The following is a 57,017-nucleotide window of genomic DNA, read 5'->3' on the forward strand; positions in this document are numbered from 1 at the left end:
GGCTCATCACCCGAACGGCCACCCACGCGGGGTCGCGCAGCGGCGAGATCGTGGGCGACTCGATGCCGGGCGCGACCGCGATCGCGGCGTCGATGAGTTCGACCGGGAGGTCGTAGTCCACCAGCACGTAGCGCTGCGCAACGAGCACTCCGCGCAGGCGACGCAGCAGCGTGTCGAGTCCGGCGGGCTCTTCGGGGCCAGTGATGAGCACCGCATCCGACTCGAGCAGGACAGGACCGAAGATCTCCAGCCCCGCCTGGCGGAGCGTGGTACCGGTCGAGACCACATCGGCGACCGCATCCGCAACGCCCAGTTCGACCGCGGACTCCACCGCACCGTCGAGCGGGACGAGGTCGACAGCGATGCCCTGCTCGTCGAGATATGCGTCGACGAGGCCCGGGTACGCGGTCGCGACCCGCACGCCGTCGAGATCCTTCAGCTCGTGGAAGCGCCCCGGAGGCGCCGCGAAGCGGAACGTCGACCCGCCGAAACCGAGAGCCTCGATCTCGCGGGCGCCCGGCATCCGGGCATCGAGCAGCAGGTCGCGCCCGGTGATGCCGACATCCAGCGCTCCCGAGCCGACGTAGGTCGCGATGTCCTTCGGACGGAGGTAGAAGAACTCGACATCGTTGACCGGGTCGATCACGTGCAGGTCTTTGGGGTCGCGGCGACCGGTGTACCCGGCCTCGGCCAGCATGGCGTGCGACGTCTCAGCCAGTGAACCCTTGTTGGGCACGGCGATTCTCAGCATGGGGAAAGACTCTCTCGAAAAGTGCGGACGGAGGGATGCCGGTCACAGATGTCGGTAGACGTCCTGCAGCGTGAGGTTCTTCGCCAGCATCATCACCTGCAGGTGGTAGAGGAGCTGGGAGATCTCTTCTGCGGCAGCATCCGTCGACTCGTACTCGGCGGCCATCCACACTTCGGCGGCTTCTTCGACGATCTTCTTGCCGATCGTGTGCACCCCGGCGTCGAGCTCGGCGATCGTGCCGGAACCAGCGGGTCGGGTGCGTGCCTTCTCGCTGAGCTCCGCGAATAGATCGTCGAACGTCTTCACTGGTCCAGGGTATCGAACCGGGAGGACCCCTCGGACCGGATGACCGCGGCGGCGTGCGCCGGAGCTACGCGGCCCCGTGCAGGTGAGCCCGCGCGGCCGCCGTGCGAAGCCCCGCGATGGCGTTGTCGGGATCGTCCGCACCGAACACGGCGGATCCGGCGACGAACGTATCGGCGCCGGCCGCGGCGGCCTGAGCGATCGTCGACTCGCCGATCCCCCCGTCGACCTGCAGCCACACGGCAGAGTCCCGACGACGCGCTTCTGCGGCCAGCGTGCGAAGCTTCGGCATGGTCTCGGGCATGAACGACTGTCCGCCGAAGCCCGGCTCGACCGTCATCACGAGCACCTGATCGAACTCGGGAAGAACCTCGAGCAGCGCGTCGACCGGGGTTCCGGGCTTCACGGCGACACCGGCGCGCGCCCCGATCGCACGCAACCGCCGGGCCAGCGCGACCGCATCGTCCGCGGCCTCGAGGTGGAACGTGACCGACGCCGCGCCGAGCTCGGCGTACTCGGGAGCCCACCGGTCGGGATCCTCGATCATGAGATGGACGTCCAGCGGCACGGGACTCGTCTCCTGAATACGACCCACCATCTGCGGACCGAACGTCAGGTTGGGCACGAAGTGGTTGTCCATCACGTCGACGTGCACGAAGTCTGCAGAGGCGATGCGGGCGAGTTCGGCCTGCATGTTCACGAAGTCGGCGGCGAGGATCGACGGGTTGATGCGGAGATCGGTCACGCGTCCATTATCCCCGGGTGGTCGCCGCCCAACCGCGGGGTCGTCGCGACAACTCCTCCACGTGGGGCCCCGGCGGTGTCGGTGGCCCCGGGGTTACCGGTTTTGGAGGAGTTGTCGAGTCGCGAGCTCGGAGCGGGCGCAGCGCGGGCGGCCGGTTCTCCCGAGCCGCGCGCGACAACTCCTCCACGTGGGGCCCTGGCGGCGCCGGTGGACCCCCGGGTTACCGGTTTTGGAGGAGTTGTCGAGTCGCAAGCCCGGCGCGGGCACAGTGCGGGGCGGCATCCGCGCGTCGGCGCGGACCGCGAGCGGGTCAGCGTCGGCGGAGGAGGCTCAGGAACATGGCGTCCGTGCCGTGCCGGTGCGGCCACAGCTGCGCACGCCCCGATCCGTCGGCGGGCGTCGGCAGATCCAGCGGCGTGCGCGCCACCGCCTGCACGGCCGCGCGTGCGTCCAATTCCTCCAGCTCATCGCCCCACTCGCGACGCGCCTCCGCGACGACCCCCACGGTCTCGGCGAGGTGCGGCGAGCACGTCACGTACGCGACGATCCCGCCGGGGCGGAGTGCGCCGATCGCGGCCGACAGCAGTTCGGACTGGAGCGCGGTGAGCTCCGCGACGTCGGCGGCGGACTTCCGCCAGCGGGCCTCCGGGCGACGGCGCAGCGCGCCGAGGCCCGTGCAGGGCGCATCGACGAGGATGCGGTCGTACGACCCGGGCACCAGGGCGGCGCGCTCCCGACCGTCGAGCTCGCTCACCGGAACGTCAGCGGGTACGCCCGCCAGCGCCGCACGCACGAGCCCCGCCCGCGCGTGGGAGATCTCGTTCGCCTCGAGATGGGCACCGTGCGCGAGCGCCTCCGCGGCGAGCAGGGCGGTCTTCCCGCCGGGGCCGGCGCACAGATCGAACCAGCGTTCGCCGTCGCGCACCGGCACGACGCGTGAGAGCGCGAGAGCGACCAGCTGCGAACCCTCGTCCTGCACGCGGATGCGGCCACCCGCTGCCGCCATCACGCCGGCAGGGTCGCCGCCGGCCGAGAGCGCCCCCACCGGGGAGTACACGGTCGGCGCGAGATCCGCGGGACGCGTGGCGAGCCCCGGAAGAACCGCCAGTGCCACTCGCGGCGACGCGTTGTCGGCCCGCAGCAGTTCGTCGAGCTCGTCTGCGCGTCCTTCCGCTGCGAGAGCGCGACGGAAGGCGCGGAGGATCCACACGGGATGCGAGGTCGTGAGGCTCAGGCGTTCGTCGGCGGATCGCGCCGACGCCTCGATGCGAGCGATCCACTCCCCCGGTGTGTCGCGGGAGATCCGGCGCAGAACGGCGTTCGCGAAGCCGGTGGGGCCGGGGCCCGCCACCGCGCGGACGAGCGCGACGGTCTCGTGCACCGCCGCGTGGGAGGCGATCCGCGTGGAGAGCAGCTGGTGGGTACCGAGCCGAAGCGCGTCGAGGACGTCGGGGTCGATCGCCTCCGGTTCGCGCCCCGCGGCGGACGCGATGATCGCGTCGTAGGTGCCCTGCCGCCGCAGGGTGCCGTAGGTCAGCTCGGTCGCGAGCCCGGCATCCTGCGAGTTCAGCCCCGCGCGTTCGATCTCGATCGGAAGCAGCAGGTTGGCGTACGCCTCATCGGCGTGCACCGCCCGAATCGTCTCGTACGCGACGCGACGAGGTCCGCGCGTGACGCTCACGAGCCGACCACCGGTTCGGCCGAGCGGATTCCTCGATACCAGTCCCCGGCCGCCATGGCGGATTTTCCGGCGGGCTGAACGCGGGCGAGAACGAGCGGGTCGGTGCCCGTGCCCACCCGAATGGCGGACCCGTCCAGCGCCAGCCGACCGGGAGCGAGTGCGGACTCCGCGTCGGCGCGATGCAGCTCGATCACTTTCACCCGCGCGCCCTCCAGCGTCGTGAACGCACCGGGTTCGGGAGTCGTGCCGCGCCACCGGGCGAGGATCTCGTCGGCGGGTCGGGTCCAGTCCAGTCGCCCGTCCTCGGCGGTGAGCTTGGGCGCGTACGTCGGTTCGCCGGACTGCGGCACGGCGCGCGCGGTGCCGGCGGCGATCTGGTCGACCACCCGGTGCAAGAGCTCGGCGCCCTGTTCGGCGAGGTCGGCGAGCACGCGGTCTGCCGTCGCGAGCGGCGGCACCCGATAGCGGATCTCGTCGAAGACATCGCCGGCGTCCAGAGCCGCGACGAGCTGGAACACGCCGGCACCGATCACGGAGTCGCCCGCGACGAGGGCGCGCTGCACGGGTGCTGCTCCCCGCCAGGCCGGGAGCAGAGAGAAGTGCAGATTGATCCACCCGTGCCGCGGCGTCGACAGCAGCGGTTCGCGCACGAGGCCGCCGTACGCGACGATCACCCCCAGGTCGGGCGCGAGACGGGCGATCTCGGCCGTCGCCGCATCGTCGAGTCGATCCGTCTTGACGACCGGCAGACCGAGGTCGGTGGCGGCCTGTGCGACGGATGACGGCGTGAGCACGCGCTTGCGGCCCAGCGGCGCGTCGGTGCGCGTGACGACCGCGGCGACGTCGTGGGCGGATGCGGCGAGCACCCGCAGAGAGGGGACAGCCGCATCCGGCGTCCCTGCGAAAACGAGACGCATGACGCTCCTCACAGATCGGGGTCGGGCACGTCGACCCGCACTCTGAGTGTATTGCGCGCCGCAACCGCGGCCCGTCCCTTCGCCCGGCTGCGGCGCCCGGCGACCGCCTCGGCGACGACCGATGCGCGAAGGGTCTGGGCCACGGCTCGTCCGTGCGCGTAGTCGAATCGGACGAGAGCGCGCACCCGCGGGACGTCGTCGCTCGGGATCGGCACCGGGCCCACGACCGCGTCGGCGGTGAGTTCGTGCACATCGCGGGCGAGCGCCGAGAGAGCGCCGTCCACGGCCGGGCGGGTTCCTTCGACGACCGCCACGCGAACGGTCGGCGGCATCTTCAGCGGGGCGCGCTCCGCCAACTCGGATCGGGCATAGGCGGGCTGGGTCCAGGTCGCCAGGGCGCGGGCGACGGCGCCCGCCACCCCCGTTAGCATCACGGGAGAGCCGGGAGCCGCGAGGGCAGCGGCGTTCGACCACCAGCGCAGGCAGGACTCCGTGATCCGCAGGTCCTCGGCGAGCAGCATCCGGTCGCCGTCGAGGAGGAGAACGGCGCGGTACCCGCCGTCGGCGACCGGTTCGGCGCCGCGCGTCGCGACGACGAGGGCGGGGCGCGCGTCGACGCGCAGCAGGGCATGGTCGCGGTCGGCGAGGATGACCCGGGTGTTCGGGAAGGCCCGGCCGAGTTCGTCGGCGGTGCGCTCACTGCCCGAGGAGGCGAGGCGCATCTCGGTCGCCGAGCAGTGCGGGCAGACCCAACCCGCGATTCCGCGGCCGCACCAACCGCACTCGGGGGCGCGCCCGTGCCCCCGCACGCGCAGCGGGCCGGTGCAGTGCACGCAGCGCGCCGGATGCCGGCACGACGAGCACACGACCACCGGTGCGTATCCCGGCCGCGCGACCTGGACGAGCACCGGACCGGAGGCGAGGGCCTCCCGCACCGCCGCGAACGCGCTGGAGGGGATCCGTGCCTGGGTGGGCGCGTCGGATGTGGCGGTCAGCACGACGCGCGGAGACTGCCGACGGCGCGCGGGCACGTCGCGGAGCCAGCCCAGGCCCACCAGACGCTCCACGTCGGTCGTGCGGGTGTGCCCGAGGATGAGCAGCGCCGATGCCTCCAGCTCCTGACGGACGAGTGCGGCGTCCCGGGCGTGCACGCCCGGACTCAGCGGTTCGGCGAGCAGCGGATCGCCGTCGTCCCAGATCACGACGAGCCCGAGCGCCGCGACGGGGGCGTACACCGCCGACCGATTGCCGACGACGACGCAGGGGGCATCGCTGAGGGTGCGGAGGTACGCCGCATACCGCGCCGGCCCGGACTGGCGCGCGTCGACGGGCACAACCGCGTCGACCGGCAGCTTGCCCTCGAGCGCGGAAACGACCTGCTCCTGGTCGCGGTGATCCGGCACCACAATGACGACGCTGCGGCCGGCCGCGAGGGTGACCGCTGCGGCCGCCGCGACGAGCACGGCCCACGCCCCGACCGTGCGACCCTCCCCGATGACGACGGGTCGGGGCGGTGCGTCGAGCGCCATTCGCTCGCGATCCGTTAACCCGGGGCGCAGCGTCGGGAATGCGTCGAGCACGTCTTCGGCGGCGCGCACCACCTCGGGCGCGACGACGGGCGCCGTCGGCGGCTCCCGCAGCAGCCAGGACTTCTCAGCTCGCACCATCCGCTTCGGTACCGCGAGTCGGAGGACATCGGATGCGGACCCCGCCGCCCGGTCGGCAACCTTCCGCGCCAGCTCGTACAGCCCGCCCGGCAGCACCGGCACCGGCGAGATGACGGAGTCGAGCTCGGAGAGCGGGCGCTGACTCGGCTCAGACCAGGCGCGTTCGACCACGAAGCCGTCGATCATCCGGCCCGCGCTGCGCAGCGGAACCTTCACCCGCACGCCGGGCTGCGCGTCCGCATCGAGGTCGGGCGGGACCGCGTAGTCGAACAGGCGGTCGAGCTGGGGCAGCGGGCTGTCCAGCAGCACACGGGCGATCGGGCGGGCGGATGCCGACGGCGGCGCAGCGGCGGCCGTATCCGATTCCGCCGCGCCACCTGCGGCCGCATCCGATGCCTTCGCGTCGACTGTCGCGTCGCCGCCCGCCGCATCGTCTGCGGTCTCGGTCGCCCCCGCCGTCACGTCAGAGCCCGGCAGCGGCGCGCAACTCCTCGACGCGGTCGAGGCGCTCCCAGGTGAAATCAGGTAGCTCGCGCCCGAAGTGCCCGTACGCCGCGGTCGCGGCATAGATCGGGCGCAGCAGGTCGAGCTGGTCGATGATCGCCTTGGGGCGGAGATCGAAGACGTCGAGGATCGCGCGCGTGATCTTGTCGTCGTCGACGTGGGCCGTTCCGAAGCTCTCGACGTAGAGTCCGACGGGGCTCGCTTTGCCGATGGCGTACGCGACCTGCACCTCGAGACGGTCGGCGAGACCCGCCGCGACGGCGTTCTTCGCGACCCAGCGCATGGCGTAGGCGGCGGAGCGGTCGACCTTCGAGGGATCCTTGCCGCTGAAGGCGCCGCCGCCGTGGCGGGATGCCCCGCCGTAGGTGTCGATGATGATTTTGCGACCGGTGAGTCCGGCGTCGCCCTTCGGGCCGCCGGTGACGAAGGGGCCCGCCGGGTTGATGTAGTACTGCACGTCGGGGAGGTCGAGTCCGGTCGAGGCGAGCACCGGGTCGATCACCGCGGCGCGCACCTGGGCGCGCAGGTCTTCCTGGCTGATGTCGGGGTGGTGCTGGGTCGAGAGCACCACGGACTCCACCGTCTTCGGCACGTGCCCGTCGTAGCCGAGTGTCACCTGCGTCTTGCCGTCGGGGCGTAGGAAGGACAGCTCGCCCGAGCGCCGCGCATCGGCGAGCCGCTCCGCCATCCGGTGGGCCGTCCACGCGGCCATCGGCATGTACTGCGGCGTTTCGGTGGTGGCGAAACCGAACATGATGCCCTGGTCGCCGGCGCCCTGTTCGTCGCGCGGGTCGATCGACCGGCCCTCGCGCTGCTCGAACGCCTGGTTCACTCCGGCGGCGATGTCGGAGGACTGCGCGCCGATCGACACGCTCACCCCGCAGGAATCACCGTCGAAGCCGGTGTCGCTGGAGGTGTAGCCGATGCGGTTCACGACGTCGCGCACGATCGCCGGAATCTCGACGTACGCACGCGTCGACACTTCACCCGCGACGTGCACGAGCCCGGTCGTGACGAGAGTCTCGACCGCGACACGGCCGGCGGGATCGTCGGCGATGATCGCGTCGAGGATGCTGTCCGAGATCTGGTCGCAGATCTTGTCGGGGTGCCCCTCGGTGACGGACTCGGAGGTGAACAGGCGCAGGTCGGTCATCGGTACTCCCCGTTGTGGCGAACGCTGCCGCCATCATGCACGCGGCCCCGGACACCAGGTGTCGGGGCCGCGCAACAGAACGAAATTACTCGGCGTGCCGCAGACGCAGCTTGTCCTCGTGGATCTCGTGCATCGCGATGGTGAGGGGCTTGTCCTCGATCGTCGAGTCCACCAGCGGACCCACGTTGTCGAAGAGGTTTCCCTCGTGCAGGTCGGAGTAGTAGTCGTTGATCTGACGCGCGCGCTTGGATGCGTAGATCACGAGCTGGTACTTCGAGTCGACCTTTTCGAGAAGGCTGTCGATGGGGGGCTCGATGATGCCCTGGTTGGTTCCTGCCATGGCGAAACCTCCTGGTTCTTCAGTGGCGGCGAAAGTCGGCGGACGCGGCGATCAAGATGCGCGCGAAGATGCCTGGGCCAATTCTACGACCTCACGCGCGGCTTCGGCGACGTCCGCGTTCACGACGCGGTAATCGAACTCGTGCTGGGAGGCCAATTCGACCCGCGCGGTACGCAACCGGCGGGCTCGTTCCTCGTCGTCCTCGGTGCCGCGCCCCACGAGCCTGTGGACGAGCTCGTCCCAGCTGGGCGGAAGCAGGAACACCAGCGTCGCGTCGGGGGCGGCCTCGCGCACCTGACGCGCGCCCTGCAGATCGATCTCGAGCAGAACCGTGCGTCCCTCCGCGAGGGCTTTGTCGATCGGAGCCCGCGGCGTGCCGTACCGGTGCGCGTTGTGCACCGTGGCGTACTCGAGGAGCTCGCCCCGGGCGATGAGGTCGTCGAAGCCGGCGTCATCGACGAAGAAGTAGTGCTGGCCGTCGACCTCGCTGGGGCGCGGAGTCCGCGTCGTCGCCGACACCGACAGCAGGATCTCCGGATGGTGCTCCTGTATGTGGGTGGCGACCGTGCCCTTGCCGACGGCGGTGGGCCCGGCGAGCACGATCAGCCGGCTTCGTGCCCCGCGCGGACGGGGTTCGGGGAACCGGCCCTCGAGCCAGGTGTCGAGCGCGCGCCGCTGGCGCACGCCGAGACCCGCGAGGCGCTTCACGTTCGAGATTCCGAGTTCGGCGAGGATGCGTTCGCGTTTGCTCTCGCCGATCGCGGGCAGCGCGGTGAGGAAGTCGGTGATGCGGAGCGTTCCCGCCGGCGACAGGCTGTCGGTGTCGGCGCGGCGCAGCACCTCCTGCGGCGACACGACACGGGTCGCGATGTCGCGTTTGAGGGAGGCGCGCGCGCGGCGGGCGGCCACGGCCTTCCGTGACGCCGCCGCGCGGTCGACCTCGGGGGGTGTCTGCTTGTCAACCACGGGCACTCCCCCGGTAGAGCGCGGCGCGTTCTTCGATCCGCGCCGCGAGGCCCGCGGGCCCGACGGACAGGATGCTGCGGCTCTCGTTCGCGATCACGTTCGAGGCCCCGTAGCCGAATAGACGCGGCAGGTCGGCGGGGTCCGCCCCCTGCGCGCCGAAGCCCGGCGCCAGCACCGGCATGCCGGCGATGACGATGTCGGTCAGCCCGAATGCGGCGCGGTCGACGGTCGCGCCGATGACGACGCCGATCGAGCCGAGCGCACCGGGCAGTCCCATGTTCAGTTCGCCCACGTCGTGCGCGACGCGGGCCGCGAGGCGGCCCCGCACGTCCGCCGAATCGTCGTCGACGAGCGCCTGCTGCACGAGGGCGGCTTCCGGGTTGCTGGTTGCGGCCAGCACGAACGCGCCCTTCCCGTGGGCGATCGCCATCCGCAGCGATGCGCGGAGCGAATCGGGCCCGAGGTAGGGGCTGAGCGTGACGGCGTCGGCCTCGAGGGGCGAGCCCGGTCGCAACCACGCGTCGGCGTATCCGGCCATCGTCGTGCCGATGTCTCCGCGCTTCGCGTCGGCGACGACCAGCAGGTCGGCCGCGCGCGCGGCCTGCAGGACGTCTTCGAGCGCGGCGAATCCCCGTGAGCCGTACTGCTCGAAGAACGCGACCTGCGGCTTCACCACACCGACGCGTCCGGCCGATGCCTCGACGACGCGCAGGCCGAACTCGCGCGCGCCGGCGGCGGAGGGCTCGAGGCCCCACGCCGTCAGCAGGCTCGCGTGCGGATCGATTCCCACGCACAACGCGCCGTGGTCATCGAGCGCGGCGCGCAGGCGCTGGCCGAATGAGATCACGCGCGCGCCGCCCGATCCGCCGCGTACTCCTGCAGGCTGCGCACGTTGTAGCCCTCGCGGATGACCGGCAGCGCACTCACGGCCGCGCCGAGCACGGCCATCGTGGTGAATAGCGCCTTGTCGGCCGCCACGGCCGCCGCCCGGATCTCGTATCCGTCGGCGCGCGCAGATCCACCACTCGGGGTGTTGACGATCATGTCGATGCGCCCGGCGTTGATCAGATCGACGACGTTCTCCTCACCGCTCTCCTGGGTGGCCGAGTACTTGTTGACGATCTGCACCCGGATGCCGTTCCGCGCCAGGATCTCGGCCGTTCCCTCGGTGGCCAGCAGCTCGTACCCGAGCTCCTGCAGGCGGTGGGCGGGCAGGATCACGGCCCGCTTGTCGGCATCCGCGACCGAGATGAACACCGTTCCGCCCAGCGGCATGCCGCCGTATGCGGCCTGCTGGCTCTTCGCGAACGCGGTCGGGAAGTCGCGGTCGATGCCCATGACCTCGCCCGTCGAGCGCATCTCCGGTCCGAGCACCGAATCGACGGTCTGACCGTCCTTCGTGCGGAACCGCTTGAAGGGGAGCACGGCTTCCTTCACCGCGACCGGTGCGTCCAGCGGGACCCGCGAGCCGTCCTGCTCGGGCAGCATGCCCTCGGTCTTCAGATCCGCCACCGACGAGCCCGCCATGATCCGCGCGGCCGCCTTCGCGAGCGGGATTCCGAGGGCCTTCGAGACGAACGGGACCGTGCGGCTCGCGCGTGGGTTGGCCTCGATGACGTAGAGCACGCCGGCGCTGATCGCGAACTGCACGTTCAGCAGTCCGCGCACACCCACGCCCCGGGCGATGGCGAGCGTCGCTTCGCGCACGCGGTCGACATCGGATCGACCGAGGCTGATCGGGGGCAGGGTGCAGCTCGAGTCGCCGGAGTGGATGCCGGCCTCCTCGAGATGCTCCATGACGCCACCGATGTAGAGCTCGTCGCCGTCGAACAGGGCGTCGACGTCGAGCTCGATCGCGTCGTCGAGGAAACGGTCGACCAGGAGCGGCAGACCCGGTCCGATGATCGCCTGGTCGGCGACGCGCACGAAGTAGTCGCGGAGGCTCTCGGTGTCGTAGACGATCTCCATGCCGCGCCCGCCGAGCACGAAGCTCGGACGCACGAGCACCGGGTAGCCGATCTCTTCCGCGATGGTGACGGCGCCGTCCACGTCGATCGCCGTGCCGTTGCGAGGAGCAACCAGCCCCGCGTCATCCAGCAGGCGCGCGAACAGCTCGCGCTCCTCAGCGAGATCGATGGCCTCCGGGCTCGTGCCGAGGATGCGGTACCCCGCGTCCTCGATCCCCTTCGCGAGCCCGAGCGGCGTCTGGCCGCCGAGCTGGCAGATGACGCCGAGGATCTCCCCCGAGCGGCTTTCGGCGTGCAGCACTTCGAGCACGTCCTCGAGCGTCAGCGGTTCGAAGTACAGGCGGTCGCTGGTGTCGTAGTCGGTCGAGACCGTCTCGGGGTTGCAGTTGACCATGATCGTCTCGTAGCCCGCATCCGACAGTGCGAAGGAGGCGTGCACGCAGGAGTAGTCGAACTCGACGCCCTGACCGATGCGGTTCGGACCCGACCCGATGATCACGACCTTGGTGCGCTCGGACGCGGCGACCTCGGTCTCCTGGTCGTAGCTCGAGTAGTGGTACGGCGTGAGGGCGGGGAACTCGCCCGCGCAGGTGTCGACCGTCTTGTAGACCGGGCGGATGCCGAGTCCGTGCCGGATGCCGCGCACCTCGGTCTCGCTGAGTCCGCGGATCTCGGCGATCTGAGCGTCGCTGAACCCGTGGTCCTTGGCGACCCGGATGGCTTCCGCATCCAGTTCATCGGCCGTGCGCAGGAACTCGGCGACCTCGTTGATCAGGACGATCTGGTCGAGGAACCACGGGTCGATCGCGGTCGCCTCGAAGGCCTGCTCGATGGTCGCCCCCTTCCGGAGCGCCTGCTGCAGCACGACGATCCGGCCGTCGGTGGGCGTCCGCGAGATCTCCAGGAGCTCCTGCACCGAGCGGTCCTCGGGGCCCCAGTGGAAACTCGACCCGCGCTTCTCGAGCGAGCGCAGCGCCTTCTGCAGGGCGGTCGCGTAGTTGCGGCCGATCGCCATGGCCTCGCCGACGGACTTCATGGTGGTCGTGAGCGTGACGTCGGCGGCCGGGAACTTCTCGAAGTTGAAGCGCGGAACCTTGACGACGACGTAGTCGAGCGTCGGCTCGAAGCTCGCCGGCGTCACCTTGGTGATGTCGTTCGGGATCTCATCGAGGCGATACCCGATCGCGAGCTTGGCGGCGATCTTGGCGATCGGGAACCCGGTCGCCTTCGACGCCAGAGCGGACGAGCGCGAGACGCGCGGGTTCATCTCGATCACGATGATGCGGCCGGTGGCCGGATCGATCGCGAACTGGATGTTGCAGCCACCGGTGTCGACGCCGACGGAGCGGATGATGTCGATGCCGATGTCGCGGAGCTTCTGGTACTCGCGGTCGGTGAGCGTCAGCGCGGGCGCCACCGTGATCGAGTCGCCGGTGTGCACCCCGACCGGGTCGACGTTCTCGATCGAGCAGACGACGACCGTGTTGTCGGCCGTGTCGCGCATGAGTTCGAGCTCGTACTCCTTCCACCCGAGGATCGATTCCTCGAGCAGCACCTCGTTCGTGGGCGAGTCGTGCAGGCCGGCGCCGGCGATGCGGCGGAGGTCGCGCTCGTCGTAGGCGAAGCCCGAGCCGAGGCCGCCCATCGTGAACGAGGGGCGCACGACCAGCGGGTAGCCGAGTTCTTCGGCCGCGGCGAGGCACTCGTCCATCGTGTGGGCGATGCGGCTGGCGGCCACATCCGCGCCGCACTCCAGCACGAGCTCCTTGAAGACCTGGCGGTCCTCGCCCTTCTGGATGGCCTCGACCTTCGCGCCGATGAGCTCGACGTCGTACTTGGCGAGGATGCCCAGCTCGTCGAGCTTGATGGCGGCGTTCAGGGCGGTCTGGCCACCGAGGGTCGGCAGAATCGCGTCCGGCTTCTCCTTCGCGATGATCGTCTCGAGCACGTCGGGGCTGATCGGCTCGATGTAGGTCGCGTCGGCGAAGTCGGGGTCGGTCATGATCGTCGCCGGGTTCGGGTTCACGAGGATCACGCGCAGGCCTTCGGCCCGGAGGACCCGGCACGCCTGGGTGCCGGAGTAGTCGAATTCGGCGGCTTGCCCGATGACGATCGGGCCGGAGCCGATGACCAGGACGGAGCGGATGTCGTCGCGCTTAGGCATTGGCGGCTTTCTTGCTGAGGTCCTCGCGCACGAGCTGGGCGAAGCGGTCGAACAGGTAGTTGGCGTCGTGTGGGCCGGCGGCGGCTTCGGGATGGTACTGCACGGAGAACGCGGGGATGTCGAGCGCGCGCAGGCCCTCGACCACGTTGTCGTTCAGTCCGACGTGGCTCACTTCGACGCGGCCGTAGCCGTGCGGGCTGTCGGAGGTGGTGTCGAGCGGCGCATCGACCGCGAAGCCGTGGTTGTGCGCCGTGATCTCGACGCGCCCGGTCTCGCGGTCCAGCACGGGCTGGTTGATGCCGCGGTGCCCGAACGGCAGCTTGTACGTGCCGTAGCCGAGCGCGCGACCGAGCAGCTGGTTGCCGAAGCAGATGCCGAAGAAGGGCAGCCGTTCGTCGAGCACCGCGCGCAGCAGTTCGACGTGATCTTCGGATGCGGCGGGGTCGCCGGGGCCGTTGGAGTAGAAGACCGCGACCGGGTCGATCGCGCGGATGTCGTCGATCGTGACCGACTGGGGCAGCACGTGCACGTCGAAGCCGCGGGCCGCGAGGTTCACAATGGTCGCCTGCTTCACCCCGAGATCGAGCACGGCGAGGTTGCCGATGCGCTCCCCCGTCGCCGGGGTGATCTCGGCGGCGGCGACGGACACGCTGGCCGACAGGTTCTGCCCGGCCATCTCGGGCGCCTCGCGGACGATCCGGAGCTGCTCTTCGGGATCGAGGGCTGCGGCATCGCCGGAGAAGATACCGCCGCGCATGCTGCCCGCGGAACGGATGTGGCGGGTGACCGCGCGCGTGTCGATGCCGCTGATGCCGACGATTCCGTCGGCGACCAGGGCCTCGTCGAGCGAGCGGTCGGCGCGCCAATTGGAGACGACGCGCGAAGGGTCGCGCACGATGTATCCGGCCACCCAGATGCGTCGGGACTCCACGTCTTCTTCGTTGACGCCGGTGTTGCCGATGTGCGGGGCGGTCTGCAGCACGATCTGGCCGGCGTACGACGGATCGGTCAGGGTCTCCTGGTAACCGGTCATGCCGGTCGAGAAGACCACTTCACCGAGGGTCGTGCCGGTCGCGCCGTACGCGTTGCCGGGGTAGCGCGAGCCGTCCTCGAGCACGAGGGCGGCGGGGCTGCTGCGGAAGAGGGTCATGCGTCGGTTCCTGTCGGTGTGGGGGAAGTCAGAAGCGCGGTGATCGCGTCGGCGGCCGCGCGGGCCGATGCGCCCTGCGGGCGGAAGTACGAATCGACCACGGTGCCGTCGTCGAGTCGCCAGCTGAGCCTGGTCAGACCGTCTCGTTCGACGACCCGGTCGATCGCGACCGTCGCCTGCTCGGTCGCGGTGAGGCGTTCGCGGGAGAGGAAGATCGGGTCCTGACCGCGCAGATGCAGCACGACGCCGTCATCCGTCACGGTCAGGTCCGCGCGCGCGCGGAACCCGAGCCCGCGGACGGCGAGGCGCTCGAGCGCCACCCCGTGCGCCGTGGTGGCGACGTAGAGACCGGGGAACTCGGCGCGCACGAGAGAACCGGCGGGCACCGCCTCGCTCGGCGCGGCGAGACCTCGATCGCGTCGCGTTCGTCGTCGCCAGCCGAGGCCCATCAGCCCGATCAAGACGATCGCGACCGCGAGCATGACCAGCAGGGCTCCCTCGCGGCTCACGGGGCGACCTCCTCGGGAGAGACCAGCGCGCCGTCGCGCAGCGTGACCCGCCCCGCGTGGAACGTCCATCGCGTGCTGCCGGGAAGCTCGCGCCCGAGGTAGGGCGAGTTGACGCTCAGACCGTGCAGGTCGTCGGTGCCGAAGACCCCGCCGCCGCGCGGATCGTGCAGCGTGAGGTGGGCCGGCTCCCCCGCGGTCAGCGGGCGCCCGTGACCGCCGAGGCGGCCGATCGCGGCGGGGGTGCGGCTCATCACACGGGCAACATCCGCCCAGTCGAGCATTCCGGTGTCGACCACGGCGTGCTGCACGACCCGGAGGGCGCTCTCGAGTCCGACCATCCCGTTGGCGGCGGCGTGCCACTCGCAGGCCTTCGCCTCGTGCGGATGCGGGGCGTGATCGGTCGCGACGATGTCGATCGTGCCGTCGGCCAGGCCCTCGCGCACCGCGCGAACGTCCTCGTCGCGGCGAAGCGGCGGGTTCACCTTGAAGCGCGCGTCGTACCCGCGCACCAGCTCGTCGGTCAGCAGCAGGTGGTGCGGGGTGACCTCCGCCGTCACGGCGATCCCCCGCTTCTTGGCCCAGCGGATGATGTCGACCGACCCGGCCGTCGACAGATGGCAGACGTGCAGCCGCGATCCGACGTGCTCCGCGAGGAGCACGTCGCGCGCGATGATCGCTTCTTCGGCGACCGCGGGCCAACCCGCGAGGCCGAGTTCCGCCGAGACACTTCCCTCGTTCATCTGGGCGCCCTCGGTGAGCCGCGGGTCCTGCGCGTGCTGCGCCACGACACCGTCGAACGCCTTCACGTACTCGAGTGCACGGCGCATGATCAGCGGGTCCCAGACGCAGAACCCGTCGTCGCTGAAGACCCTGACCTGGGCCCGCGAATGCGCCATCGCGCCGAGTTCGGCGAGTCGCTCGCCCTTCTGCCCGACGGTGACGGCGCCGATCGGCTGCACGGTGACGTAGCCGGCGGCTTCGCCGAGCGCGAGTTCTTGCTCGACGACACCGGCGGTGTCGGCCACCGGTGACGTGTTCGGCATCGCGAAGAGCGCCGTGAAACCGCCGGCGGCTCCGGCACGCGAGCCGGTGAGGATCGTCTCGGACGCTTCGTAACCCGGCTCCCGCAGATGCGTGTGCAGGTCGACGAGCCCGGGGAGGGCCACGAGGCCGTCCGCATCGATGACGGTGGCACCGGAGCGGCTCAGGCCGCTGCCGACCTCGGCGATCCGCGCATCCTCGATGAGGATGTCGGCCGGGTCGCCGCCGTCGATCCGTGCGCCGCGGATGAGGAAGGTCTCGCTCATCGTGCGTCCTCCTTCTCAGCATCCGCGCGTTCGCCGGAGAGCAGCAGGTAGAGAGCCGCCATCCGCACGGACACGCCGTTGGTCACCTGCTCGAGCACCGTCGACCGCGGAGAATCCGCCGCAGCCGCAGATATCTCGAGGCCTCGGTTCATGGGTCCGGGGTGCATCACAATGCTATCGCCCGGCAACGCCGACAATCGCGCCGCGTCCAGCCCCCAGGACCGCGCGTACTCCCGCTCGGTCGGGAAGTAGGCGGCGTTCATCCGCTCCAGCTGGATGCGGAGCATCATGAGCGCGTCGGGACCCGCGGCGATCGCGGCGTCCAGGTCGTAGCCGATCGTGGCGGGCCACGCCGAGACGTCCTGCGGGATGAGGGTCGGGGGCCCGACCAGCGTGACCTTCGCACCCAGGGTGTGCAGCAGCCAGACGTTCGAGCGCGCCACGCGCGAATGCAGGATGTCGCCCACGATCGTGACCGAGAGTCCCGCCAGGTCGCGACCGCGGCTGTCGTCGCCGTAGGTGCGCTTGCGGATGGTGAACGCGTCGAGCAGGGCTTGCGTCGGGTGCTCGTGGGTACCGTCGCCCGCATTCACGACGCCGGCGGTGATCCAGCCGCTCGTCGCGAGGGTCCGGGGTGCACCGGATGCGCCGTGCCGGATGACGACCGCATCCGCTCCCATCGCCTGCAGCGTCTGCGCCGTGTCCTGCAGCGACTCGCCCTTGGAGACGCTCGAGCCCTTCGCGGAGAAGTTGATGACGTCGGCGGAGAGGCGTTTCGCGGCGGCCTCGAAGGAGATGCGTGTGCGGGTGGAATCTTCGAAGAAGAGGTTCACCACGGTCTTGCCGCGCAGCGTCGGCAGCTTCTTCACCTCGCGGCGCTGCGTGTCGGCCATGTCTTCGGCGACGTCGAGGATGCGCAACGCGTCGGTGCGCGTGAGTGAGCGGGTGTCGAGAAGGTGCCTCATGACTCGATCGTCACCTCTTCGATGCCGTCCACCTCGGCGAGGCGCACGTTCACCCGCTCGGTGCGCGAACTCGGCAGGTTCTTGCCGACGAAGTCGGGACGGATCGGCAACTGGCGGTGCCCGCGATCGATCAGAGCGGCCAGCCGCACGGCCGCCGGGCGGCCGATGTCCTGCAGCGCATCGAGCGCGGCGCGGATGCTGCGACCGGAGAACAGCACGTCGTCGACGAGCACGACCGTGCGTCCGTCGATTCCGGACGCCGGAATCTCGGTGCGGTGCGGGGTGCGGGTGGGATTCTTCGCGAGATCGTCGCGGTACATCGTGACGTCGAGCGCCCCGACCGGAACGGGGGTGTTCGCGAACTCGGAGACGAGAGCGCCGATGCGGTTCGCGAGCGGAACGCCGCGCGTGGGGATCCCGAGAATCACCAGACCTTCCGCCCCGCGGTTGGACTCGAGGATCTCGTGTGAGATCCGAGTGAGCGCTCGGGCGATGTCGGCCTCATGCAGCACGGTTCTCGTGCTCATCCGCCGCTCCCTTCTCCGCCTCTCGGACGGTGTTAAAGGTTGCTGTGGTTCTCCTACACCCTATCAATACCGGGCGCCCGACGAGCCCGGAACGCGGCCCCGCTGTTAGGCTCGAAAGACTGCCATGACCGAACGAACCGACCTCCGTGGCGCTGCTGCGTCCGACCCGCACCGTCCCCTTCCGAACGACGACGCGGTCCGCGGCGATGGTGCGGATGCGTCCGTCGTGATGGGTGCCGGCGCGGCTTCGGCGACGGCGAAGGTCATCCTGTTCGGCGAGCACGCCGTCGTATACGGGTACCCGGCGATCGCCGTCCCGGTGGCAGCCCTGACGGTGCGCGCCGATGTGCGTCCGGCGCTCGGCGGCAGCACGATCGACAGCGCACTGTTCTCGGGCCCGCTCGCGGACGCTCCCGCGCGCCTGCGCCCCACGGCCGTTGCCGCAGAGGCTGCCCTCACCGCGCTCGGCGCAGCGCACACGCCCGTCGCCGTCCGCATCCGGAGCGACATCCCCGCCGAACGCGGTGTCGGTTCCAGCGCGGCGGTCGCCGCTGCCGTGGTCGGGGCCGTCGCCGACGCGTTGCAGGTCACCCTGGATGCGGACCGTCATCACGAGCTCGTCCAGATCGCCGAGCGTGCGGCCCACGGAACGCCGAGCGGCCTCGACGCGCGCGCGGTGCGCGCGGCGGGGCCCATCTGGTTCCGTTCCGGCGACGTCGAGCCCCTGACGGTCGCCGTACCTCTCGTGTTCGTGATCGCCGACACCGGTGTCCGCGGCCGGACGGGTGAGGCGGTTGCGGCCGTTCGCGCGCTGCGTGAAGAGTTCCCGGTGCACACCGATGAGGTGATCGCGGCTCTCGGTGACCTCGCGGTCTCTGCCCGCGACGATCTGGCCAGCGGAGACGCTGAGTCGCTGGGGCGCCGCATGACCCGCGCGCACGCCCTGCTCGGCGAGCTCGGTGCCGGCGACGCGGCGTTGGATCGCCTGGCAAAGGCAGCGCTGGCTGCCGGAGCGCTCGGCGCGAAGCTCACCGGCGGCGGACGGGGCGGGTGTCTGCTCGCTCTCGCGCGCAGCGCGGCGCACGCAGAAGACCTCGAGACGGCCCTTCGTGCGGCCGGGGCCACCGACGTGTGGGCGACGACCGTGCCCGCCACCGGCGCTCAGGCGTCGGACGCTCCGGCCGCTCCGGCGGAGTCGGTGCCCGTTCGGCCCGTATCCCGCACACGGACGCCGGTCGGATCCGAACAGATCACGAATGTGGAGCAGACCCGATGACCCGTGCGACCGCGCGCGCCCACCCGAACATCGCGCTCGTGAAGTACTGGGGCAAGCGTGACGCCGCCCTGAATCTCCCGGCGACCGGCAGCATGTCGATGACCCTCGACGTCTTCCCCACCACGACGACCGTGACGGTCGAGCCCGGCCGGGACCGCGACGAACTCGTCCTCGGCGGCGTCGTGCAGCAGGGGGTGCCGCGGGAGCGCGTGGAACGATTCCTCGACCTCGTGCGCACCGCATCCGGATCCTCCGCGCGCGCCCGCGTCGAGACGGAGAACACGGTTCCCTCCGCCGCGGGACTCGCGTCGTCCGCCTCGGGGTTCGCCGCTCTCGCCGGTGCCGCCGCCGCGGCGTACGGACTGGATCTCGACGAGCGCGCGCTCTCCCGGCTCGCCCGTCAGGGCTCCGGATCCGCATCCCGATCGATCATCTCCGGCTTCGCGGTGTGGCACGCCGGCGACGACGATGCGTCCTCGTTCGCTGAGGCCGTGCCGGCACCCGAACTCGCCATGGTGGTCGCCATGGTCGACCGGCGCGAGAAGTCCGTTTCGAGCCGCGAGGCCATGCGACGGACGGTCGACACCTCGCCGTTCTACCCCGCCTGGATCACGTCGACGGCCCGCAGCCTCGAGGACGCCCTGGCGGCCGCGGCCGCGGGCGACGTCGAGCGTCTCGGTGGCATCACCGAGACCAACGCGCTGCGCATGCACGCGCTCATCCAGTCGTGCGATCCGCCCATCCGGTACCTCTCCCCGGTGAGCGTTGAGATCTTCGACCGCGTGGTCGCGCTCCGCGCGGAGGGCGTCGCCGCGTTCGCGACGGCCGATGCCGGGCCGAACGTGGTCGTGATCTGTCGCCCGGCGGATGCGGCGACGGTCGCCGCAGCGATCGACGACCTGGCCGACACGGTCACCTCTCTGCCGGGACCGGGAATGCAGGTCCTCGACCGGGTGCCCGCATGAACCGCGGCGCGGCGGCGCGCGCGGAGACGATTACGGTGCGCGCACCGGGCAAGCTCTTCATCGCCGGCGAGTACGCGGTCGTCTCCCCCGGCGAGCCGTCCGTGCTCGTCGCGGTCGATCGCTACCTCACGGTCGGCCTGACCGAGAGCGTCGGCGCCGGCAGCATCCATTCCCCCGAGTACGGGCGGATGCCGGTGGTCTGGACGCGCAGCGAAGGCGGGCTCACGGTCGACCGCGAACACCACCCCTACGACTACGTCTTCGAGGCGATCACGGTCGCCGAGCGCCTGCGGGCCGAACGCGGGCTCGCGCCGCGCTTCTTCGACCTGCGGATCGACAGCGGACTCGACGACGTATCGGGTCGGAAGTTCGGTCTCGGTTCGTCGGCAGCCGTGACGGTCGCCACGGTCCGCGCGATCGACCGGTTCTACGGTTTCGATCTATCGCCCACGGAGCTCTTCCAGATCGCGCTTCTCGCGACGATCCAGGTCGCCCCGACCGCGTCGGGCGGCGACCTCGCGGCGAGCACGTTCGGCGGATGGATCGGGTACCGCGCCCCCGATCGTGAACTGCTCCGCCAGCGCACCGCCGCGGGTTCGATCGACGCGCTCCTCCGCGACACTGCGGCGTGGGAGGGCCTCGAGATCCGTCGACTATCGGCGCCGCGCGACCTCTCGTTCCTCGTCGGATGGACGGGCGCGCCGGCGTCGACCGAGCGACTCGTGGACGCCGTCGGACGGCGGAGCCGGGCCGGCAGCATCGATCACACCGCGTTCCTCGAGGATTCACGTCGATGCGTGAACGGGCTGTGGACGTCGCTCGAGACCGGCGACGATTCCGCCACGCTCGGGGCGGTGAACGCCGCGCGCCACATCCTGCAGGGACTCGGCGCGCAGTCCGGTGTATCGATCGAGACGCCCGCTCTCCGCGCGCTCTGCGAGGTCGCCGAATCGATCGGCGCGGCGGCGAAGCCGTCCGGCGCCGGGGGCGGCGATTGCGGCATCGTGCTCGCGCCGGCGGGGGCGGACGTCGCCGGCATGCTGCGCGCCTGGGAGGCGCACGACATCCGTCACCTCACGGTGTCGGTGCACGCGCCCGAGGCGGAACCGGCGTGAGCGCGCCGGGGCCCGCGGGGCGGAAGGACGACCACGTCCGGCTGGCGGCGGATCAGCAGGCAGAGGGTCGGCGCGGCAACGATTTCGACGACATCACGTTCCTGCACCACGCCCTCGACGGGATCGACGCCGACACGGTGGACACGTCCGTCGAGGTGGCCGGCACGACGTGGGCGCTCCCCTTCCATATCAACGCGATGACGGGTGGCAGCGCCGCGACCGGCCGCATCAACCGTGATCTGGCGATCGCCGCGCGCGAGACCGGCGTGGCCATCGCCTCCGGCTCCCTGAGTGCCGGGCTCGACGACCCCGCGCTCCTGTCGACCTTCCGCGTGCTTCGCGACGAGAACCCCGACGGCGTCGTCTGGGCGAACATCGGCGTCGAGCGGCGACCGGATGATGCGCGTCGCGCGGTGGACGCCCTCGCGGCCGATGCGCTGCAGGTGCACCTCAACAGCATCCAGGAGACTGTGATGCCGGAGGGCAGCCGGCATTTCTCCGGGTGGCTGCGCTCGCTCGAAGCGCTCCGCGATGCCGTCGAGGTGCCGATCGTCGTCAAAGAGGTCGGATTCGGCCTCAGTACCCGCACCCTCTCTCGTCTCACCGACCTGGGGATCCGTTACGCGGACGTCTCGGGCCGTGGCGGTACGGATTTCGTGCGCATCGAGAACTCCCGCCGCGCGGGGGCCGATTACGAGTATCTGACCGGATGGGGGCAGTCGGCCGTCGCGTCGCTCCTGGACGCCCCCGCATCCGCCCCTGTGCTGCTCGCCTCAGGCGGCGTGCGCAGTCCGCTCGACGTCGTGCGTGCGCTCGCGTTGGGCGCCCGGGCTGTGGGGGTGTCGGGCACTTTCCTCGCCCCGGTGCTGGAGGGCGGCGCGGACGCTCTCATCGCGCGGATCACGCAGTGGTCGGCGCACACCCGGGCACTGCTCGCCGTGCTCGGCGCCGCAACGCCCGCCGACCTCGTCCATTCGGACCTCATCATCGACGGCTCGGTCGCGCGCTTCTGCGCCGCTCGGGGCATCGACATCACCGCGTGGGCGCGTCGTTCGGATGCCGCCCCGTCCACCGAGAGGAGCCGGCATGACCGGTGACGCGGAGTTCACCTCCATCCCGATGCGCTGGGTCGGCCCGCTCCGTCTCAGCGGAGACGTCGTGGGCGAGCAGCAGGTGCCGCTCGCGACCTACGAGTCCCCCCTGTGGCCCTCGGTCGGACGTGGCGCACGCATCTCGCGTCTGGTGCCGGACGGCATCCGCGTGACGATCGTCGACGAGCGGATGACGCGCTCCTCGCTCTTCGTCGCCGCGACCGGGGCCGACGCGGCCCGCGCGGCGCGCCGCATCCTGGAACGCCAGGCCGAGCTCGCCGAGATCGTCGCCGCGCAGAGCAGGCACGCGCGCCTGATCGACATCGATACCGAGATCGTCGGCAACCTGCTCTTCCTTCGGTTCGCTCTGACGACGGGCGATGCGTCCGGCCACAACATGGTCACGCTGGCGGCGGAGTCGCTCATGGCCCGTGTGCTGGAGTGGCACCCCGAGCTGCAGTACGGCTCGATCTCGGGCAACTACTGCTCCGACAAGAAGGCCACGGCCGTCAACGGCATCCTCGGGCGGGGTCGCAACACGATCGCGGAGATCCTGATCCCGGCCGCGCTCGTCAGCGAGCAGCTGCGCTCGAGCGCCGCTCGCATCGTCGAACTGAACACGCGCAAGAACCTCGTCGGTTCCACGATCGCGGGCGCTCTCCGGTCCGCGAACGCGCACTACGCGAACATGCTGCTGGCCTTCTACCTCGCGACGGGGCAGGATGCGGCGAACATCGTCGAGGGATCGCAGGGCATCACCTGGGCCGAGGTCCGTGGCGACGGCGATCTCTACTTCTCCTGCACGCTCCCGAACCTGATCGTCGGCACCGTCGGCAACGGCAAGGACCTCCCCGGCGTCGAAGACGCGCTGACGCGGATCGGGTGCCGCGAGGACCGCGAGCCGGGCGGCAACGCCCGTCGACTCGCGGGTCTGATCGCCGCGACCGTCCTCTGCGGTGAGCTCTCGCTGCTCGCGGCGCAGACGAACCCCGGAGAACTGATGGACTCGCACCTGCGCCTCGAGCGCCGCACGGAAGGAACCCGATGAGCATGCGGATCGGCATCCACGATCTGTCCCTCGCCACCGCGGGATACGTCCTCGACCTGAACGATCTCGCCGCGGCGACCGGTGTCGACCCCGACAAGTTCCGGATCGGGCTCGGCCAGGACCAGATGAGCGTTCCCGGCCTCGACGAAGACATCGTCACGATGGGAGCCGCCGCAGCGCTCCCCATCCTGGAGCGGCACGGACGCGACAGCATCCGGACCCTGATGTTCGCGACCGAGTCGGGGATCGACCAGTCGAAGTCCGCCGCGGTGTTCGCGCACGCGCTGCTCGGATTGCCCGACACCTGCCGGGCGGTTGAGCTGAAGCAGGCCTGCTACGCCGCGACCGCCGCGATGCAGGCCGCGCTCGGCATCGTCGCGCGGAACCCCGAGGAGACCGTGCTCGTCATCGCGAGCGACATCGCCCGGTACGAGGTCGACACGGCCGCCGAACCCACCCAGGGGGCCGGAGCCGTCGCATTCCTCATCGCGGCAGACCCGGCGCTCGTGGAGATCGAGCCCATCGTGGGCGTGCACACCGCCGACGTCTCCGACTTCTGGCGACCGAACGACAGCGCGACCGCGGTCGTTGACGGCAAGCTGTCGATCGACGCCTACCTCGACGGCCTGACCGCCGCATGGGACGACTTCCGTGCACGCGGCGGCGTCGACATCGCCGAGATCGAGCGGTTCTGCCACCACCAGCCCTTCACGCGGATGGCGGCGAAGGCCCACCGCCGCATGGCGGAGCACACCGGCACCGAACTCGGTGTCGAGCTCTACGAGACCAGCACCGTCTACAACCGCCGGATGGGCAACTCCTACACGGCGTCGCTCTACGCCGGGCTCGCTGCGCTGCTCGACTTCGACGATGACCTGGCGGGTCGCCGCATCGGATTCGTCAGCTACGGCTCGGGCAGCGTGACCGAGATCTTCACCGGCGTCGTGAGCGCCGAGTACCGCGAGTTCCGCCGACAGGCCGAAACGGCGGCGCGTCTCGACGGCCGCGTCCCGGTGAGCGTGGAGCGCTACCGCGCGCTGCACTCCGGTGGTGCCGTGTCGAGCGCCGCGGACGTCGAGATCCCCGTCGAAACCGACGGCCCGTTCCACTTCACCGGCATCCGCCACCGGGCGCGCCAGTACCGCGCCTGATCCGAACGTCCTCCGATGCGCGCAGCGCGGGCGTCGGAGGACGACGGCGATCAGATCGCGGCGGGTGCGGTCGCCTCGCGGTAGAGCGCGTCCTCGATCGGATGCGACCGGATGGGGTGCCCCTGGGTCGTCAGGCATCGCCCGGACGTGAGGTCCCACTTCCAGTCGTGCAGGCTGCAGGTCAGCACGCCGTCTTCGATCTTGCCGGTCTTCGACAGATCCGCCCGCAGGTGCGGGCAGCGACGCTGCACGACCCAGTCGCCGATCTGCGTGTCTTCGGAGACATCGGCCTGCTCGGCGTACCAGTTCTCGACGTACTCGATCCGGTCGCGCGACAGGCACTTGAAGAACGTGGTGATGAACTCGTTGAACTTGCCGCTCCGGCTGGCGGTGAACTGCATCGACAGGAAGATCGAGTTCGACCAGTCGATCTCGTGCTCGGCGATGTTCGTGGAGACCAGGTCGGCGGGAATCGTGAACCAGTAGACCGCTTCTTCGCCGGCGTACTCGCGCACCTTCGCCTTGGGGAAGTCGACCACGAGGTCGAGCTCGCCGATCGTCATCCGCACGGCCCCGCCGACCCCGCTCCGGATGGTGCGCGCCCGACGAAGCAGCGGCTCCCACCATTCCTTCAGCGCCGCCAGCATCTCCGCGGGCGGCAGGACCTCGGCGCGCGAGGCTTCTTCATCCGCGATCTCCTGCTGTCGCGCCGCGCGCTGCCGCTCGAGGTAGCCCCACTTGTCGGCGAACATCTCGTCGATCTCGGCGTCGGTGTACAGGGTCTGCTCGACCGAGAGGTCGCCGCTTTCGAGGGTGACGACCGTGCCGGGGATGAACACGTGGCCGTCGTACTGCGGCGCCTCGTCGGCCAGGCGGGCGAGGAACTGCGCCTGGTCGGTGAAGATCGAATCGTTCTCGAGGCCCCAGCCATTGTAGCGGAACAGCTCGTCGCGGAGGAACATCGGCGGCCCGGCCATCGGGAAGACGTGCGGAGCGTCGACCTTCTCGATGTAATACATGGCGCGCTTGTGCTGCGCCTCGCGCTTCAGGTGGGCGAAGTTCTTCTTCGCGTCCTCGGGCAGGTCGTAGACCATCGGCCACCAGATCGCGCCGGAGAACTGCGTGAAGTAGAGCTCCGGCTTCGAGAACGACAGGAGCTTCTCGAGATCGAGCGGGTGCGAGTCGTTCTGATTCAGAATCGACGCGCTCCCGTCGTCGACGGAGAGCGAGGAATCCCCGATCGGACCGTCGCTCGGTGCCCGGAGCGGCGTCACCATCAGGCGCAGCGGCCCGCGCTCGATGGCCTCACCCGCGTGGGTGTAGGTGATGTTGTGGAAGCCGAGCTTCCGCAGATCCTGCTCGAGGTCATCGGTCGGGTAGTCCGGCAGGAGAATCTCGATGTTGGGACGCACGTACTGACGAAGCAGCCACGGGTCGAAGTGATCGCGGTGCCGGTGCGAGATGTAGAGCATGTCGGCGGCACCGAAGCGCTCCCAGTCGAGTCCGCGGTTGTCGGGGAAGACGAACCAGGACCCGTAGAACGAGGACTTCACGACCGGATCGCAGAGGATGCTGCCGCCGGCTGTTTCGATGAACATGCCGGCATGTCCGAGACCCGTGATGCGCATAGAGAAGGATCCTTTCCGGGTTCGAGTCTACGCAGCGGGGGCTGTGCGACCCGTTGATGCACCGGCGGTCCGCCGCATCCGTCACGCCCCGTCGGGACGTGCGGGGACTGGTCAGCCGGCGCGCGCGATGCGTGCCAGGACGCCGTGCACGAACGCGCCGGCTTCGTCGGTCGAGAACTCTTTCGCGAGCTCCACGGCCTCGTCGATGGCGACCGCGACGGGCACCTCGTCGTTGTACAGGGCCTCCCACACGCCGATGCGCAGCACGGCGCGATCGACGGCGGGCATGCGCTCGAGCTTCCAGTCGCGGGCGTGCGTGATGATCTGCTCGTCGATCTCATCGCGGTTGTCGATCACACCGTCGACGATGTCGCGGGCGTACGTCCACGATGCCTGGCGCGCGGGCTCGCCGGCCGCACGCTGGGCTTCGGCGGCGAGGATCACGGCCAGGTCGTCACCGCGGACGTCGGCCTGGAAGAGGATGTCGAGGGCGCGCTTACGCGCTTTGCTACGTGCACTCATGAAGGGGGCGCCGCCGCGTCAGCTGATGCGGCCGAGGTAGTCGCCCGTGCGGGTGTCGACCTTGATCTTCGTGCCGGTCTCGAGGAAGAGCGGAACCTGCATCTCATAGCCGGTCTCGACCGTCGCGGGCTTCGTGCCGGCCGACGAACGATCGCCCTGCAGGCCGGGCTCCGTGTAGGTGACCTCGAGGATCACGGATGCGGGCAGCTCGATGTAAAGCGGGTTCCCGTTGTTCAGCGCGATCTGCACCTGCTGGTTCTGGAGCAGGAAGTTGGCGGAGTCGCCGACGATCGTCTTGCTGACGTTGAGCTGGTCGTAGTCGGCGACATCCATGAACACGAAGTTGTCACCATCGTTGTACAGGTACGTGAAGTCGCGGCGGTCGACGTTCTCGGTCTCGATCTTCGCGCCGGCGTTGAACGTCTTGTCGACGACCTTGCCGGACATGATGTTCTTCAGCTTGGTGCGCACGAAGGCGCCGCCCTTGCCGGGCTTGACGTGCTGGAACTCCACGACGCTCCAGAGCTGCCCGTCGATGTTGAGGACGACGCCGTTCTTGATGTCTGCGGTGGATGCCATGGTGTCGAGTTTTCCGTTCGTCAGCGTTCGGGTCCGTACGGCCCGACCGCCCATTCTAGTCCGCGAGACTGGATCTTCGCGCCGAGACCATGGAGTAACCCCACTGTCTGGGCGCGAAGATCCCGTCTCGCGGGTTCTCGGGCGGGGGGATCAGCCGTCGGCTTGGCCGGTGATCACACGGATGAGGTCGGCCACCGCAGTGGCGTAGCCGGGCACTCCCTGCCCGATCACGTGCACGACCGCGACGTCGTGGACGTATGAGTGGTGTCGGAACTCCTCGCGGGCGTACACGTCGGAGATGTGCACCTCCGCGATCGGCAGGCTCACCCCGCTCAGCGCATCGCGCAGCACGACGGAGGTGTGGGTCAGTCCGCCGGGATTGATGACGATCCCGGCGCAGTCCTCACGTGCGGCGTGGATGGCGTCCAGCAGCACGCCCTCGTGGTTGCTCTGCAGAGCGCGGACATCGAAGCCGAACGCCGCGGCCGCATCCGTCGCCACGCGTTCGACGTCGGCGAGGGTCGCGCTGCCGTAGATGTCGGGCTCGCGCGTGCCCAGAAGATTGAGGTTCGGACCGTTGACCAGGAGGAGGCGTCGGGGAGTGCTCACGAGCGCACGCTACCAGCGGATGCGGTCATCGCGCCCTGCGCCGCGAGGCGGACGGGCGCCGCTCCCGCGCCGAACCCGTCGTAGCCACCGCGTCGTTCGACGAACTCGAGGAACACCTCGCCCACCGTGCGGGTGTAGCAGTGCAGGTACTCCGCGTCGTCGTCGCGGTCGTAGGCCAGCCGCAGGGACCGCAGTTCCTGCACGCGCTCGGGGCTCAGGTCGAATCGGGCGGCGAGATCGTCGTAGTAGTTGTCCGGCATCCGCAGGAACTCGAGGCCGCGGGCGGCGGCGGCGGCGGCCAACGCCCGAACGTCTCCGCAGGCGAACGCGACGTGCTGTGCGAGACCCACCGCGTGTCCGCGTTCGACGGTCATCGGGGGTGCCACGTTCAGCGGCAGGCGCACGGCGCGGTCTGCGCTGCTCATGACGCGGCTGCGCATGAGTCCCTGCGGGCCGGGTACGTCGGTCGTTCCGGTCACGCGCAGCCCGAGCACCGAGCGGTAGAACAGAACGGACTCCTCGATCACCTGCCAGGGCAGCGTGAGGCTCACATGGTCGACTCCCTCGACCGCGCCGGACACCGCCGACGCGCCGTGCTCGAACTCCCCCACCCACGCCGGCTCGCCCGCCGTGGCGTCGGCCCAGTACAGCTCCGTTCCGTCGGGGGCGACGGCGGCGTCGAGCGGCTGCTCCGCGGCGTACGTCCGGCGGTAAGCGCGGGGTGTGGCGAGTTCGTCCGCGCGGCGGGTCAGTGCCTCCGCATCCTGGACGGCCACCCCGATCGCCGCGATGTGCGGGGCCAGTCCGCGGGCGTGCTGCTCGTTCAACACGACGCGTGCGCGACCGGACGTCCAGAGGGTCACGGGCTTGGTTCGGTGCCGCCCCCGGGAGGTGAACCCGGCTTGAGCGAGCAGCGCCTCCACGGCCGAGGCGTCCTCCGCTTTGATCTCGACGAAGTCAATCTCGACGGGAGGGGTCGTGTCGGTCAGCAGCGCGAGGCCCCCGGGGGCGTCGTCGCCGAGCCGCCGCGCGACCGCGTCCTCGAGGTGCCGGAGCGAGCGTCGGGCGTGAACGGCGGTCCGCTTCGCATCCGTCTGCCGGAACGTGTCGTTGAACACCTCGAGCGACCAGGGTCCGGTGTAGCCGGCGCGCACGACGTGCGTCATGAGGTCGACGAGGTCGAAGCTGCCCTCGCCCGGGAACAGCCGGTGGTGGCGGCTCCAGGAGAGCACGTCCATCGAGAGCGTCGGCGCGTCGGCCAGCTGCAGGAAGAAGATCTTCTCGCCCGGGATCTGCTCGATGGCCGCGGGATCGTGGCCCCGCGAGAGGATGTGGAACGAGTCGATACAGACTCCGACGGCCGGGTGATCGGCTAGCTGCACGATGCGCCACGCACGGCGGTAGTCGTCGACGAAGCGTCCCCAGGCGAGCGCTTCGTACGCGATCCGCACGCGGTAGCGCGCCGCGAGATCGCCGAGCCGGCGCAGCTGGCTCGCGCTGACGTCGTCGTCGTCGATCGTCGCGGTGCCGACGTTGCTGCAGCACAGCACCGTCTCGACGCCGAGTTCGCGCATCAGAGCGAACTTCGCCTCCGCCCGCCGCAGCACCTCGAGGAACGCGGGCTCATCGACGCCCTCGACATCGCGCATCGGTTGGTAGAGGTCGATCGACAGTCCCAGACGCTCCGCCGAAGCGCGAAGCTCGGAGGGACTCTCGGGAGCAGCGACGAGATCGGGTTCGAAGATCTCGATGCCGTCGAAGCCGGCGGCGGCGCACGCGCGCAGCTTGTCGGCGAGGGTTCCGCTCAGGCACACAGTGGCGATTGACGTCTTCATCGCGGCGAATGTACCACGCAGTACATTCATCGCAACAGGGGCGATGAGTGGCTTCTGTCGAAGGAAGGAGTTGACAGGTCGCGGGTGCATCGTTCACCCTGGACGCACCAGTTAGTACATTCCGGGTCGCGCGCTCGTCGTCGAGTGCGTCCACGAAGGAGTAGCCCGTGCACGTCGATCACCCGTATCTCGTCGGCCTCATCGGTACCGGCGTCGGGCCCTCGCTGACGCCCGCACTGCACATGACCGAGGCGGCAGCGCTCGGCATCCCGTACCTGTACCGCACGATCGATCTGACCGATCTCGGCCTCTCCCCCGACGATCTCGGCGACATCCTCGCGTGGTGCGAGCGGCTGGGCTTCGACGCCGTCAACGTGACCCATCCCTGCAAACGCGATGTCATCGCGTACCTCGACCGGGTCGACGAGACCGCCGCCGCGCTCGGAGCCGTCAACACAGTGCTTTTCACGGAATCCGGTCGCATCGGCCACAACACCGACACGACGGGGTTCGAGCGCGCGTTCCGCACCGGCATGCCGGATGCGCACCTCGACCGGGTGACGCAGCTCGGTGCCGGCGGCGCCGGTTCCGCTGTCTCCGACGCGCTCCTGCGGCTCGGCGTCCGCGACCTCACGATCGTCGATATCGACACGGCGCGCGCCACCGAGCTCGCCGCCGAGCTGTCCGCGCGGCACGACGCCCGCGTCACCACGGCCGGCACGGATGACCTTCCGGATGCGGTCCACCGGTCCGACGGCGTCGTGCACTGCACGCCGACCGGAATGGCGGCGCATCCGGGGATGCCCTTCCCGGAAGACCTCCTGCGGCCCGACCTGTGGGTCGCCGATATCGTCTACCGTCCGCTTCGGACGGAGCTGCTGACGGCCGCCGCAAGCGCCGGATGCACGACCCTCGATGGCGGCAGGATGGCGGTCTATCAGGCCGTCGACGCCCTCGAGCTCATCACCGGGCAGCGCCCGGACCCCGACCGAATGATCCGCCATTTCCACGATCTCGTCGCCTCGCACGAGATTCCCATCCGATAGGAGCGTCCACCCGATGACCACCACCGCAACGCCGCGGAAGACACCCGTGAAGGCCGCTGTCGCCAGCTTCATGGGCAGTGCCGTCGAGTACTACGACTTCTTCCTGTTCGGCTCCGCCGCCGCACTCATCTTTCCCGTCATCTTCTTCCCGAGCGGCGACGACGCCGCGCTCGTCATGTCGTTCGCGACGTTCGGCTTCGCGTACATCGCGCGGCCCTTCGGCGCCGTGATCCTCGGTCACTTCGGCGACCGGATCGGCCGTCAGAAGGTCCTGATGTTCACCCTGCTGATGATGGGCATCTCGACGTTCATCATCGGGTGCCTTCCGACCTTCGAGCAGATCGGATGGTTCGCCCCTGGTCTTCTCGTGCTCTGCCGCTTGATGCAGGGTCTCTCGGCGGCCGGGGAGCAGGCGGGTGCCTCGTCGCTCACGCTCGAGCACGCCCCCGACGACCGGCGCTCGTTCTTCACGTCGTGGACGCTGACCGGCACCCAGGGCGGTCAGATCCTCGCCGCCCTCGTCTTCATCCCGGTCGTGGCGCTTCCGGACGACATCAAGTTCACCTGGGGATGGCGCGTCCCGTTCTGGCTCAGCGCCGTCGTGGTGCTGGTGGCGTTCTTCATCCGGCGCTCCCTCAACGAGACGCCGGAGTTCGAAGCCGCGAAGGCGTCCGGCGACATCGCACGGATGCCGCTCATCCCGCTTCTTCGCGACCACTGGCGTGACGTGATCCGCGTCATCTGCTGCGCGTTCATCGCCGCCGTCTCCACGGTGTTCGGCAACCTGGCACTCGCCTACGGCGTGGAGGTCGGCCTGGCGCAGAGCCTCACGCTCTGGTTGGTCGTCGTCGCGAACATCGTGGCACTCGGCACGCAGCCGCTGTTCGGTCGTCTCGCCGACAAGATCGGTCGCAAGCCCGTCTTCATCTACGGGGCGCTGTCGTCGGCGGTGTTCATGCCGTTCTACATGCTGTCGATGAGCGGCGACAGCACGATCCTGACGTTCGCGCTCGCGATCCTCACGTTCTCGGGCGGGTACGCGGCGGCCAACGCGGTGTGGCCGTCGTTCTACGGTGAGATGTTCAGCACCCGGGTGCGGTTCTCCGGAATGGCCATCGGCACGCAGCTCGGGTTCCTGATGGCCGGCTTCGCGCCGAGCATCGTCGCCGCCCTGGGCGGTGTCGCCGAGGGCGGCTGGGTCGTGATCAGCATCTTCACGGCGGTCATCTCGCTGATCGCCGCGGTGAGCGCGCTCACCGCGCGCGAGACGAAGTCGGTGCCCACGGCCGAGCTCGGGCTCCGCGCGGAGCGCGTGCACGCCGACGCCTGAACCGGATCGCCAGTGGGGCCCCGCTTCGGCGGGGCCTCACTGCTGTTCGGCAACCTCCTGGTAGGCGGCGAAGAGCAGCGACTCGTCGGGCGCCTGCAGCACTGTCGGGCGGGCGAGGTCATCGAGCACGATGAAGCGCAGCATCCCGCCGCGCGACTTCTTGTCGCGCTGCATCGTCGCCAGCAGCGTCGGCCATGCCCCGCCGCGGTAGGTGGTCGGAAGACCCAGCGACTGCAGCACATCGCGGTGACGCTGCGCGGTGTCATCGGAGAGGCGTCCGGCGAGTCGGGAGAGCTCGGCGGCGAAGACCATGCCGATCGAGATCGCCGCCCCGTGCCGCCAGCGGTAGCGCTCGGCGTGCTCGATCGCGTGGCCGAGCGTGTGACCGTAATTGAGGACCTCGCGGAGCCCCGCCTCGCGGAAGTCCTCCCCCACGACGCGCGCCTTCATATCGATCGCGAGTTCGAGGCAGCGTCGGAACGACGCGGATGCCGGGTCGACGATCGCGGTCGGCTCCGCCTCGATGCGATCGAGGATCTCGGGGTACCAGATGAAGCCCGCCTTCACGACCTCCGCGAACCCCGCAGTCGCCTCGTTGGCCGAGAGCGAGTCGAGCAGCGACAGATCGCAGATGACGGCCCGCGGAGCCCAGAACGCGCCGACGAGGTTCTTGCCCTCCGCGGTGTTCACGCCGGTCTTGCCGCCGACGGCGGCGTCGACCATGCCGAGGACGGTGGTCGGCACGTGCACCACCTGGATGCCGCGCAGCCAGGTCGCGGCGACGAAGCCCGCGAGATCGGTGACCGCTCCCCCGCCGAATCCGACGACCGCATCCGTCCGGGTGAAGTCGGACTGTCCCATGACCTGCCAGCAGAACGCCGCGACCTCGATGCGCTTCCCCTGCTCCGCATCCGGAATCTCCGCGAGCAGCACGTCGCGTCCCGGGGTGCCCATGAGCTGATCGCGGAGCAGCCCCGCGCGCTCGGCGAGGGTCGGCGGGTGCACGATCAGGATCTTCCGGACGCTCGGCGCGAGGGCTTCGCCGACGCGATCCAGGATGTCGCGGCCGATCGCGATGTCGTACCCGGGGTCGCCGGGCACCGAGATGACGGTGGTCTCGCTCATACGGGGGTTCCTCTCGGGACGGCGGTCGCCGCCCACGTGGCGATGCTCTCGACGACGTCGGCGAGCGGTCCGCGGGATGTGTCGAAGACCGCGTCCGAGACCTCCTCGTAGAGCGGCCGGCGTGCGGTGAAGATCCGTTCCCATTCCTCGACGGGGTCGGTCCCGCCCGCCAGGAGCGGCCGGGAGCCTCCGGCGATCCGCTGAGCGACCACCTGACGGTCGACCGTGAGGAAGGCGACGCGGTGCGCGCGGAGGTCGTCGCGCGTCTGCGCATCGAGCACGGAACCGCCACCGAGCGAGACGACTCCGCCGGCGGCGAGGGCGCGCACGACGGCGTCGCGCTCGAGGGCGCGGAAGTGCGGCTCCCCGTGGGAGCGGAAGAGTTCCGGAATCGGACCGTGCTGGCGAACGATCATCGAATCGGTGTCGACGAACGGAACTCCGAGCGTGCGCGCGACGCGGCGGCCGAGGCTGCTCTTCCCGGCCCCCATCGGCCCGACCAGCACCAGCGCCGGGTCAGCGGCTGCGCTCATCGTCGTGCAGCGCCGGGTCGCTCTGCACGCTCGTGCGCAGCGCCTCCGGGATCGCGGCGAGGTAGGACTCGAGGTTGCGACGTGTCTCCGAGACGTGATCGCCGCCGAACTTCTCGAGCACGGCGTCGGCGAGCACGACGGCGACCATCGCCTCGGCCACGACTCCTGCCGCGGGCACGGCACAGACATCGGAGCGCTGGTGGTGGGCGGTCGCGGTGTCGCCGGTTGCCACATCGACGGTCCGCAGCGAGTGCGGAACGGTCGCGATGGGCTTCATCCCGGCGCGAACGCGCAGCACTGTGCCCGTCGACATTCCGCCCTCGGTTCCGCCGGCACGATCGCTCGAGCGGGTGATGCCGTCGGCCGCGGCGAACAGTTCATCGTGGGCGCGCGATCCGCGGCGGCGAGTCGTCTCGAATCCGTCGCCGATCTCGACGCCCTTGATCGCCTGGATGCTCATGAGCGCCTGCGCGAGCTTCGCATCGAGTTTGCGATCCCACTGCACGTGCGATCCGAGCCCCGGGGGAACGCCGTAGGCCAGCACCTCCACGATTCCGCCGAGGGTGTCGCCGTCTTTCTTGGCGGCGTCGACCTCGGCGACCATCCGCGCCGACGTCTCCGCGTCGAAGCACCGCAGCGGATCCGCATCGAGCGCGTCGACGTCGCTCGGCACGGGCAGGGCGGCGTCCTCGGGCACGCGTACCGGTCCGATCGAAAGCGTGTGGCTGACCAGCGTGATGCCGAGCTCCGAGAGGAAGGAACGGGCGATCGCGCCGAGCGCGACGCGCGCGGCGGTCTCCCGGGCGCTCGCCCGCTCGAGGATCGGCCGGGCCTCGTCGAAGCCGTACTTCTGCATGCCGACCAGGTCGGCGTGGCCCGGACGAGGACGTGTCAGGGCGGCGCCGCGGCCGCGCGAGCGTTCGGTCAGCTCGACCGGCTCGGCACTCATGACCTCGACCCACTTCGGCCACTCGGTGTTGCCGATGCGCACAGCGATCGGGCTGCCCAACGACTCGCCGTAACGCACCCCGGTGGAGAGCGTGAGCTCGTCCTCCTCGAACTTCATCCGGGAGCCACGACCGTAGCCGAGCTTGCGGCGAGCGAGGTCGGCCTGGATGGCGGCCCGACTGATCGGAACGCCGGCGGGGAGGCCCTCCATGAGGGCGACGAGTTCGGGGCCGTGGGATTCGCCGGCCGTGAGCACGCGGAGCATTGGTCTAGTCTCCCACGACCGCGCGGCGCATCTCCGCCAGCACACGCGCCTCGTCGGGCAGCGGATGCTGCGCATCACCCGTCGTGAGCGCGCGCACCTGCAGGAGTGCCTGGTGCACCAGCATCCCGAGTCCCGACGACGCGGGGAGCCCCGCCCGCTGCCAGGCGTGCCCGAGGACGGTCGGCCACGTGCCGTAGGCCACGTCGAAGAGAGTGCCGCCGCCCGCCGCGAGGGAGTCCGTCACGTTCTCCGCCAGCGCGGCGTCGGCCGGGAGCGCGGCGATCGTCAGCGACACGTGCGGAACCGGGGCGGTGTCGAGTCCGGATGCGGTCACCCGCATCCCGAGGTCTTCGCCGAGGCGCATCAACGTGTCTGCGCGCTCGGGCCGGCGGGCGCGCACGTCGATCTGCCCCGCGCCGAGTTCGTGCAGAGCGACGAGCGCCGAGGTGGCCGTCGCGCCCGTGCCGATGATGCGCGCGGAGTCGACCTGGTCGATTCCGCTCTCCCGGAGCGCGCCGACGATCCCGCCGACGTCCGTGTTGAACCCGATCGGCTCCTCGGCGTCCACGATCAGCGTGTTGACCGCGCCGGTCAGTTCCGCGTGCCGATCGCGCACACCCGCGAGCCGGTAGCCGGCGAGCTTCAGCGGCATCGTCAGCGACAGGCCCCGCCAGCTCGCATCGAGCGCGGCGATCGCCCCGGCGAAACCGTCCTCGGTCACCCGGCGACGCTCGTATGTCCAGTCGAGACCCAGGGCGGCGTAGGCCGCCGCGTGCAGCACCGGAGAACGGCTGTGCCCGATCGGATCCCCCCAGACGGCGAGACGCCGGGATGTCAGCATCCGGAGTCCGGGTTCTCCGTGCACCAGGCGCGCCACTGCGCGACGGCCTGATTGTGCTCGGCCGCGGTCGCCGTGAAGACGGTCTCCCCCGTGTCGAGGTTGACCGTCACGAAGTACAGCCAGTTGCCCTCGGCCGGAGACATCGCCGCATCGATCGCGGTGTCGCCCGGGTTGGAGATCGGGCCGACCGGCAGCCCGGGATGCACGTAGGTGTTCCACGGGTTGTCGTCGGCGAGAGCCTCTGCCGACGAGCTGGCGGTGCCGTCGTGCAGCTCGTTGAACCCGTACTGGGCGGTCGAGTCCATCTGCAGGAGCCCGAACGTCTCCTGGTTGCCCGGGTCGAGGCGGTTCTGAATCACGCGCGACACCTTGTAGAAGTCCTCGGTGGAGCGCGCCTCGCGCTGGATGATCGACGCGATCGTGAGGATGCGCTGCCGGTCATCGACGGGCACACCGGCGGCGTCGAGCGACTGCACCGTGCGGTCCACCATCCGTTGGATGATCTGGGGCGCGGTCGTGCCGGGATCGAAGGTGTAGGTCGCGGGGAAGAGCCAGCCCTCGAGCGAGTCCGCCGGCACCCCGTACGCGGCGGGATCGGCGACCGCCGCCTGCAGGTCCTCGATCGGCACCGTCATCTGCTCGGAGATCGTCGTGAGCGACTGCTCGACCGTCAGCCCCTCGCGGAGTTGCGTGGAGTTCTCCATCCGGTTCGCCGGGTCTTCGAGCGCGGTGATCACCGCTGCGGACGTCATGTGCGTGCGGAGGGTGAAGACGCCGGGCTGGAACGTGAAGCCGACGTTGTTCTCGATCATGTAGTCGTAGAGCGAGTCCGGGGTGCGGGTGACACCGGCGTCGTACAGCTTCTGCGACACCTGCGGGCCAGCGTCGCCCGATGCGATCGTGATGGTCGTCGCTTCGCCCTCGGTGCCGGCGTCGAACTCGGCCGGCTCCTCCCATCCCATGAAGGCGCGGATGCGGTCCTCGTAGGTGTTCCAGACCCAGAACCCGCCGCCGGCGATGCCGCCGACGAGGGCCACCACGACGATGAGAGCGATCCAGCCGCCGATGCGACGGCGGCGCTTGTCGGGCGGCGGCGGAGGGGATCCGAGCACGTCGGTCGTGACTTCGCCCGTGAAGAGCGCATCGAGTGACCCTGCCCGCGGGGCCGGCGTCTCGCGCGCCGAGGACGCGGCAGGCGCCGAGACGACCGACCATCCCTCGGGAGGCGTGACGGGGCGCGCGGATCCGGATGCGGCTTCTGCCGCCGCCGCAGCTTCGCGGGCGGCGCGCCGAGACGGCGGCTGGCTGTCGGACATCAGTCGGGCTCCTCGTCCGGGTGTACGGGTGTGCCGGCGGCCGAGCCCCTGCTCTTCTCGACATCGAGGGCGTTCTGCAGCAGGATCACGGCGGCGACCTGGTCCACTATGCCACGGCTCCCCCGTTGAGATCGTCCGGATTGCCTGAGCGCCGCGTGTGCGGAGACCGTGCTCAACCGTTCGTCGACGAGGCGCACCGGCACATCGGTCGCCCGGGCGATGGCGGTCGCGAACTCGCGCGCGTCCGTGGTGGAGGCGGTGTCTTCGCCGCGCAGGTTCGTCGGTAATCCCACGAGGATCTGCACGGCGTCGTACTCACGACCGATCGCGATGATGCGCGCGACGGAGTCCTCGTTGCGCGCGACCGTCTCCACGGGGGTCGCGAGCAGGCCGTCGGGGTCGCATTTCGCGACCCCGACCCTGGCTCGTCCGACGTCGATGCCCAGCCGCACGCCGCGGTCGAAACCCGTCACGCGCGAGCGGCCTCCAGCGCGGAGGTCACGGCGTCGAGAGCGGCCGGAAGCGCGTCGGCATCCGTCCCGCCGCCCTGGGCGACGTCGTCCCGCCCGCCGCCGCCGCCGCCGAGCACTGCGGCTGCGGCTTTGGCGAGGACGCCCGCCTTGACACCCGCGTCCCGTGCACCGGCCGTCGTCGCGACGATGACCACGACGCGCTCACCCGCGACCGCGCCGAGCGCGACGACACCGGCATCCGAGCCGAGTCGGTCCCGCACCTGCAGGGCGAGCGAACGCACGTCATCGGCGGACGACACCGCGCCGAGCGAACCGGTGACGACCCGCAGGCCCCCCACCGATCGCGCCTGCGACGCGAGTTCGGGCGCACGACCCGCGAGCGCCTGCGCTTCGAACGAGGCGATCTTCTTCTCCGCCGCCTTGAGGCTTGCGGCGAGGTCGGCGATGCGCGCCGGCAGCTGGTCGCGCGGCACCTTCAGCGACCCGCTCAGCTGCGAGACGATCGCCCGCTCCGCGGCGAGGTCACGGAATGCGTCCAGACCGACGAGCGCCTCGACGCGACGTCCGCCCGCACCGACCGAGGACTCCCCCACCAGATTGATGAGGCCGATTTCGGCGCTGGATGAGACGTGTGTCCCGGCGCACAGCTCACGCGACCACGGCCCGCCGATGTCGACCATCCGCACCGTGTCGCCGTACTTCTCACCGAACAGCGCCATCGCGCCGAGCTCGCGCGCGTCGTCGAGTGCCAGCACTCGCGTCGTGACCTCGAGGTTGTCGTGCACCGCGTTGTTCGCGATCTCTTCGATCTCGGTGCGTGTTTCGGGCGAGAGTGCCTGACCCCAGGTGAAGTCGAAACGCATGTACCCGGCGCGGTTGAGCGAACCGGCCTGGGTGGCGGTCTTGCCGAGGGTGTCCCGCAGCGCGGCGTGCACGAGGTGCGTCGCGGAGTGCGCCTGGCGCGCAGCGCGGCGGTTGGCGGCGTCCACGACCGACGTCGCGGGGTCGCCGACGCCGATCTCGCCGACGGTCACCTCGACGGTGTGGCTGACGAGTCCCGGGACCGGCTTCTGCACGTCGAGCACGTCGGCCTCGAAGCCGGCTCCCACGATCGCGCCCTTGTCGGCGACCTGGCCGCCGGACTCCGCGTACAGCGCGGTCTCGGCGAGGATGATCTCCGCGATCTGGCCCGCGCGGGCGCGGTCGGCGGGAACGCCGTCGATCAGGATGCCGAGGACCCGCGACTCCGTCTCGAGGTCGGTGTACCCGGTGAAGACGGTCTCACCCTGTGCGCGGAAATCGCGGTAGACGCTGTGATCGGCGATCGCCCGGCGGCGGTTCTTCGCATCCGCCTTCGCGCGGGAACGCTGCTCCTGCATGAGGGTGTCGAACGCCGCGCGATCGACGTTGAGGCCTGCTTCCTCCGCGACCTCGAGCGTGAGATCGATCGGGAAACCGTACGTGTCGTGCAGCAGGAAGGCCTCGGTACCCGCGAGCGAGGTGCCGCCGGCCTGCTTAGTCTGCGCAATGGACAGATCGAGGATCGTCGATCCGGAGGCCAGCGTCCGGAGGAAGGTCTCCTCCTCGCCGAACGCGTACTGCGAGATCCGCGACCAGTCGTCGGCGACCACCGGGTACGCCGCAGACATCGCGTCACGCGACGCCGCGAACAGTTCGGGGAACGTGGGGCCGTCGACGCCGAGCAGACGCATCGCGCGCACGGCGCGGCGCATGAGGCGACGCAGGATGTAGCCGCGTCCCTCGTTCGAGGGAGTCACGCCGTCGGACAGCAGCATGAGCGAGGAGCGCACGTGGTCGGCGATCACGCGGTAGCGCACGTCGTCCTCGTGTTCGGCGCCGTACGGGCGACCCGACAGGGCGACGGCACGGTCGAGCACCGGGCGCACCTGGTCGATCTCGTACATGTTCTCGACGCCCTGCTTGATGAACGCGACGCGCTCGAGGCCCATGCCGGTGTCGATGTTCTTGTTCGGCAACTCGCCGACGATGTCGAAGTCCGTCTTCGATCGCACGTTGGCGATCGAATCCTGCATGAAGACGAGGTTCCAGATCTCCGTGAAGCGGTTGTCATCGACCGCGGGGCCACCGTCGCGGCCGTACGCGGGACCGCGGTCGAAGTAGATCTCCGAGCAGGGGCCGGCCGGGCCCGGCTGGCCGGTCGACCAGTAGTTGTCTTCCTTGCCGAGCCGCTGGATGCGCTCGGCCGGCAGGCCCGCGATCCGCTGCCACAGCGCCGCTGCTTCGTCGTCGGTCTCGTAGACGGTGACCCAGAGGTCCTTCTCGTCGAATCCGAGTCCGCCGGTGGATTCCGCCGACGTCAGCAGCTCCCAGGCGTACGTGATCGCCTGTTCCTTGAAATAGTCGCCGAACGACCAGTTGCCGAGCATCTGGAAGAACGTGCCGTGCCGCGCCGTGTGCCCTACCTCTTCGATGTCGTTCGTGCGGATGCACTTCTGCACATCGGCCGCGCGGGGGAAGGGCGCGGGAACCGTGCCGTTCAGGTACGGAACGAAGGGAACCATCCCGGCGACCGTGAACAGCAGCGTCGGGTCATCGCTGACCAGAGACGCCGACGGGACGATGACGTGATCGTTCTTCTCGAAGTAGGAGAGGTAGCGTGCGGCGATGTCAGCGGTCTTCATGGAGTCTGTTCCTCGGGAAGGAGCACCCGGACCGATCGGCCCCGGCGCGCACGGCGGTACGGGTCAGTCGCGGTCGGCGACGACGGAGGCGACGTCGGAGTCGGAGAACTTGGCCTGCTCTTCGCGGTAGGCCTCGCCGATGCGGTCGGTGAACTCGGTGATCCGAGCGTCGATCTCGGCGAGCACCTCGTGCCCGCGGGGATCCTTGTTCACGAGGTGGGCGAGCAGGAACCCGGCCCCCGTGCCGAGCACGAACCACAGGACATTCTTCACCGGGACCTCTTCCTTGTTGCGGCCGTTCAGCTGGCGGCCCTCATCCATCGTAGGTGAGAACACCTCAACCGGTCGGTGTGGCCGTGCTCTTCTCCGCGCGCTACTTTCCTGCGCGCGCGCCTCAGATCTGTAGCGCGCATGCTGAAAAGTGGCGCGCCGGGGGCTTCGAAGACGACGAAGGGCGCCGGGGATGCCCCGGCGCCCTTCATGCGAGCTGGATCAGCGCGCGGCGTAGTACTCGACGACGAGCTGCACGTCGCAGGTCACGGGGACCTCTGCACGCTTCGGGCGACGCACGAGGCGCGCCTGCAGCTTGTCGAGCTCGACCTCGAGGTAGCCCGGAACGGGGGGCAGGACCTCGGCGTGGCCACCGGCTGCGGCGACCTGGAAGGGCTCGGTTCCCTCGCTGCGGGGCTTCACGTGAATGAGCTGGCCCGGCTTGACGCGGAACGAGGGGCGGTCGACGATCTGGCCGTCGACCTGGATGTGACGGTGCACGACGAACTGGCGGGCCTGCGCGGTGGTGCGGGCGAAGCCGGCACGCACGACGAGGGCGTCCAGACGCATCTCGAGCAGCTCGACGAGGTTCTCACCCGTCAGCCCCTCGGCACGGCGGGACTCGTTGAACGTGTTGCGCATCTGCTTCTCGCGGATGCCGTACTGCTCGCGAAGGCGCTGCTTCTCGCGCAGACGAACGGCGTAGTCGCTGTCCTGCTTGCGCTTGGTGCGGCCGTGCTCGCCCGGAGCGTAGGGACGCTTCTCGAGGTACTTGGCGGCCTTCGGGGTGAGCGGGATGCCGAGTGCGCGGCTGAGGCGCACCTTGCGGCGGTCCTGGGACTTCGTGGTCACGAAGTGTTCCTTTCGATGACGCGGTCGTGCCTTTCACGACTCACGGACGTATCTCCCGATTCCCCATTCCGCGCGCACGCCGGGGCGCATCGGAGCAGTGGATGGAAGGAGGAGATGCCCGAAAACATGGTTTCGAGCCGATTCAGCTTATCAGACCGGGGCGGAGGAGCCCGGGGCGGGTGCTCCCGCGCTCACGCGGTGCCGTCCAGGATGCGACGGATGCGTTCGAGCCGGGCGGCGACGTCACGTTCGTGCCCGTGCGATGTCGGCTCGTAGTAGCGGTGTCCGACGAGCGGATCGGGCAGGTACTGCTGCGCCACGACGCCGACATCCGCGTCATGCGGGTAGCGGTAGCCCTTGCCGTGCCCGAGCCGCTTCGCGCCCGCGTAGTGGGCATCGCGCAGATGATTCGGGACCCGCCCGAATCCGCCGTTTCGGACGTCGGCGATGGCCCGGTCGATCGCGAGGTACGCGGCATTCGACTTCGCGGTGGACGCGAGGTACGCCGTCGCTTCGGCGAGCGGGATGCGGCCTTCCGGCATGCCGATGAACGCCACGGCGTCGGCGGCGGCGACGGCGATCTGCAGCGCCTGCGGATCGGCCAAGCCGATGTCCTCCGCGGCGGAGATGACGAGGCGGCGGGCGATGAACCGGGGGTCCTCCCCCGCCTCGATCATGCGCGCGAGGTAGTGGATCGCCGCATCCACATCGCTCCCCCGGATCGACTTGATGAAGGCGCTGATCACGTCGTAGTGCTCGTCGCCCTGACGGTCGTAGCGCAGGAGCGCGCGATCGACCGCCTGCGCCACCACCTCGGCCGTGATCTCAGGAGTGTCATCGGATTCCGGGTCGTCGACCATCGCCGCGGCCGCCTCGAGCGCCGTGAGCGCCCGTCGGGCGTCGCCCGATGCCATCTGCACCAGCGCCGCGCGGGCGTCGTCGGCGAGTGCGACCGAGCCCGCGAGCCCCCGCGGGTCGCTCACCGCCCGGTCGACGAGCGAGCGCAGATCGTCATCGCCGAGCGTCTCGAGCGTCAGCAGCAGCGATCGTGACAACAGCGGCGAGATCACGGAGAACGAGGGGTTCTCGGTGGTCGCCGCGATCAGCACGATCCATCCGTTCTCGACGCCCGGAAGCAGCGCGTCCTGCTGGGCCTTCGTGAATCGGTGGATCTCGTCGAGGAAGAGGATCGTCGACTGCCCGTAGAGGTCGCGCTGATTCAGCGCGTCCTGCATCACCTCTCGAACGTCTTTCACGCCCGCGGTCACGGCGGAGAGCTCGACGAACCGACGCCCCGAAGACCGGGCGATCGCCTGCGCGAGTGTCGTCTTCCCCGTGCCGGGGGGACCCCAAAGGATCACCGAGACAGCGCCGTTCGTCTGGCGGGAGCGGTCTGCCAGCGCCACGAGCGGCGAGCCCGGTCGCAGAAGGTGCCGCTGGCCGGCCACCTCGTCGAGCGAGACCGGCCGCATCCGCACCGCGAGAGGGGTCTGCCCCTGGAAGAGTGCGCCGCCGGTCATCCCTCCAGGCTAGACGTGCGCGCCGACACCGCGTCCGCCCCGCGGCTTTGTCGCTCGCGGGCGGCTGTGCGTAGGATCGGGCGAGCTCCGGCTCACGGATGAGGAGGAACAGTGGCCAACCCGAAGTCACGCGAACAGCGCGCCGAACGCGAGCGTGCTCGCCTGTACCAGGCCCGACGGGACTTCCACGCCGGCATCAGCCGCCGCCGCGTGCGAGACAACCTCATCGCCGGGATCGCCGGCGGCATCCTCATCCTCGCCGTCGTCGGCGGACAGGTCGCGTACTACACGCTCGGACCGGGCGTACCCGCTCCGTCCTCCTCCCCCTCCCCGACGGCGACGCCGTCGATACCCGCGCCCTGATCGGGGCGCCGCACGGTCGTCGCGATCGGCTCGGCCGGCCGGACGCGTCATCCCCGGTCGCCGTCCCTCAGCGCTGCGACCGCGGGTACTAGGCTGAATCCGATTGCCCGACCGCCGATGCGAGCCGCTTGAGGTGCCCCGTGACTGCCGCGACAGAACACTCTTCCGATCAGCCCGAAACCGGGATCGTTGATCCCGGCGCCGACGCGCCCGAGAACATCGCTGAGCCGGTGACGACTCCCGATTCCGTGAACCCCGCCGAGCCCGACGGTGAGCCCGAGCCCGAGCGGGCGTCCGAACCGGAGCCCGAGCCCGAGGCGGCGAGCGAGCCCGAGGCCGAAAGCACCCCCGAGCCCGTTGCGGCTCCGACGCCGACTCCCGCGATGCCTCGCAAGCCGAAGGCGGCACCCGTCGCCGTCGAGAACGGCGAGCCCTGGGGCCGCGTCGACGATGACGGAACGGTCTCGGTGCGCGAGGGCGACCAGTGGCGTGTCGTCGGTCAGTATCCCGACGGCTCCCCCGAGGAGGCGCTCGCCTACTTCACCCGCAAGTACGCCGACCTCGCCAGCGAGGTGACCCTGCTGGAGGTGCGTCAGCGCCGCGGCGGGGCGTCCGCCTCCGACCTTCGACACACCGCGACGACCCTGCAAGGCAAGCTCGTGGACGCGGCGGCGGTGGGCGATCTCGCTTCCCTCACCTCGCGCCTCGACGCCCTGTTCGGCACGCTGCAGGAGGCGACCGCCGCCGAAGCCCAGGTCGCGAAGCAGGCCGTCGATGCCGCCATCGTCGAGCGCACAGCGCTGGTCGACCGCGCAGAGGCGATCGCGGCCCGCGACCCGCGCACGGTGCAGTGGAAGCAGGTGTCGGTCGAACTGAACGACCTCTTCGAGCAGTGGCAGGCGCACCAGCAGAACGGTCCGCGCCTGCCCAAGTCGACGTCGCAGCAGCTCTGGTCCCGATTCCGCGACGCGCGCAGCACCGTGGAGCGGCACCGTCGGGCGTTCTACGCGGAGCTCGACGAGACCCACAAGCACGCGAAGGACCAGAAGACCCGTCTCGTGGAACGCGCGGAGGCGCTCGCCCCTCGCGGCGAAGAGGGCATTCCCGCGTACCGCGGACTGCTCGACGAATGGAAGGCCGCCGGACGCGCCGGCAAGAAGGTCGACGACGCGCTCTGGGCTCGGTTCAAGGCTGCGGGCGACGCGCTCTACGGCGCACGCATCGAGCGCGAGTCCGTGGAGGCCGAGGAGTCGAAGGGGCGCATCGAACTGAAGCGTGCGGTACTCGAGCGTGCCCGGCCGATCGTCGATGTCAAGGACCTCGCCTCCGCGCGCCAGCAGCTGACGGCGATCCAGCGCGAGTGGGACGAGATCGGTCGGATCTTCCCGCGCGACAAGGAGCGGACGCTCGATGACGAACTGCGCAAGATCGAGACGTCTGTGCGCACGCGGGAAGACGCCGACTGGAAGCGCAACGACCCCGAGACGACCGCCCGCGCGAACGACATGACGCGGCAGCTGACCGACGCGATCGAGAAGCTCGAGGCCGACGTCGCCGCCGCCGAGAAGCGCGGCGACGCCCGGGCGACGAAAGAAGCCCAGGCCGCCCTCGAGGCGCGGAAGGCGTGGCTCCGCGCGATCGGCGGCTGACTCCTCCCCCGGATGACTGTCATCCGGGTCTGTCCACAGGTCGCCCGCGACGCCCCCGAAGAGAGGGCGTCGCGGGCGACACTGGTGCGATGACGTCGTTGTTCGTGTACTTCCCCGGTGAGCGGCTGAGCTCGGCCGAACTCAGCGCGGCTTGCCTCGACGGGCATCTGGTCGAGCTCGGCGAAGGGTACGTGCCGGCCGACACCGTGGAAACGTCGTGGCTGCGCGCGGCATCGCTCCGCGCGATCGCCGGAACCGAGCTCGCGGCGATCCTGACGAGTGCGGCGTGGGTGCACGGCGCTCTCGCGGAGCCTCCCGCGCGGCACCGGCTGCAACGCGCCAGTCCGCAGCGGATCCACGAGCCCATCGGCCGCCGATTCGTCTACCGCGATCCGCAGCTTCCCGCGGGCGACATCGTCCGGATCGCCGAGGTCGCGGTGACGACGCCGGCACGGACGGTCGCCGACCTCGCCCGCAGCGCGACGCCCACCGATCTGGCGGCGCTCCAGGGCTTCGTCGATACCGACCCGCAGGTTCTGGCGGACGGATGCGAACTGCTGCGCACCTCGACCCGGATGCCGCACAAGCGAGCCGCGATCGAGATCCTCGAGGATCTGATCAGGACGACGTGAACCGGTAGACGTCGTAGACCGCGTCGATTCGACGGACCGCGTTCAGCACCCTGTCGAGGTGCACGGTGTCGCCCATCTCGAACACGAACTTGCTGATCGCCAACCGATCGTTCGAGGTCGACACCGTCGCGGAGAGGATGTTGACGTGATGCTCGCTGAGCACTCGGGTCACGTCGCTCAGAAGTCCGGAACGGTCGAGCGCTTCCACCTGGATCTGCACGAGGAACACGCTCTTGGTCGTCGGTGCCCAGTCGACGTCGATCACCCGGTCGGGCTCGTTCATGAGCGACTTCACGTTGGTGCAATCGCTGCGGTGGACGGACACACCGCTCCCGCGCGTCACGAAGCCGACGATCTCATCGCCCGGAACCGGCGTGCAGCACTTCGCGAGCTTCACCAGGATGTCGGGCGCACCGCGCACGAGCACTCCCGAATCGCCGTCGCGCGGCGCACGGCCGCGCCCGATGTGCGGAATATCGATCGGACCGGTCGTGGTGTCCTGATCGGCGACGAGCGACGTCACCTTCTCGATCACGGACTGCGTCGAGACATGGCCTTCGCCGACCGCGGCGTAGAGCGCGGAGACGTCTTCGTAGCGCAGCAGCTGCGCGACCTGTGAGAAGGAATCCTGGCTCATCAACCGCTGAAGCGGCAGGTTCTGTCGACGCATGGCGCGGGCGATCGACTCGCGGCCCTGTTCGATCGCCTCTTCGCGTCGCTCCTTGGTGAACCACCCGCGGATCTTGTTGCGCGCGCGGGTGCTCTTGACGAAGCCGAGCCAATCCTGGCTGGGCCCCGCATCCGGATTCTTCGAGGTGAAGACCTCGACGACGTCACCGGACTGCAACTCCGACTCGAGCGGGATCAGTCGGCCGTTCACCTTCGCGCCCATCGTGCGATGGCCGATCTCGGTGTGCACGGCGTACGCGAAGTCGACCGGCGTGGCGCCCGCGGGAAGACCGATCACGCGGCCCTTCGGGGTGAAGACGTAGACCTCTTTCGCGCCGATCTCGAAGCGCAGCGAATCGAGGAACTCCCCCGGGTCGGCCGTTTCGGCCTGCCAGTCGGAGATGTGCGCCAGCCACGCCATGTCGGTGTCGGAGGACTTGGGATCGACACTCCGACCCGTCATCCGCTCCTTGTACTTCCAGTGCGCGGCGACACCGAACTCGGCCTGCTGGTGCATCTCGTTGGTGCGGATCTGGATCTCGACGGTGCGCCCGCCGGGGCCGATCACGGTCGTGTGCAGCGACTGGTAGAGATTGAACTTCGGTGTGGCGATGTAGTCCTTGAACCGGCCCGGGATCGGTGTCCAGCGGGCGTGCAAAGCCCCGAGCACCGCGTAGCAGTCGCGCACCGTGCCCACGATGACCCGGATGCCGATGAGGTCGTAGATGTCGTCGAACTCGCGGCCTCGGACCACCATCTTCTGGTAGACGGAGTAGAGCTGCTTCGGACGCCCGGCGATGCGGCCGCGGATGCGGAGCTCCCGCAGGTCTTCTTCGACCGACTGGATGACGTTCTGCACGTACTGTTCGCGCTGCGGCGTGCGCTGCTTCACCAGACTGTCGATCTCGACGTACAGCTTCGGGTGGAGCACGGCGAACGAGAGATCTTCGAGTTCGGATTTGATGGCCTGGATGCCGAGCCGGTGCGCGAGCGGGGCATAGATCTCGAGCGTCTCGGTGGCCTTCTTCGCGGCCTTCTCGGGCGGAACGAAACCCCAGGTACGGGCGTTGTGGAGCCGATCCGCGAGCTTGATCAGGAGCACGCGGATGTCGCGCGACATCGCGACGATCATCTTGCGAACGGTCTCGGCCTGCGCGCTCTCGCCGTACTTGACCTTGTCGAGTTTCGTGACGCCGTCGACCAGCATCGCGACTTCGTCGCCGAACTCGGCGCTCAGCGTGCCGAGTTCGTACCCGGTGTCTTCGACCGTGTCGTGCAGGAGGGCCGCGGCGATGGCCTTCGGACCGAGCCCCAGGTCAGCGAGGATCTGGGCGACCGCGAGCGGGTGCGTGATGTACGGCTCGCCGCTCTGCCGCCTCTGCCCGTCATGGGCCTTCTCGGCGACCGCGTACGCGCGCTCGATGATCGCGATATCGCCCTTCGGATGGTGCGTCCGCACCGTCCGCACGAGCTTCTCGACGTCATCGCGACGCGCCGCACGCGAGAAGATCCGAGGGATCAGACGTCGCAGCGACGAGGGCTGCGCGCCGGGAGGAACGGTCTCCGCCATGCTCGAATCACCACCCTCCGCCGGATCGAATCATCCTACGCCGCCGCAGAGTGCCATCGACCCGCTCAGGCCGGGACGCCCGCGCGCTCGCGCGCCTCGAGGACGCGCGCGTCGTTGGCCTTCACCCGCGGCTCGCCCTCGCGGAAGAGCGCGTAGAGCGGGGCGGCGACGAAGACCGTCGAGTACGCGGCGACGATCGTGCCCACGAAGATCGACAGCGAGATGTCGGTCAGCGTCTGCGCACCCAGCCAGAATGCGCCGATGAACAGGATCGCTCCGGTCGGCAGGATCGCCACGACGGTGGTGTTGATCGAGCGGATCAGGGTCTGGTTGACCGCGAGGTTGACGGACTCACCGAATGTCCGCGACGAGATCTCGCCGTCTTCGCGCGTGTTCTCCCTGATCTTGTCGAACACCACGGTCGTGTCGTACAGCGAGTACGACAGGATCGTCAGGAAGCCGATCACGGCCGCCGGCGAGATCGGGAAGCCGCAGAGCGCGTACACGCCGACTGTGATGATCAGCACGTCCACGACACCGACGACAGCCGCCGCCGACATCTTCCAGGTCCGGAAGTAGAGCGCGAGGATGAGGAAGGTCAGGGCGAGGAAGATCGCGAGGCCCCAGAGCGACTGCCGGGTCACATCGGCACCCCAGCTGGGTCCGATGAACGACGACGTCACTTCGCTGGAATCGACGCCGTACGCCTCCGCCAGCGCGGCCGAGACGGCCTGCGTCTCCTCGGGCGTCATCTGGTCGGTCTGGATACGGACCGCATCCGACCCGACCGTGGAGACCTTCGTCTCCGCGTTCGCCACGACGCTTTCGACGGCGTCGCTCGCGATCGCCTGATCGGGCGAGGACACGCCGGTGACCGTGAACTGCGAACCGCCGGTGAACTCGATTGAGAACTGGACGGGACGAAACAGCGGCACAAGCGCCGAACCGATGACGAGCAGCGCCGCGATGGTGAACCACAGCCGCCGACGGGGAATGAACGGGAAGGAGGACTTCCCCGAGTAGAGGTCGTTGCCGAGCTGGCCCATGGAGCGCATCAGTCGCGTCCCGCCTTCGCGTCGTTCGAGGGTTTCGAGGCCTCGGTGGTGGATGCGGTCGAGCCGCTCTCGAGGGCCCGTTTACGCTCGGCGATCGTCTGCCGGCGCTCCGCTTCGCCACGCGAGCGCGCGGTGCGGCCCTTCACTGCGGCCGCGGGAGCGCGGAACTGCGCCCGACCGCGGTACACCGCGCCGAGAGCCGTCGGGTCGAGGCCGGAGAGCGGGTGTCCGCCGCCGAAGAACCGCGTGCGGGCGAGCAGCTGCATCACGGGGTGGGTGAACAGGATGAAGATGACGATGTCGATCACGGTCGTGAGACCCAGCGTGAACGCGAAGCCCTTCACCGTGGCGTCGGCGAGGATATAGAGCACCACGGCCGCGAGGATGTTGATCGACTTCGAGATGTAGATCGTGCGCTTCGCGCGGTTCCAGCCGTCTTCCACCGCCGAGGTGATCGACTTGCCGTCGCGCATCTCGTCTCGTATTCGCTCGAAGTAGACGATGAACGAGTCCGCGGTGAAGCCGATCGTGACGATCACACCCGCGACTCCGGCGAGGGAGAGGCGGAAGCCCATCCGCCACGCCAGGATGCAGAGCGCGATGTAGGTCAGAACACCCATGACGAGGAGCGAGGCGATGATGACGGTGCCGAGCGCGCGGTAGACCACAAGCGAGTAGATCGCGACGAGCGCGAGCCCGATGAGGCCGGCGATCACACCGATCATCAGCTGCTGGGAGCCGAGCGTCGCCGAGATCGTGTCGGAGCTCTGCACCGAGAAGCTGAGCGGCAGGGCGCCGTACTTCAACTGGTCGGCCAGGGTCTGCGCCGTCTCCTGCGTGAAGCTGCCGGTGATCTGCGGCTTGCCGTCGGTGATGATCGCGTTCATCGACGGAGCGGAGAGCACGTCGCCGTCGAGCACGAAGGCGAACTGGTTCAGCGGCGAGGTGAGCGGATAGATCCGCTGGCTGATCGCCGCGAACTGCTCCGTGCCCTGGTCGTTGAAGACGATGTTGATCGCCCACGCACCCGAGGTCTGCACCACTCCGGCGCTGGCGTCGGAGATCGAGTCGCCGTCGAGCTCGACCGGCCCGAGGATGTACTTCGCTGAACCCGTGGCATCGCAGGTGATGAGGGGCTGGTCCGCCGGCTCGTTGGCCGGATCGTTCGCCGGATCATCGCAGTTGTAGGCCTGGAACTGCGCCTGCAGCGCGGGCGTGATCCAGCTGACGTCGCTTCCGCTCGTGGGGCTCGCCGTCGGGGTCGAAGGCAGAGCCGGGTCGGCGGTCGGGTACGGGGTCGCCGTTCCGTCTTCGCCGACGAAGGAGCCGCTGACTTCGCCCGACACGAAGAGCACCGCACGCAGCTGCAGCTGAGCCGCCGACTGGATGCGCTGACGCGTCTCCTCGTCGGCTTCGCCAGGAATCTGCACGACGATGTTCGTGCCGCCCTCGGTCGTGACGTCGGCCTCGCCGACGCCCGTGGCGTCGATGCGCTGGCGCATGATCGTCACGGCCTGGTTCATCTGCTCCGTGCTCGGGGCAGCGCCATCCGCGGTCTGCGCCTGCAGGATGATCTGCGTACCGCCCTGGAGGTCGAGCGCGAGCTCGGGGATCCAGGAGCTCGCCGGTTCACCGGCAGACGTCTTGAAGGCGTAGACGCCGAGGGCGTTGATTCCGAACAGGATCGCGGTGATCGCCAGAAGGCCGATCAGGGCGCGCCAGGCATGCCGGACAGGGGTGGGTGTCGCCACGGACAGTCAGCTTTCTCGTGGTGCAGCGGGGACGAAGACTCAGGCCTCGGGCTTGTTCTTCTTGTCAGGGTCCGCGTCGTCGGTGTGCGCCGAGTACTTGTGGTCGTCGCTGATCGAGGTGATGTCACCGTCGGCGACGCCCGCGATGTACTCTGCTTCGCTGGTCTCGGCCTCGATGAACTCGTCTTCGGTCACGACGCCCTCGGTCGGGTCGACCACGCGGAGGATCGCCTGGCTGTGCACCTTGATCTCCACGCCCGGCGCGATGGAGACGATCGCGGGCTGGTCGAGGTTCTCACCGTCGTACTCCACGATCGTGCCGTAGAGGCCGCCCTGCAGCAGAACCTCGGCGCCCGGAACGGTCTGAGCGGACTTCGCCTCCTGCTCGGCCTTCGCCTTCTGCATCCGTCGACGGGAGCTGTAGAACATGAAGACGAGCAGGATGACCAGAAGGATGATCAGGCCGTAGTTGGCAAAGAAGTTCGCGAAATCCATGGGAAGGTCGGGGCCTTTCAGGGGCAGCGTCCACGAGGGCGGCGCTGATCAGGTGTAGTGCGGCGAAAGCCTCCGCCGATTATAGGTCATCGATCGGAAGCGTCCCCGACGAGTGCGGCACGCGAAGGTGGGCATAGGCCTCGGGGGTGGCGACGCGTCCGCGCGGGGTGCGACTCATGAAGCCGATCCGCACGAGGTAGGGCTCCACGACGGACTCGATCGTGTCGGCCTCCTCACCGACGGCGACAGCCAGCGTGCCAAGGCCCACCGGTCCGCCGCGGAATCGGCGGATGAGCGCATCGAGGACGGCGCGATCCAGGCGGTCGAGCCCGATCACATCGACGTCGTAGAGGTCGAGTGCCGCGTCGACGGCAGCCATATCGCCGGCGGCGATATCGGCGTGGACGATCAGGTAGTCGCGTACGCGGCGCAGTAGGCGGTTCGCGATACGCGGGGTGCCGCGGGAGCGCCGGGATATCTCGGCGCGGGCCGTGCCCGGGATGCCGACGCCGAGCATGACCGCCGATCGTTCGATCACCCGCTCGAGTTCTTCGGGTTCGTAGTACTCGAGGTGGGCCGTGAACCCGAAGCGATCGCGCAGCGGGTTCGGCAGCAGACCGGACCGCGTGGTGGCCCCGACCAGCGTGAACGGGGCGAGATCGAGCGGGATGCTGGTGGCGCCTGCCCCTTTGCCGACCATGATGTCGATGCGGAAGTCTTCCATCGCGAGATAGAGCATCTCTTCTGCGGATCGCGCCATCCGGTGGATCTCGTCGATGAACAGCACCTCCCCCGGAGTCAGCGACGACAGCAGGGCGGCGAGATCGCCGGCGTGCTGGATGGCGGGACCGCTGGAGAGCCGCAGTGCTCGGCCGCTTTCGTGCGCGACGATCATCGCGAGCGTGGTCTTTCCGAGTCCGGGCGGACCGGAGAGCAGGATGTGGTCGGGCGGACGCTGCTGGATGCGGGCCGCATCCAGCAGGAGCTGCAGCTGCGCGCGAACCTTCTGCTGGCCGACGAACTCGGCGAGAGATGACGGGCGCAGAGCCCCCTCGATCGCGAGTTCCGAATCCTCCGCCGGGGCCGCAGCGTCACGGAGCTCATCCACGGGACACCTCCGTGCGGGCGGGTCCGAGTTCCGCGAGGGCGCGGCGGAGGAGTGCCGCCACGGTGCGCTCCTGTGGATCGGCGCTCGCCACGACATCCTCCGCAGTCTCGGCGGCGACCCGCTCCGTCCAGCCGAGACCGACGAGGGCCTGCGCGACCTGGGCGGCGAGGTCCGGGGCCGCGTGCGCGCGACCGCTCGTCGAGGTCGGAGCGGGCGGGGCGAGCTTGCCGGCGAGCTGCACGACGATGAGCTTCGCGGTCTTGGGACCGATGCCAGAGACCTTGCGGAAGGGGGCGTCGGCCTCGTCGGCGACGGCCTGCGCGATCTGTTCGATGCTGAGGTCGGCGAGCACCCCGAGCGCGGACTTCGGACCGACGCCCGATACGGCGAGCAGAGCCACGAACACGGAAAGCTCTTCCCGCGAGGGGAAGCCGACGAGAGAGAGCGCGTCTTCTCGGACGATCAGGTGCGTGTACAGCAGGAGTTCTTCACCGAGGTGCGCCGCCCGGGCGACATCGGGCGTCACGGCCACCGCGTATCCGACTCCGGATACCTCGAGCACGACCGCATCGAGGCCGAGATGGACGACGGTGCCGCGCAGCGAAGCGATCATTCGACCAGCCTAAGCGGGTTCGCATGTTTGTTCGATCGACACGCTCAGCGTCGCGTGGATCGCTCGGCGCGCTGCCACGCCCGTTGCGCCGGTGTCAGCGCGGCGTCGTCCGCACCCGGGCCGACGCCCGCTCCGCGGTTCGCTCCGCCCCGCCACGCGTGACACAGCGCGAGGGCGAGGGCGTCCGCCGCATCCGCGGGCTGAGGGAGGGCGTCGAGGCGCAGGATGCGGGCGACCATGGTCTGCACCTGCAGCTTGTCGGCGGCGCCGTATCCGGTCACGGCCGCTTTCACCTCGCTGGGGGTGTGGGTCGCCGCGCCCAGTCCGTTCTCGGCCGCCACGAGCAGCGCGATGCCGCTCGCCTGCGCGGTGCCCATCACTGTGCTCCGGTTGTGCTGCGCGAAGACGCGCTCCACGGCGATCACGGCCGGTCCGAATTCGCGGACCGCCGCACGGAGGCCCTCCGCGATGATGTGCAGCCGCTCGGCGATGGGCAGTTCCGCGCCCGACCGCACGACACCCACGTGCACGAGACGCGCGCTGCGGTCGGGTGCCACGTCGACCACACCCACACCGCATCGGGTGAGGCCGGGGTCGACGCCCATGACACGCAGCACAGAGCTCATCTCAACCACGCTAAGCGCAGCCCGGCGTCTCGGCCGTTGCGGCGCGCCTTACTCGTCGTTCTCGAGTTCGGCTTGCACCTCGGGGGTCAGGTCGAAGTTGCTGAAGACGTTCTGCACGTCGTCGCTGTCTTCGAGCGCGTCGATGAGCCGGAACACCTTGCGGGCGGTGTCGGCATCCACCTCGATCTTCAAGCTCGGAACGAACTCGACGTCGGCCGACTCGTAGTCGAGCCCCGCACCCTGGAGCGCAGAACGGACCGCGACGAGGTCGGAGGCCTCGGTCACGACCTCGAAGCCCTGGGCGTGCGGCTCGATCTCCTCCGCGCCCGCCTCGAGAGCGACGAGCATCACGTCGTCTTCGTTCGCACCCTCGCCGGAGACGACGATCACGCCCTTGCGGGCGAAGTTGTACGCGACCGACCCCGGGTCGGCGAGAGTGCCGCCGTTGCGCGACAGCGCCGTGCGCACCTCGGCCGCTGCACGGTTCTTGTTGTCCGTCAGACACTCGATCATGAGGGCGACGCCGTTCGGGCCGTAGCCTTCGTAGACGATCGTGGTGTACTCGACGGCCTCGCCGCCGATTCCCGCGCCGCGCTTGATCGCGCGGTCGATGTTGTCGTTCGGCACCGAGGTCTTCTTCGCCTTCTGTACGGCGTCGTACAGGGTCGGGTTACCCGACAGGTCGGCGCCGCCCATCTTCGCGGCGACCTCGATGTTCTTGATCAGCTTGGCAAACGACTTCGCGCGACGGCTGTCGATGACAGCCTTCTTGTGCTTGGTCGTCGCCCACTTGGAATGCCCGGACATGAATCTCCCGTGTTCAGCGGCTGGAAAGTCCGTGGTCGATTCTAGTTCAGTCGCGCGCGGACCATCTCGAGCAGGCGTTCGTGGAAGCGCGTCTCTCCCGTGACCTCCGGATGGAAGGCCGTGCCGAGCACGTTGCCCTGTGCCACCGCGACCACGCGGCCATCCGCCAGCGAGGCCAGCCCGCGTGCCGCCGGTCCCACGCTCTCCACGAGCGGAGCACGGATGAAGACGGCGTGCACCGGAGGATCGCCGAGCTCCGGCACGTCCAGGTCTGTCTCGAAGGACTCCACCTGGGCGCCGAAGGCGTTTCGTCGCACGACGACGTCGAGGCCGCCGAAGCTCTGCTGCCCCTCGATGCCGTCGGCGATGGAGTCCGCGAGCATGATGAGTCCGGCACACGTCCCGTAGACGGGGAGACCGTCGGCGATCGCCGCGCGGACGGGCTCCGCCATCCCGAAGCTGCGGGCGAGCTTGTCGATCACGCTGGACTCGCCGCCGGGGATGATCAGCCCGTCCACCGTGCGGAGCTCGTCGGGACGGCGGATGCGGACGGCCTCCGCGCCGAGCGATTCCAGCACGTTCACGTGCTCGCGGACGTCACCCTGCAGGGCGAGGACTCCGACGCGGGGCGGCTTACCAGCCACGCTCGGCGAGCCGGTGCGGTGCGGGCAGGTCGCTCACGTTGATGCCGACCATGGCCTCACCCAGTCCGCGCGACACCTCGGCGACGACCTTCGGGTCGTCGAAGAACGTCGTCGCCTTAACGATCGCAGCGGCGCGCTCGGCGGGGTTGCCGGACTTGAAGATGCCCGATCCGACGAAGACGCCGTCCGCACCCAGCTGCATCATCAGCGCGGCATCGGCGGGCGTCGCGACGCCGCCGGCCACGAACATGACCACGGGCAGCGTGCCGGTTTCGGCGATCTCCGCGACGAGTTCGTAGGGCGCCTGCAGTTCTTTGGCGGCGACGTACAGCTCGTCCTTCGACATCGAACGCAGCACGTTGATCTCGCTCCGGATCTTGCGGATGTGCTTCATCGCCTCCGACACGTCACCGGTACCGGCTTCACCCTTGGACCGGATCATGGCCGCGCCCTCGTTGATGCGACGCAGCGCTTCGCCGAGATTCGTCGCGCCGCACACGAAGGGAACGGTGAACTTCCACTTGTCGATGTGGTTGACGTAGTCGGCCGGCGACAGCACTTCGGATTCGTCGATGTAGTCGACACCGAGCTCCTGCAGGATCTGGGCCTCCACGAAGTGTCCGATCCGCGCCTTGGCCATCACCGGAATCGACACCGTCTCGATGATGCTGTCGATCATGTCCGGGTCGCTCATCCGCGAGACACCGCCCTGTGCCCGGATGTCGGCGGGCACCCGCTCGAGCGCCATCACGGCGACCGCGCCGGCGTCCTCGGCGATGCGCGCCTGTTCGGCGGTCACGACGTCCATGATGACGCCGCCCTTCAGCATCTCTGCGAGTCCACGCTTGACGCGCGTTGAGCCGGTGTCGCCTGTAGTCATGGTCGAATCCTTCTGCCGAAACGCGGTCGATCGACGGGCTCGATTGACCTAGGCCAAAAGGTAGCATGTCTGGCACGTAGACTCCGCGTGTGACGACGACCGAGGGAACGAGCCGCATCCGGGGCGATTCCGCCGCCGAGATCGCCGACAGCATCCGGGATCTCGTCGAACGCGGCGCGTTCGGATCCGGCGACTCCCTCCCGCCCGTGCGCACGCTCGCCGACACCCTGCACGTCAACCGGAACACGATCGTCTCGGCGTACCGCCAACTCGCCGCGGCTGGCATCGTCGTGACCCGCGGCCGCGGCGGCACCCTGATCGCGCCGCGCTCCCCCGTCGCCCAGGAGGGCTTCGCAACCGGCACGGTGCTGCGCGACATCGGTACCGGCAACCCGGATCCGGCGCGCATCCCCGACGCATCCGCCGCGCTCGCCGGCGTCGTCGGTCGACCGGTGCTGTACGGCGAACCCGTCATCGACCGCGGGCTCGAGGCGTGGGCGACGGAGTGGATGCGCGCGGGTCTCGCCCCCGCGGATCGGATGCGCCTCACGATCACGAGCGGCGCCGTCGACGCCGTCGAGCGGCTTCTCGCGCAGGCTCTCACCCGCGATGATCCCGTCGCGCTCGAAGACCCGTGCTTCCTCGCCAGCATCCAGACCGTCCGGCTCGGGGGGTACCGCGCGGTGGCGGTGCCGGTCGATGACCAGGGCATGACGGTCGCCGGGGTGCAGGCGGCGCTCGAGGCCGGCGTCCGGGCGATCGTCTGCACACCGCGCGCGCAGAACCCGACCGGTGCGAGCCTGACGGCGGAGCGCGCGGCGCAGTTGCGAGCCGCGCTGGCGGACTACCCGTACGTCCTCATCATCGAAGACGATCACTTCTCCCTGCTGTCGTCGCAGCCGTTCCACTCGATCATCGGCGCCGACCATGAACGCTGGGCGCTCGTGCGGTCGGTGTCGAAGTTCTTCGGACCCGACATGTGCCTGGCGGTGACGGCATCCGATCCCGATACGGCGGGGCGACTCGCCATGCGGTTGAGCCCGGGCACCACGTGGGTCAGCCACCTTCTGCAGCGGCTCGTGCACGCCCTGGCGACGGACGCCGACGCGACGCGCACGGTGTCCGAGGCCGCTGCGCACTACGCCGCACGCAACGCGGCCTTCGCCCGGCTTCTCGTCGCACAGGGCGTGCCGGCGTCGGTCGGCGACGGCCTGAACCTGTGGGTGGAGCTGCCCGTTGCCGCGCGCGCGGTTTCGGCGCGGCTGATGCGCCGAGGGTGGCTCGCCCGCACCGGTGACGAGTTCGTGCTGTCGGATCCTGCCGCGAGCAGACGTCTGCGCCTCACCGTGCACGACCTGGATGACGCGGATGCGGAACGCCTGGCCGCCGATCTCGCGATCGCCGTCGGGGAGGCGACCGCCGCGGAAGTGGGATGATCGACGGGTGAAGATCCTCTCGATCCAGTCGGCGGTGGCGTACGGCCACGTCGGCAACTCGGCAGCCGTGTTCCCCCTGCAGCGCATCGGAGTCGAGGTGCT

The 57,017-nt window shown here is 69.7% G+C and carries 53 protein-coding genes and 1 pseudogene (2 of these 54 running past the window's edge); 13 read left to right on the plus strand and 41 right to left on the minus strand.

Annotated elements, in window-relative coordinates:
• From hisG to pyrR, 16 genes and pseudogenes are all read right to left on the minus strand, one after another.
• Positions 1 to 751 carry the 5' portion of an ATP phosphoribosyltransferase gene (hisG, locus tag LQ938_RS07490; protein ID WP_223721236.1) on the minus strand. The gene continues 92 nt to the left of window position 1, outside the view, so 751 of the gene's 843 nt are visible here — the first part of the coding sequence; its start codon is at positions 749 to 751; the stop codon falls past the left edge of the window.
• A 42-nt stretch (positions 752 to 793) separates the two neighbouring features.
• A complete protein-coding gene (locus LQ938_RS07495; RefSeq protein WP_223721235.1) occupies positions 794 to 1,057 on the minus strand; it encodes a phosphoribosyl-ATP diphosphatase in 264 nt (87 codons plus the stop codon).
• A gap of 64 nt (positions 1,058 to 1,121) precedes the next feature.
• A complete protein-coding gene (gene rpe, locus LQ938_RS07500; RefSeq protein ID WP_223721234.1) occupies positions 1,122 to 1,799 on the minus strand; it encodes a ribulose-phosphate 3-epimerase in 678 nt (225 codons plus the stop codon).
• 310 nt (positions 1,800 to 2,109) lie between these two features.
• Complete coding sequence (locus LQ938_RS07505; protein WP_223721233.1) at positions 2,110 to 3,480, minus strand: RsmB/NOP family class I SAM-dependent RNA methyltransferase; 1,371 nt, start codon at positions 3,478 to 3,480, stop codon at positions 2,110 to 2,112.
• Positions 3,477 to 4,397, minus strand: coding sequence for a methionyl-tRNA formyltransferase (gene fmt, locus LQ938_RS07510; RefSeq protein ID WP_223721232.1), 921 nt, complete (start codon positions 4,395 to 4,397; stop codon positions 3,477 to 3,479). Before fmt ends, LQ938_RS07505 begins: the two co-directional genes overlap by 4 nt.
• A gap of 8 nt (positions 4,398 to 4,405) precedes the next feature.
• Positions 4,406 to 6,382 (minus strand): primosomal protein N', encoded by a 1,977-nt coding sequence (locus LQ938_RS07515; protein ID WP_223721628.1) that lies wholly within the window; start codon positions 6,380 to 6,382, stop codon positions 4,406 to 4,408.
• Positions 6,383 to 6,527: 145 nt separating this feature from the next.
• The gene (gene metK, locus LQ938_RS07520; RefSeq protein WP_223721231.1) at positions 6,528 to 7,721 is read right to left on the minus strand and encodes a methionine adenosyltransferase; all 1,194 of its coding nucleotides are present in this window, start codon (positions 7,719 to 7,721) and stop codon (positions 6,528 to 6,530) included.
• An 85-nt stretch (positions 7,722 to 7,806) separates the two neighbouring features.
• The gene (rpoZ, locus tag LQ938_RS07525; protein WP_223721230.1) at positions 7,807 to 8,061 is read right to left on the minus strand and encodes a DNA-directed RNA polymerase subunit omega; all 255 of its coding nucleotides are present in this window, start codon (positions 8,059 to 8,061) and stop codon (positions 7,807 to 7,809) included.
• 51 nt (positions 8,062 to 8,112) lie between these two features.
• Positions 8,113 to 9,027: a guanylate kinase gene (gmk, locus tag LQ938_RS07530; RefSeq protein ID WP_223721229.1), complete on the minus strand. Its 915-nt coding sequence runs from the start codon at positions 9,025 to 9,027 to the stop codon at positions 8,113 to 8,115.
• A complete protein-coding gene (pyrF, locus tag LQ938_RS07535; RefSeq protein WP_223721228.1) occupies positions 9,020 to 9,874 on the minus strand; it encodes an orotidine-5'-phosphate decarboxylase in 855 nt (284 codons plus the stop codon). The genes gmk and pyrF overlap by 8 nt, the downstream gene beginning before the upstream one ends.
• The gene (carB, locus tag LQ938_RS07540; protein WP_223721227.1) at positions 9,871 to 13,158 is read right to left on the minus strand and encodes a carbamoyl-phosphate synthase large subunit; all 3,288 of its coding nucleotides are present in this window, start codon (positions 13,156 to 13,158) and stop codon (positions 9,871 to 9,873) included. The genes pyrF and carB overlap by 4 nt, the downstream gene beginning before the upstream one ends.
• Entirely contained in the window at positions 13,151 to 14,308 is a 1,158-nt protein-coding gene (gene carA, locus LQ938_RS07545; protein ID WP_223721226.1) for a glutamine-hydrolyzing carbamoyl-phosphate synthase small subunit, read from the minus strand. Before carA ends, carB begins: the two co-directional genes overlap by 8 nt.
• A complete protein-coding gene (locus tag LQ938_RS07550; RefSeq protein ID WP_223721225.1) occupies positions 14,305 to 14,817 on the minus strand; it encodes a PH-like domain-containing protein in 513 nt (170 codons plus the stop codon). Before LQ938_RS07550 ends, carA begins: the two co-directional genes overlap by 4 nt.
• Entirely contained in the window at positions 14,814 to 16,124 is a 1,311-nt protein-coding gene (locus LQ938_RS07555; protein ID WP_223721224.1) for a dihydroorotase, read from the minus strand. Before LQ938_RS07555 ends, LQ938_RS07550 begins: the two co-directional genes overlap by 4 nt.
• Positions 16,121 to 17,089 (minus strand): aspartate carbamoyltransferase catalytic subunit, encoded by a 969-nt coding sequence (locus LQ938_RS07560; protein WP_223721223.1) that lies wholly within the window; start codon positions 17,087 to 17,089, stop codon positions 16,121 to 16,123. The genes LQ938_RS07555 and LQ938_RS07560 overlap by 4 nt, the downstream gene beginning before the upstream one ends.
• Positions 17,086 to 17,622: pseudogene (pyrR, locus tag LQ938_RS07565) on the minus strand (bifunctional pyr operon transcriptional regulator/uracil phosphoribosyltransferase PyrR); the annotation flags it as partial. The gene LQ938_RS07560 and the pseudogene pyrR, both read right to left, overlap by 4 nt.
• A gap of 118 nt (positions 17,623 to 17,740) precedes the next feature.
• On the opposite strand from pyrR, the gene mvk reads away from it, so the two are divergent.
• From mvk to LQ938_RS07595, 6 genes are read left to right on the plus strand one after another with little or no spacing between them, the layout of a single operon-like run.
• On the plus strand, positions 17,741 to 18,892 hold the full coding sequence (mvk, locus tag LQ938_RS07570; protein WP_223721221.1) for a mevalonate kinase: 1,152 nt from the start codon (positions 17,741 to 17,743) through the stop codon (positions 18,890 to 18,892).
• A complete protein-coding gene (mvaD, locus tag LQ938_RS07575) occupies positions 18,889 to 19,857 on the plus strand; it encodes a diphosphomevalonate decarboxylase (RefSeq protein ID WP_223721220.1) in 969 nt (322 codons plus the stop codon). Before mvk ends, mvaD begins: the two co-directional genes overlap by 4 nt.
• Positions 19,854 to 20,972 (plus strand): phosphomevalonate kinase, encoded by a 1,119-nt coding sequence (locus LQ938_RS07580; RefSeq protein WP_223721219.1) that lies wholly within the window; start codon positions 19,854 to 19,856, stop codon positions 20,970 to 20,972. Before mvaD ends, LQ938_RS07580 begins: the two co-directional genes overlap by 4 nt.
• Positions 20,969 to 22,069: a type 2 isopentenyl-diphosphate Delta-isomerase gene (fni, locus tag LQ938_RS07585; protein ID WP_223721218.1), complete on the plus strand. Its 1,101-nt coding sequence runs from the start codon at positions 20,969 to 20,971 to the stop codon at positions 22,067 to 22,069. Before LQ938_RS07580 ends, fni begins: the two co-directional genes overlap by 4 nt.
• Positions 22,059 to 23,111: a hydroxymethylglutaryl-CoA reductase gene (locus tag LQ938_RS07590; protein WP_223721217.1), complete on the plus strand. Its 1,053-nt coding sequence runs from the start codon at positions 22,059 to 22,061 to the stop codon at positions 23,109 to 23,111. Before fni ends, LQ938_RS07590 begins: the two co-directional genes overlap by 11 nt.
• Entirely contained in the window at positions 23,108 to 24,262 is a 1,155-nt protein-coding gene (locus LQ938_RS07595; protein ID WP_223721216.1) for a hydroxymethylglutaryl-CoA synthase, read from the plus strand. Before LQ938_RS07590 ends, LQ938_RS07595 begins: the two co-directional genes overlap by 4 nt.
• Before the next feature lie 50 nt (positions 24,263 to 24,312).
• Here LQ938_RS07595 and LQ938_RS07600 read toward each other — a convergent pair whose 3' ends face one another.
• From LQ938_RS07600 to LQ938_RS07620, 5 genes are all read right to left on the minus strand, one after another.
• A complete protein-coding gene (locus LQ938_RS07600; RefSeq protein WP_223721215.1) occupies positions 24,313 to 25,890 on the minus strand; it encodes a Rieske 2Fe-2S domain-containing protein in 1,578 nt (525 codons plus the stop codon).
• A gap of 111 nt (positions 25,891 to 26,001) precedes the next feature.
• Positions 26,002 to 26,412: a transcription antitermination factor NusB gene (gene nusB / locus LQ938_RS07605; RefSeq protein WP_223721214.1), complete on the minus strand. Its 411-nt coding sequence runs from the start codon at positions 26,410 to 26,412 to the stop codon at positions 26,002 to 26,004.
• A gap of 18 nt (positions 26,413 to 26,430) precedes the next feature.
• The gene (gene efp, locus LQ938_RS07610) at positions 26,431 to 26,991 is read right to left on the minus strand and encodes an elongation factor P (protein ID WP_223721213.1); all 561 of its coding nucleotides are present in this window, start codon (positions 26,989 to 26,991) and stop codon (positions 26,431 to 26,433) included.
• A 150-nt stretch (positions 26,992 to 27,141) separates the two neighbouring features.
• Positions 27,142 to 27,600 (minus strand): type II 3-dehydroquinate dehydratase, encoded by a 459-nt coding sequence (locus tag LQ938_RS07615; protein WP_223721212.1) that lies wholly within the window; start codon positions 27,598 to 27,600, stop codon positions 27,142 to 27,144.
• On the minus strand, positions 27,597 to 29,435 hold the full coding sequence (locus LQ938_RS07620; RefSeq protein WP_223721211.1) for a bifunctional sugar phosphate isomerase/epimerase/4-hydroxyphenylpyruvate dioxygenase family protein: 1,839 nt from the start codon (positions 29,433 to 29,435) through the stop codon (positions 27,597 to 27,599). The genes LQ938_RS07615 and LQ938_RS07620 overlap by 4 nt, the downstream gene beginning before the upstream one ends.
• Positions 29,436 to 29,602: 167 nt before the next feature.
• Here LQ938_RS07620 and LQ938_RS07625 point away from each other — a divergent pair, with 167 nt between their 5' ends.
• Together LQ938_RS07625 and LQ938_RS07630 are read left to right on the plus strand one after the other, a co-directional pair.
• Positions 29,603 to 30,481 carry a shikimate dehydrogenase gene (locus LQ938_RS07625; protein WP_223721210.1) on the plus strand — a complete coding sequence of 293 codons (879 nt, stop codon included), beginning with the start codon at positions 29,603 to 29,605 and terminating at the stop codon, positions 30,479 to 30,481.
• Positions 30,482 to 30,494: 13 nt separating this feature from the next.
• Positions 30,495 to 31,811, plus strand: coding sequence for an MFS transporter (locus tag LQ938_RS07630; RefSeq protein ID WP_223721209.1), 1,317 nt, complete (start codon positions 30,495 to 30,497; stop codon positions 31,809 to 31,811).
• A 36-nt stretch (positions 31,812 to 31,847) separates the two neighbouring features.
• Here the strand turns inward: LQ938_RS07630 and aroB are convergent, their stop codons facing one another.
• The 10 genes from aroB to LQ938_RS07680 all read right to left on the minus strand — a co-directional run bounded on the left by aroB (position 31,848) and on the right by LQ938_RS07680 (position 42,617).
• Positions 31,848 to 32,936: a 3-dehydroquinate synthase gene (gene aroB, locus LQ938_RS07635; protein WP_223721208.1), complete on the minus strand. Its 1,089-nt coding sequence runs from the start codon at positions 32,934 to 32,936 to the stop codon at positions 31,848 to 31,850.
• Positions 32,933 to 33,469 (minus strand): shikimate kinase, encoded by a 537-nt coding sequence (locus LQ938_RS07640; protein ID WP_223721207.1) that lies wholly within the window; start codon positions 33,467 to 33,469, stop codon positions 32,933 to 32,935. Before LQ938_RS07640 ends, aroB begins: the two co-directional genes overlap by 4 nt.
• A complete protein-coding gene (gene aroC / locus LQ938_RS07645; RefSeq protein WP_223721206.1) occupies positions 33,453 to 34,682 on the minus strand; it encodes a chorismate synthase in 1,230 nt (409 codons plus the stop codon). Before aroC ends, LQ938_RS07640 begins: the two co-directional genes overlap by 17 nt.
• Before the next feature lie 4 nt (positions 34,683 to 34,686).
• Entirely contained in the window at positions 34,687 to 35,523 is an 837-nt protein-coding gene (locus LQ938_RS07650) for a shikimate dehydrogenase (protein WP_223721205.1), read from the minus strand.
• Positions 35,517 to 36,839 (minus strand): endolytic transglycosylase MltG, encoded by a 1,323-nt coding sequence (gene mltG, locus LQ938_RS07655; protein WP_223721204.1) that lies wholly within the window; start codon positions 36,837 to 36,839, stop codon positions 35,517 to 35,519. Before mltG ends, LQ938_RS07650 begins: the two co-directional genes overlap by 7 nt.
• Positions 36,839 to 37,312, minus strand: a complete 474-nt coding sequence (gene ruvX / locus LQ938_RS07660) for a Holliday junction resolvase RuvX (protein ID WP_223721203.1) — start codon at positions 37,310 to 37,312, stop codon at positions 36,839 to 36,841. The genes mltG and ruvX overlap by 1 nt, the downstream gene beginning before the upstream one ends.
• The gene (gene alaS, locus LQ938_RS07665) at positions 37,309 to 39,975 is read right to left on the minus strand and encodes an alanine--tRNA ligase (protein ID WP_223721202.1); all 2,667 of its coding nucleotides are present in this window, start codon (positions 39,973 to 39,975) and stop codon (positions 37,309 to 37,311) included. The genes ruvX and alaS overlap by 4 nt, the downstream gene beginning before the upstream one ends.
• Positions 39,976 to 40,038: 63 nt before the next feature.
• Positions 40,039 to 40,296 (minus strand): class I SAM-dependent methyltransferase, encoded by a 258-nt coding sequence (locus tag LQ938_RS07670; protein ID WP_223721201.1) that lies wholly within the window; start codon positions 40,294 to 40,296, stop codon positions 40,039 to 40,041.
• Between the two features lie 171 nt (positions 40,297 to 40,467).
• Positions 40,468 to 41,097: a 30S ribosomal protein S4 gene (rpsD, locus tag LQ938_RS07675; RefSeq protein WP_223721200.1), complete on the minus strand. Its 630-nt coding sequence runs from the start codon at positions 41,095 to 41,097 to the stop codon at positions 40,468 to 40,470.
• Between the two features lie 191 nt (positions 41,098 to 41,288).
• The gene (locus LQ938_RS07680; RefSeq protein ID WP_223721199.1) at positions 41,289 to 42,617 is read right to left on the minus strand and encodes a replication-associated recombination protein A; all 1,329 of its coding nucleotides are present in this window, start codon (positions 42,615 to 42,617) and stop codon (positions 41,289 to 41,291) included.
• 111 nt (positions 42,618 to 42,728) lie between these two features.
• Between LQ938_RS07680 and LQ938_RS07685 the strand changes: the two genes are divergently transcribed.
• The 3 genes from LQ938_RS07685 to LQ938_RS07695 all read left to right on the plus strand — a co-directional run bounded on the left by LQ938_RS07685 (position 42,729) and on the right by LQ938_RS07695 (position 45,261).
• On the plus strand, positions 42,729 to 42,980 hold the full coding sequence (locus LQ938_RS07685) for a dioxygenase (protein ID WP_223721198.1): 252 nt from the start codon (positions 42,729 to 42,731) through the stop codon (positions 42,978 to 42,980).
• Positions 42,981 to 43,363: 383 nt separating this feature from the next.
• Entirely contained in the window at positions 43,364 to 44,629 is a 1,266-nt protein-coding gene (locus LQ938_RS07690) for a DUF349 domain-containing protein (RefSeq protein ID WP_223721627.1), read from the plus strand.
• 89 nt (positions 44,630 to 44,718) lie between these two features.
• A complete protein-coding gene (locus tag LQ938_RS07695) occupies positions 44,719 to 45,261 on the plus strand; it encodes a type IV toxin-antitoxin system AbiEi family antitoxin (protein WP_223721197.1) in 543 nt (180 codons plus the stop codon).
• Here the strand turns inward: LQ938_RS07695 and LQ938_RS07700 are convergent.
• From LQ938_RS07700 to pdxS, 10 genes are all read right to left on the minus strand, one after another.
• On the minus strand, positions 45,248 to 47,500 hold the full coding sequence (locus tag LQ938_RS07700; protein WP_223721196.1) for a RelA/SpoT family protein: 2,253 nt from the start codon (positions 47,498 to 47,500) through the stop codon (positions 45,248 to 45,250). The two genes, LQ938_RS07695 and LQ938_RS07700, sit on opposite strands and share 14 nt — an antisense overlap.
• A gap of 65 nt (positions 47,501 to 47,565) precedes the next feature.
• A complete protein-coding gene (secF, locus tag LQ938_RS07705) occupies positions 47,566 to 48,555 on the minus strand; it encodes a protein translocase subunit SecF (RefSeq protein ID WP_223721195.1) in 990 nt (329 codons plus the stop codon).
• Positions 48,555 to 50,306 (minus strand): protein translocase subunit SecD, encoded by a 1,752-nt coding sequence (gene secD, locus LQ938_RS07710; protein ID WP_223721194.1) that lies wholly within the window; start codon positions 50,304 to 50,306, stop codon positions 48,555 to 48,557. The genes secF and secD overlap by 1 nt, the downstream gene beginning before the upstream one ends.
• Before the next feature lie 39 nt (positions 50,307 to 50,345).
• The gene (locus LQ938_RS07715) at positions 50,346 to 50,801 is read right to left on the minus strand and encodes a preprotein translocase subunit YajC (RefSeq protein WP_223721193.1); all 456 of its coding nucleotides are present in this window, start codon (positions 50,799 to 50,801) and stop codon (positions 50,346 to 50,348) included.
• A gap of 79 nt (positions 50,802 to 50,880) precedes the next feature.
• On the minus strand, positions 50,881 to 51,909 hold the full coding sequence (ruvB, locus tag LQ938_RS07720) for a Holliday junction branch migration DNA helicase RuvB (protein ID WP_223721192.1): 1,029 nt from the start codon (positions 51,907 to 51,909) through the stop codon (positions 50,881 to 50,883).
• Positions 51,902 to 52,522 carry a Holliday junction branch migration protein RuvA gene (gene ruvA, locus LQ938_RS07725; protein ID WP_223721191.1) on the minus strand — a complete coding sequence of 207 codons (621 nt, stop codon included), beginning with the start codon at positions 52,520 to 52,522 and terminating at the stop codon, positions 51,902 to 51,904. Before ruvA ends, ruvB begins: the two co-directional genes overlap by 8 nt.
• A 44-nt stretch (positions 52,523 to 52,566) precedes the next feature.
• A complete protein-coding gene (ruvC, locus tag LQ938_RS07730; RefSeq protein WP_223721190.1) occupies positions 52,567 to 53,148 on the minus strand; it encodes a crossover junction endodeoxyribonuclease RuvC in 582 nt (193 codons plus the stop codon).
• Between the two features lie 48 nt (positions 53,149 to 53,196).
• On the minus strand, positions 53,197 to 53,955 hold the full coding sequence (locus LQ938_RS07735) for a YebC/PmpR family DNA-binding transcriptional regulator (RefSeq protein WP_223721189.1): 759 nt from the start codon (positions 53,953 to 53,955) through the stop codon (positions 53,197 to 53,199).
• Positions 53,956 to 53,996: 41 nt separating this feature from the next.
• Entirely contained in the window at positions 53,997 to 54,599 is a 603-nt protein-coding gene (gene pdxT, locus LQ938_RS07740; protein ID WP_223721188.1) for a pyridoxal 5'-phosphate synthase glutaminase subunit PdxT, read from the minus strand.
• Complete coding sequence (gene pdxS / locus LQ938_RS07745) at positions 54,589 to 55,479, minus strand: pyridoxal 5'-phosphate synthase lyase subunit PdxS (protein WP_223721187.1); 891 nt, start codon at positions 55,477 to 55,479, stop codon at positions 54,589 to 54,591. The genes pdxT and pdxS overlap by 11 nt, the downstream gene beginning before the upstream one ends.
• 89 nt (positions 55,480 to 55,568) lie before the next feature.
• Here pdxS and LQ938_RS07750 point away from each other — a divergent pair, with 89 nt between their 5' ends.
• Together LQ938_RS07750 and pdxY are read left to right on the plus strand one after the other, a co-directional pair.
• Positions 55,569 to 56,915 (plus strand): aminotransferase class I/II-fold pyridoxal phosphate-dependent enzyme, encoded by a 1,347-nt coding sequence (locus LQ938_RS07750; RefSeq protein ID WP_223721186.1) that lies wholly within the window; start codon positions 55,569 to 55,571, stop codon positions 56,913 to 56,915.
• A 7-nt stretch (positions 56,916 to 56,922) separates the two neighbouring features.
• On the plus strand, positions 56,923 to 57,017 hold the beginning of the coding sequence (gene pdxY / locus LQ938_RS07755; RefSeq protein WP_223721185.1) for a pyridoxal kinase PdxY. It continues 757 nt past the right edge of the window; the window shows 95 of its 852 coding nt (coding positions 1-95); it begins with the start codon at positions 56,923 to 56,925; its stop codon lies beyond the right edge, outside the window.

It is taken from the genome of Microbacterium sp. cx-55 (assembly GCF_021117345.1).
In the GTDB taxonomy this organism is placed as follows: domain Bacteria; phylum Actinomycetota; class Actinomycetes; order Actinomycetales; family Microbacteriaceae; genus Microbacterium.

What these genes read in the sequence shown, in the direction of transcription:
- nusB (WP_223721214.1), bottom strand. Translation starts at nt 26,412, where the DNA reads ATGAGTGCACGTAGCAAAGCGCGTAAGCGCGCCCTCGACATCCTCTTC.
- aroC (WP_223721206.1), bottom strand. Translation starts at nt 34,682, where the DNA reads ATGCTCCGCGTGCTCACGGCCGGCGAATCCCACGGCCCCGAACTCGTC.
- LQ938_RS07560 (WP_223721223.1), bottom strand. Translation starts at nt 17,089, where the DNA reads ATGAGGCACCTTCTCGACACCCGCTCACTCACGCGCACCGACGCGTTG.
- LQ938_RS07580 (WP_223721219.1), top strand. Translation starts at nt 19,854, where the DNA reads ATGAACCGCGGCGCGGCGGCGCGCGCGGAGACGATTACGGTGCGCGCA.
- LQ938_RS07620 (WP_223721211.1), bottom strand. Translation starts at nt 29,435, where the DNA reads ATGAAGACGTCAATCGCCACTGTGTGCCTGAGCGGAACCCTCGCCGAC.
- ruvC (WP_223721190.1), bottom strand. Translation starts at nt 53,148, where the DNA reads ATGAGCTCTGTGCTGCGTGTCATGGGCGTCGACCCCGGCCTCACCCGA.
- LQ938_RS07595 (WP_223721216.1), top strand. Translation starts at nt 23,108, where the DNA reads ATGAGCATGCGGATCGGCATCCACGATCTGTCCCTCGCCACCGCGGGA.
- LQ938_RS07650 (WP_223721205.1), bottom strand. Translation starts at nt 35,523, where the DNA reads ATGCTGACATCCCGGCGTCTCGCCGTCTGGGGGGATCCGATCGGGCAC.
- carB (WP_223721227.1), bottom strand. Translation starts at nt 13,158, where the DNA reads ATGCCTAAGCGCGACGACATCCGCTCCGTCCTGGTCATCGGCTCCGGC.
- alaS (WP_223721202.1), bottom strand. Translation starts at nt 39,975, where the DNA reads ATGAAGACCGCTGACATCGCCGCACGCTACCTCTCCTACTTCGAGAAG.
- mvk (WP_223721221.1), top strand. Translation starts at nt 17,741, where the DNA reads ATGACCGAACGAACCGACCTCCGTGGCGCTGCTGCGTCCGACCCGCAC.
- LQ938_RS07690 (WP_223721627.1), top strand. Translation starts at nt 43,364, where the DNA reads ATGCCTCGCAAGCCGAAGGCGGCACCCGTCGCCGTCGAGAACGGCGAG.
- pdxS (WP_223721187.1), bottom strand. Translation starts at nt 55,479, where the DNA reads ATGACTACAGGCGACACCGGCTCAACGCGCGTCAAGCGTGGACTCGCA.
- LQ938_RS07640 (WP_223721207.1), bottom strand. Translation starts at nt 33,469, where the DNA reads ATGAGCGCAGCCGCTGACCCGGCGCTGGTGCTGGTCGGGCCGATGGGG.
- mvaD (WP_223721220.1), top strand. Translation starts at nt 18,889, where the DNA reads ATGACCCGTGCGACCGCGCGCGCCCACCCGAACATCGCGCTCGTGAAG.
- LQ938_RS07695 (WP_223721197.1), top strand. Translation starts at nt 44,719, where the DNA reads ATGACGTCGTTGTTCGTGTACTTCCCCGGTGAGCGGCTGAGCTCGGCC.
- rpoZ (WP_223721230.1), bottom strand. Translation starts at nt 8,061, where the DNA reads ATGGCAGGAACCAACCAGGGCATCATCGAGCCCCCCATCGACAGCCTT.
- LQ938_RS07715 (WP_223721193.1), bottom strand. Translation starts at nt 50,801, where the DNA reads ATGGATTTCGCGAACTTCTTTGCCAACTACGGCCTGATCATCCTTCTG.
- LQ938_RS07700 (WP_223721196.1), bottom strand. Translation starts at nt 47,500, where the DNA reads ATGGCGGAGACCGTTCCTCCCGGCGCGCAGCCCTCGTCGCTGCGACGT.
- fmt (WP_223721232.1), bottom strand. Translation starts at nt 4,397, where the DNA reads ATGCGTCTCGTTTTCGCAGGGACGCCGGATGCGGCTGTCCCCTCTCTG.
- efp (WP_223721213.1), bottom strand. Translation starts at nt 26,991, where the DNA reads ATGGCATCCACCGCAGACATCAAGAACGGCGTCGTCCTCAACATCGAC.
- LQ938_RS07630 (WP_223721209.1), top strand. Translation starts at nt 30,495, where the DNA reads ATGACCACCACCGCAACGCCGCGGAAGACACCCGTGAAGGCCGCTGTC.
- ruvA (WP_223721191.1), bottom strand. Translation starts at nt 52,522, where the DNA reads ATGATCGCTTCGCTGCGCGGCACCGTCGTCCATCTCGGCCTCGATGCG.
- LQ938_RS07600 (WP_223721215.1), bottom strand. Translation starts at nt 25,890, where the DNA reads ATGCGCATCACGGGTCTCGGACATGCCGGCATGTTCATCGAAACAGCC.
- LQ938_RS07680 (WP_223721199.1), bottom strand. Translation starts at nt 42,617, where the DNA reads ATGACCGGCGGCGCACTCTTCCAGGGGCAGACCCCTCTCGCGGTGCGG.
- secF (WP_223721195.1), bottom strand. Translation starts at nt 48,555, where the DNA reads ATGCGCTCCATGGGCCAGCTCGGCAACGACCTCTACTCGGGGAAGTCC.
- metK (WP_223721231.1), bottom strand. Translation starts at nt 7,721, where the DNA reads ATGACCGACCTGCGCCTGTTCACCTCCGAGTCCGTCACCGAGGGGCAC.
- LQ938_RS07670 (WP_223721201.1), bottom strand. Translation starts at nt 40,296, where the DNA reads ATGGATGAGGGCCGCCAGCTGAACGGCCGCAACAAGGAAGAGGTCCCG.
- LQ938_RS07590 (WP_223721217.1), top strand. Translation starts at nt 22,059, where the DNA reads ATGACCGGTGACGCGGAGTTCACCTCCATCCCGATGCGCTGGGTCGGC.
- mltG (WP_223721204.1), bottom strand. Translation starts at nt 36,839, where the DNA reads ATGTCCGACAGCCAGCCGCCGTCTCGGCGCGCCGCCCGCGAAGCTGCG.
- LQ938_RS07555 (WP_223721224.1), bottom strand. Translation starts at nt 16,124, where the DNA reads ATGAGCGAGACCTTCCTCATCCGCGGCGCACGGATCGACGGCGGCGAC.
- aroB (WP_223721208.1), bottom strand. Translation starts at nt 32,936, where the DNA reads ATGAGCGAGACCACCGTCATCTCGGTGCCCGGCGACCCCGGGTACGAC.
- LQ938_RS07735 (WP_223721189.1), bottom strand. Translation starts at nt 53,955, where the DNA reads ATGTCCGGGCATTCCAAGTGGGCGACGACCAAGCACAAGAAGGCTGTC.
- carA (WP_223721226.1), bottom strand. Translation starts at nt 14,308, where the DNA reads ATGACCCTCTTCCGCAGCAGCCCCGCCGCCCTCGTGCTCGAGGACGGC.